The following is a 55,061-nucleotide window of genomic DNA, read 5'->3' as shown; positions in this document are numbered from 1 at the left end:
CGGCGCAACGTCGAACGCGCCGGACACCTTGGCCCGCTCCACGCCACCGTCTCCTCCGTTGTCGCCGAGGGTGAACGTGAACTGGCTCCATTCGGGGTGGGCGGCAGCTGTGGAGGCGCCGCCCGATTTGCTCAGCGGGCCGCCGTCGGGAGCCTTCGGCGATGAGCTGCAGGCGGAGAGGACCGTCGCGACGGTGAGGAGCGCCGCGGCGCCGATGATTCGGAAGGATTTGTCGTGCATGGTTTCTCCTGTGCGTGAATGACCGAGGCGAGTGACGTCAGTGCTTGGTGGCGAGCCCGAGATCGGCCAGCAGCGCCAGCCGGATCTCCTCCCTGGCGGGGCTCGCCTCGCGATCGACGGCCGACAGCTGAACCCCGTGGGTGGCGCCGATGCGTCCGTTGCTCATGATCACGATGCGGTCGGCAAGGGCGATCGCCTCGTCGACGTCATGGGTCACCAGCAGCATCGAGGCATGGTGCTTACGACGAAGCTCGCGGACTAACTCGTGCATCTTGACCCGAGTGATCGCGTCCAGAGCGGCGAACGGCTCGTCGAGCAGAATCAGCTCGGGCTCTGACACCAGGGCCCGCGCCAACGCGACGCGCTGAGCCTCACCGCCGGAAAGCTCCTTGGGCCAAGCTCTTTCGCGCCCGGCAAGGTGTACGTCGGCCAGCGCCTTACGGGCGCGCTGGTCGGCGTCGGAACCGTGCAGGCCGAGGGTGACGTTCCGGAGCACACGCTGCCATGGCAGCAGCCGGTCGCCCTGGAACACGATGGCGCGCTTCGAGGGAACCTCGATGCGACCGCCGTCCGGCCGGTCCAGCCCGGCGAGCAGTCGCAGCAGTGTGCTCTTCCCACAGCCAGAGGGGCCCAGCAGGACGACGAGTTCGTCGTCATCGATCGTTAGATCCAGATGGTCCAGAACCGTGCGGTCACCGAACGTGCGGACGACCTGGTGGGCCAGCACGCCGGTCTGGTGACGCGGGGTCGTCACGGTGGCGGCGGTCATACTGCCTCATAGCTGGGCCGCCACCGCAGTAGCACCCGCTCGAGAATCCGGACGATCTGGTCGGCCAGCAGGCCGAGGATCGAGTAGATCACCAGGCCCACGAAGACCTGGTTGGTCTGCAGATAGGTCTGGGCCTGCGTGACCAGGAAGCCGAGCCCCTGGTCCGCGTTGACCGTCTCGGCGGCCACCAGACCAAGCACGCTGTAGGCCAGTGAGAAGCGAAGCCCCACCAGGAATCCGGGGAGCGCGCCGGGTAACAACACCCAGCTGACGACGCGCCACCGGCCCGCTCCGGTCGAGCGAGCCATCTCGATCAGACGGTGGTCCACCCCGCGGATGGCGGCGAACAAATTGAGGTACATCGGTACGCCTGCACCGAAGGCGATCAGCAGAACCTTGGTCAGCTCGTCGATGCCGAACCACACGATCATCAACGGCAGTACCGCGAGCAGTGGGATGGTGTTGAGGATCTGGGCGAGACCGTTGAACAGGTATTCGCCCCGCCGGAGGAAGCCGCCCAAGACCCCGGTGACGATGCCCACGCTCAATCCGAGCGCGAGGCCGAGACCCGCGCGCTGCAATGAGATCGCCAGGTCAGGGCCGAGCACCCCATCGTTCCACAGCTGTGTCGCCGTGCTCGCGATGTCGGTCGGGGCAGGCGCATAGAGCGCGGGGAGGACGCCCGACACAGCGAGCACCTCCCAGACGATGAGGATCAACACCGGCGTGGTGTAGATACCGAGCGGCCAGTGCAGCCTGCGCCACAAAGCGGCCCAGGACGCGGGCTCCCGGGAGTTCGCGGGTAGGAAGACGTCCCGGGGATGCGTCGGGCCTATGGTGGCCGACGCGGATTCGGGGTCCGCTCGGCTCGCCAGACTGATGTTCGTCATCGGGTCTTCTCCCGTCGGTGCACCTCGAACGCCCCATGGCGCTTGGGCCGTCGCGCGATTCACGCGTTCGAGGTCTGCACACACCATGAACCAGCGGTGCCCGTTCGCCGAGCTATGAAATCGGCGGGATTCTTTTGACCGTCGCTCTTCGGCGCCCGCTACCGCGCGTCGGCCGGCACCCATTCGAAGGGTCGCACACCCACGCTCAGCCACCAGCCCCCCAGCGGGGAATCGCATCCAGCAGAGCCCGGGTGTAGGTTTCGGCCGGTGTGGCGAATATCTGCTCAACCGGCCCCTACTCGATCACCCGACCTTCGTTGAGCACCACCACCTGGTCGAAGACCTGCCGCACAACCCCGAGATCGTGCGAGATCAGCACGGAGGTCAGGTTCAGCGAACGTTAAAGCCGTTCAAGCAGATCGAGGATCGCGCGGCACCGGTCAGGAGCCCGCGGTGTCGTCGATGGGGTCGACGAAGGACACCAACCCGTCACGTTCGAGTTCGGCGACGATGTTGTCGCCCCAGGCGATGTACCAGTCCAGGTTGGCGCGCCGCTTCTCCAGCGTCAGCGGTTCGGGTATGCGCTCGGCCGGGTCGAGCGCGTCTTGTCCGGACCCGGTTTCGACGGGGCGCCCACTGGCCCGCCATGCGTCGGTCCCCCCGGCCAGGGCGCGCACCGGACGATGTGTCGAGTGTTGCGCGGCAGCCAGAAGGGCGAGCCGGCCGTCGCTGGAGGTGAAGACGATGGCCGTGTCGGATGCAACCGACGACAGGGTGCGGTGCAGTGAGGAACGACGTGCGACTACCGAGCCTGGGATGTGATGGCGGACATGGACATACGGGCTGGCCGGCTCCAGGTCGACCACCAGCGGCGGTGGCTCAGAGCTTTCGAGCAGGTCGGCGAGCTCTTCGACACCGACGGTCGGCGCGGCCGCCTCGACTGTCGACGGGATGACAACCTGGCCGCCGGTCACCAGCTGGTCGTCCGCATCGAGGAGATAGACGGTCACGTCGGGCAGCCCGAGCTGGATCAGCCAGGTCGCGGTGGTACGGGCACGGACCCCGTCGGCGTCGTCGACGAGGATGACGCGGCCGTTGCGGCTGCCGATGTGGAAATCGGTCTTCTGGACCAGTTGGCCGCCGGGCACCGGGCGGAAACCGTCGAGGTGTCCGGCCACATACTCCTCGGGGGTGCGGACGTCGAAGAGAAACAGCGAGCGGTCCTCGGCCGTCGTCTGGGCGTCGTCGAGCTCTTCACGGGTGATTTCGCGCACGCCGAATCGGCGAGCGACATCGAGCGCGGCGGCTGCGGCCCTGGCACGGTTGGTCTCGCTGGGCACCGGTGCCACGGCGTCGTCACCACGGCCCGGCTCATAGCCGGCCAGCAGCCACGCGGTGGTCCCGTTCTCCAGCGACACCACTGGATTCGGGAAACCGGCGTTGATCAATGTCTGGGCGCCGATGATGGCCCGGGTACGGCCGGCGCAGTTGACGATCACCTGGGTGGTGGGCCTGCTGACTTGATCGAAGGCGCGGTAGAGCAGCTCCGGCCCTGGCGCGTCGATGCCGCCGGGAATGCTGATCGCCTGGTATTCGTCGAAGGGGCGTGAATCGAGGATGACGATGTCCTCGCCGGCGTCGATCTTGGCTTTGAGCGCTTCTGCGGTGAGTCGCGGTGTGTCATAACGGCGTTCGACATACTCGCCGAGCGCCTTACTGAGAGCGCTGAAGTTGGTGATCAGATGGTAACCGGCAGACACCCAGGCCGGATTGCCGCCCTTCAGTATGCGCACGTCCGTATAGCCGATGGCGCCTGCCAGGCCGGCGGCCTGGTTGGCCAATCCGTCGTCGACGGCGGAGGTGAACACCACGGGCACGGTGCGCCGGGGGGCGAGGGTGGGCAGCCGCAGCTCTACCTCGCTGGCCGGTAGGGGTACCGCCACGGAGATGTGACCACCGGTGTAGGCATCCCCCTCGCTGACGTCGGCGAGCACGACATCGGCGTGCGCCTCCAGCAGCGCACGCAACTCGGTGGCCGTGATGGTGGTGTGCTGCTCGCGCGCGGCGGCGCCAGCCTGTCCGTCAAGGGATAGTGTCATCGCTTCTCTTTCGTATCTCGTTGGCGCTGACTATGATCGGTTAGCCGACAGGAGTCTCGGCCGAGGTGACGCGCTGCCGTTGGCCACCTCGCCGAACCATTTCGCGCGCGCCGCCGGCAGCGCGGCCCGCCGTAACGTCTCGACGACGGCGAAGTGGTTACGCCAGACATGGGCGAGATTGGAATCGGCGGCGGCCACCGCGATCACGATGTCAAGAAGGTCGACCAGGTCGATCTCGGCTCCGCCGCTCTCGACGGGGATCCGTAGCGATCCGAACCAGACCTTGCGCAGCGCGTCCACGTGCTGATGCGGCAGCACTCGGCCCAATTCGTCGCCGGGCGAGTCGGATCGCACGGCATCCAAGATGGGTCCGATCTCGCGGAGCACCTGCTCTGTCGTGCTGATTGGACTGTCTCCCAACATATTCAGTGACACCTACCGCCGCGCCGCAAAGCCTCGGCGCCGACAGTGCGCCGCATCATGAATGCTTTGAGACCTACTCCCGTACGAGCACGCACGGTGACTTGCCACCTTGCACAACTCCTCGGCAAGCATCGACCCCCCTAGCACGGGAAACAACGACCATCGACTACGCACGCCTTGCAGATCTACTTAATCCGCGATGGTCGAGGCGCGTCCCGGACTACGACTTTCCGTATGGGGATGCCTTCACGACCGGAACGGCGACCGACGCCTTCAACACCGTCGAGTATTGGATGGTCGTGGTCTGCCCCGTGCTCATGGAACCCGACGACGCGACTGCCGTTCCATCGTGCGCCCCGCCGCCGTTCAAGGCGTTGATGGCGCCCATGGCCACGACGGCTGCGCCACCAAGTACGGCCGCCAAGGCTTTGCTCCGTGTGGCGAGATTCGAAAAATCCGTCATTACTGAAATAATCTCTCGTCTGCTCGAAAATTGCACCGAACGTCCCTCCTGACATCATTAGCGGGCGAATCCCTTCCGCCGCTCTAGCTACTGCTCGGACTTTTCACGTACCGACAGTTCGAAAGCTGAATTAGTCACAACTCGGCTGTCCGCTCCGAATGGCGAGGCCAACGTCAAGGCAATTGGCGAGGACAAAGCGCCGTATCGGCGCACCGATATCGTGCAAGCTCATGCGATGAACGCTCCCCCGTCGAATCCTGGAACGTCCCTACGTTAACCAGCGCCAAGCGGCCGATGAAGGCACTCGCCAATCACCAATGCGGGAAGGTGCAGTTCAGCGAGCAATCCGGACTTTCTAATTCAATGAATAAAATTGGCGTACGGACACTGGCCAGTGAAGTTGCTGTGTTTCGGCTGTGGGACTCGACCGTTCTCGAACCCATCACCTATTCGACATACACGAGTCCGGTCGTCGCCGACACGACAGGCACCATGATCGGCGTTGTCGACGTCGAGGTTGATCCGGTCCTCTCGAACGCCGATCCGACTGAACGTCCACGTCGGCACCAACGGAGGTATCGCGCCGAACTCGTCGGCAGTCACGACACCGTCGGCTGTATGCATTCGCCGGTTCGGCGACTGCAAAAGCGTGCCGCATAACGGCTCTGACGAACTTGGTCGCACAGTACGCGCTCCGCTCGACGGTGGACGTCGGTGCCGCAGAAGCGTTCATCTCCAAGTAAGGGGTGGAGACCCCTATGCAATCAGCCGGCGATGACCTTGCGGTAGGCGCGCGGGCCGTCATAGTCGTCGACCGCGAAGTGCCACGTGGCCTGGTTGTCCCAGATGACGAAGTCGCCTGTCTTCCAACCGAAGTCGACGGCGTAATTGGGTGAAGAGGCGTGGGCCAGCAGGAAGGGCAGCAACGCCTTGCCCTCAGCCGGGTCGATACCCGTGAGGCGCAACGCGGACGAACTCAGGAACACGCCCTTGCGTCCCGTGTGACGGTGTGTGCGCACCACTGGGTGCTCGACGGTCTCCGTCACCGGCGGACGGTTGTACGTTCCGTCACCGGGGTAGGCGTCGTAGACGGCACTCACCGACTCCAAGAGTTGCTTGAACGGCTCGGAGAGGCCGTCGTAGGCCGCTTGAAGGTCTGCCCACAGTGTGTGACCGCCGATCTCCGGCACTACCTGATAGGTCAGCGACTCGATGTTGAACGGTGGGTTCCGCCAGGTACCGCCCACGTGCCACGTCGAGGCGCTTCCGGCCTTCTCCAGATCGAAGACGTACGCCAGCCGGTTGTGGTCATCGCGGCGCAGCCACAGCGGGTGGTCGAAGGGCTCGTCGAAGATCCGCACTGCGTCCACGTGCGCATCCGGGGACAGGTGCTGGTTGCGGAACACCAGGACCTTGTACCGCCAAAAGTCCTCCCGTAAGGCGTGAGCGGTCGCCTCGTCGACACCGTGGGCCAGGTCGACACCGACGATCTCGGCGCCGAGGAGCGGACTGGCCGGTACGACCGCGTACGGGGCAGTGTGGGTAGTGGTCATCTGCCTCACCTCTATCTGGATGGCGTGAATCGGAGAAGAACGAATCCAGCACCACCGTAAGTCTCGTTGCGGGGCAGGTGAAATGGTTTGGCTCACGGGACGCATATCTGTCGGGACGGTCGGCCGCCCAGGGTCACGAGACCAGGAACATGCCCGTGGCGGCGACCACCAGGACCACGTCGATGAGGAGGCCGTACGTATGCGGGCGAAGTCGGCGCACCAGTCCGCGGGTCAGGAAGGGACCGATCATCAGCGCAGCCCCGATCAACAGTCCGCGGGCGACGAGACCCGTCGTGAGAGCGCCGAGCTGACCGAAGGTGGCGAGCTTGGCCGCGTAGAGCACCAACGCGCTGGCGGCTTCCGATCCGAGAAACGCACCTCCGCTGAGTCCGAATCCGGTGAAGACCGGAACACTCATTGGCCCGGTCGAAAGGACCAGCCCGGTCAGAAAACCGACGACGGCGCCGGCGGCGGCAAGCTGCCACAACCGAAGCCGCCACGCCCGTGCCGTCATCACCCTTCGCACGGGGATCATCACCAGAAAGAAGGCACCCAACAGCCCGTCGACGACTTTCGGCGAGATGGTCAGCAGCGTGTGTGCACCGAGCACGGCGGCCGGGGCGCCAGGCACGGCGTACGCAACGACGGGTCGCCACTGGATCTGTCGCCACCAGGCAGCCACCCGAGCGATGTTGGCCATGACCGCGGCTATCCCCATCATGGGTACCGCGGTGCGCGGCCCGTACAGCATCACCAGCACCGGCAGCAGCACGAGTGACGAACCGGTGCCAACCAAAGCTCCGAGGGCTCCGGCGCCCAACGCCAGAAGGAAGACAAGGACGAGAGCCGACATGGTGAGGACCTTCTCGTCGGCGTGGGGCACGCCGACGGAGATCCTCCAGGCTTTTGTCCGTTCAGATGACCGCACCTCATCCGGAGCTGCGGTGGCGTCGCTCGGACCAGACACACGCCCACCGGGCGCGTCGGAACCCTAGACGCTATCGGGTTGACCCTATCAAGTGGCACATCGCGTTTCGCGATCTGCCAGCGAACTGACAGGTGTGCTGCAGATGGCATTGGCGCACCAGGATTCGGGTCGGGCAGATTCGTAACCAGTGGCCACACTCTCACGTAAGCGATGATGAGTATGAGCCCGATGCGGGAATGAAACGGTGGTACACCGGGTTTGTGAAGTCGACACCACCCATCCCCACCAGGCAACGAGACTGCGGCTCCGGGTCGGTGCCCCCGCGGAGTACCGACGGAGGAGATGAGGTGAGCACATCGTGAAGTTCCTGCTGATCACGCTGATCACGCACCAGCCGGACCCCGCAACGGGTGAGAAGAAGAGTCCTGCCGACCGGCTGCGCGATGTCATAGATGCCGCGGTACTCGGCGAAGAACTCGGCTTCGACGGCTTCGCTGTCGGTGAGCGTCACGAGGATCCGTTCATCTCGTCGTCTCCTCCGGTGGTGCTGAGCAACATCGCGGCGAGAACGTCGGAGATCGCGTTGTTCACCGCCGTGACGACGTTGAGTCTGCTCGACCCGGTCCGTGCCTTCGAGGACTATTCGACGCTCGACAACCTGTCGGGTGGGCGGCTCGAACTGATCATCGGCAAGGGCAACGGGGCCGCGCAGGCCGAACTGTTCCACGTCACCGCGGCCGATCAGTGGGACCGCAACCGTGAGGGCTACGAGTTGTTCCGCAAGCTGTGGGAACGCGAGGACGTGACGTGGTCCGGCCGGTTCCGTCCGTCCCTGGTCAACGCCAAGGCGCTTCCCCGACCTCTGCAGCAGCGGATTCGCATCTGGCATGGCAGCGCGACGAGCAAGGAGTCGGTCGAACTCGCCGCCCGTTACGGTGACCCGATCTTCTCCGCCAACGTGACCAACCCGATCGATCCCTATGCCGAACTGGTGCGTCATTACCGGCAGCGGTGGGAGTTCTACGGCCACCGCCCCGAGGACGCCCTGGTCGGCGCGGGAACCGCGGGTTTCCACGTCGCCACGACGTCACAGCAGGCGCTGGACGAGTTTCGGCCCGCGTTCCAGGCACGTCTCTCCGCTCAGCGCAGAGTCGGGATGCCGGTGGTGTTCGACACGATCGAGGACTTCGTCGATCGAAGCTCGGCGTTGGTCGGCAGCCCACAGCAGGTGACCGACAAGGTCAGCCGCTACCACGAACAGCTCGGGCACGAAGTGATCCACCTCAGTGCCGAAGCCGACGGCGTGACGGCCGCCCAGAAGCGCCGAAGCCTCGAACTGTTCCAGTCCGATGTCGCTCCCGCTCTGCGCGAGCAGATTCCGAGCAGGCCGCTCATCTCGCAATCGACCGACAAAGGAGTGTTCGCATCATGACCGTCACCGGGGACACCGAGGCACCCACGTTCGAAGCTGCGTGGAACGACTGGCACACCGCGCGCGAGCGCTACTACGGCGATGCACTCGGCTGGGTGAGCATCACCGGCTTGCACTGGCTCACCGAGGAATTCGCGGCCATCGCCGACCTCCCAGGCCGGTGGAGGGCCGACGACCAAGCGGTGTACGTCGAGGGGATCGACGGAACCGACTACCTCGAACCGATCGAGGGCGCACCGGGGTTGTACGTCGAGGCCGGGGACCGCCGCATCGAGGTCATCCGCCGAACGGGCTCCGTTGCACTGCGGGTCCACGACCCGGCGTCACCGCACCTGAATGAGTACCACGGCATCCCGGCTTACGAGCCGAGCGAATCATGGCGTGTCGTCGGCACGTTCAGGGCATTCGAACATCCCAAGACCGTGACGACGGGTGCCGTCGTCGAAGGACTCGAGCACCATCACAACGCGGTGGGCACCATCGACTTCGAACTGGGCGGCACCACTTTTCAGTTGGTCGCCTTCGGGCGCCAGGACGGTGCGTTGCACGTACTCTTCACCGACGCCACCAGCGGAGTTACGACGTACCCTGGCGCCAGATCGCTTCCGGTCGCCGAACCCAAGGCCGACGGGACGGTGACCCTCGACTTCAACCGTGCCGCGAACCTGCCGTGCTCGTTCACCGACTACGCAACTTGCCCGGTCGCGCCCGCCGAGAACAAGCTCGCCATCGCCGTCGATGCCGGCGAGAAGAATCCCCGCTGACGGCAGGCCCCGGCACACCTCTCAGACGATGGCAAGGGCGTCGATCTCGATGAGCATCTCCTCCCGGGGCAGGCCCGTGAACACCGTTGTGCGGCAGGGCAGTGCGGCCTGTCCGCTGTGCTCGGTGACGAACTCCTGGTAGGCGGCATTCATCTCGGCGAAGTGCTCCCGATTGGTGAGGTAGACGCGCAGCATGACGATGTCGGCGAAGGTGGCGCCCCCGGCCTCGGCGATCGCCAGCACATTGGCCAGGGTCCGCCGCGTCTGGCCCGTCAGGTCGCCAGCGTGGACGTACTCTCCGGTGGCCGGGTCGACCGGGCCCTGGCCAGAGATTTGGATGAACGGTCCCTTGCGTACGCCCTGGGAGAACGAATGTGCGGGCGCGGGAGCGTGAGTGGTGAGAATCGCAGTCTTGTCGGCCATGGTGGTGGTATCCCTCTCCTAGTGATCTTCGGTTGTCGGGTTGGTGAAGTGTGCTGTACGCCAATGCTCTTCGGTGAGGCCGAGCAGGCGGGTGAGTTCCGCCTGGGGCGGGGCGGCGGCGTCGCCCGTGGTGGACAGGGTGCTCGCCGCGCAAATGTGACCCATCCGCAGCGCGTGCTCGATCTTCTTGCCGGTGACGACCCCGGCCAGGAACCCACCGGCGAAGGCATCACCGGCACCGATCTTCTCGACCACGTCGACGGTGAGCGACGGGACTTCCACGACTACGTCCTCGTGGAAGCCGGTGACGTGATGGGCGTCGTTCTTGACGACGAGATACTCGGGCTCGGGAAATTCCGCGCGGATCCGGGCGGGAGTCCCGGTTCCGAACACCGCGTCGGCCTCGTCGAGGCCCATCAGGACGATGCTGCTGGAGCGCACGCAGTCGGCGAGGACGTCGGCGGCACTCCGTGCGTCCGGCCATAGGGCGGGCCGGTGGTTCAGATCGAAGCTGCAGCGGTGGCGGCTGTGCACGAGATGGGTGACGAGCTCGCGTGCGGTGTCCGAAAGGGCGGGCGTGATGCCGCTGAGGTGAACCAGGTTGGTGCTGTTGAGGACTCGTGCGACCGGCGGGCGCATCAGGTCATCGACCGCGAGCGCAGCGCCGGCGGAGTCGCTCCGGTAATACATCATGCGCGATGCCGTGAGGGGAAGGTCGTTGGGGTGGGGGGATCCCCCGCCGCGTTCCTTGATGTACAGGCCGGTCGGGTGGCAGGGATCGACGACGATCGCGGCGGTGTCGATGCCCGCCTCGGCCAGGTGTGTCGCGAGATAGCGCCCGAAGCCGTCTTCGCCGACCCGGGTGATGACCGATGTCGCGATGCCCAGTGACGCAAGTGCGGTCGCGACGTTGACTTCGGCGCCCGCCGCGCCGCGGATGAACGTAATCGCCGTCTCCAGCGGTCCGCGTTGTGCGGACAGGACGACGAGTGCCTCGCCGACACAGGTGACGTGCGGCGTTGCGGATGCGGTGGTGGAAGCCAACGGTGCTGTGCTCCAGGATGTCTCGATGAACGATCAGAAGAAGGTGTGGATGAACTCGACCACCGTCGGGTCGGGGTGGGTGTGATCGGTGATGACCGGGATCAGCCGCCATTTGTCGAAGGTGGTGCAGGGATGGGACAGGCCGAGCCGCACGATGTCGCCGACCTCCAGGCAGCGGGCCGGCTCGCCCCCGATGAACGTGTGCTGATCGTTCATCGCGATGACCGGACCGGCGCAGACCGTGGCGGAATTGGCGACGTGCTGGACCACCGGCAGTCCCTCGTCGTAGGGCAGGTCCCGCTTGCCGGCGTCGAGCAGCGCCAGTTCGGTCTCGGGTTTCGAGGTCACCCGCGCCCAGCCGTGGATCGCGGAGCGCAGGTGAACGGGATTGTCCGGCGCGACGGCGTCGGCAAAGGGCGAGATGGATTGGTAGAAACCGTCGTCGTGGGTGATGTACGCGCCGGAGCGCAACACGATCCGCACCCCGTCGGTGCGGTGCTCGTCCAGGGCCGCCGCGACCAGGTCGGGGTACGCGCTGCCGCCAGCGGTGATCAGCGACTCCGGAGTCATCAGGCCGTCCAGCGCCCCATGCAGACGACCCAGGTCATCCAGGTAGGCGCTGATCCTGTCGACCGCCCCGGCGGAGCGGTCGTGACCCAGTACGCCTTCGTATCCGGCGACACCGGCCAGCGCGAGATGCGGGGAGGCGGCGATCGCGCGCGCAACCGCGATCGCCTCGTCGAGGGTGCGCGCCCCGCAGCGTCCGCCGGGGGCGCCCAATTCCACCAGCACGTTGACCGGTCCCGGGCATCTGCCGGCGCCGGCGAGTATCTGCGACAGCAGCTCGACGGCGGGTATCGAGTCGGCCCAACAGTAGAATTCGAATCCGGGATCGGCGCGCAGCGCCTCGATCAGCCAGCCGGTGCTGACGGGGTCGACCAGGGTGTTGGCGAGCATGATGCGCTCGACACCGAACCGGTGGGCGATCTGCGCCTGCCACGGGGTGGCCACGGTGATGGCCCACGCGCCCGCTTCGAGTTGGTGCTGCCACAACTGGGGAGCCATCGTGGTCTTGCCGTGCGGGGCGAGCAGCATTCCCTGCTCGGCCACCCAGCGCGCCATGGCGGTCGTGTTGTGGTCCAGGTTCGCGGCGTCGATGGTCACCAGCGGTGTGGCGAACTGCGACAGCGCGGGTTTGCGGGCGAGGAAGTCGTCGACGGTGACACCCCATGCCGATGCGGGAACCGATTTGTATTCGGGTCCCAGCACGGTCTGTCCGAGCCGGCGTAGCAGGCTGTGGTCCATCTCGCTAACCCCGATCTCGATCGGCGATGGCCCGCACGAACGTCGCGGCCCGCTCGGTGATGGTGGCCCATTGGCCGGCGGACACGAGATCGGGTGCGACGACGTCGGTTCCGGCCGTGACGGCCAACGCGCCTGCCTGCAGAAACCCGGCGGCGTTGGCCGCGTTGACACCGCCGGACGGTATGAGTGGGATGCCAGGGAACGGCCCGTGCAGATCACGCAGGTAGTCCGGCCCCAGCGCACGGGCGGGGAAGATCTTCACCGCGTCGGCGCCCATGTCGATCGCGGCGCGCACCTCCGTGGGAGTGAGGGCGCCCATGATGACTGGGACACCGCGTGCGGCGGCCGCGCGCGCGACGCTTTCGGACAATGCCGGGGTGACGAGGAATTGTGCGCCGGCGTCGATGGCGTCGTCGGCCTGTTCGGCGGTGAGCACGGTGCCGACGCCGAGCACGGCTCCCGGTGCGCGGCAGGCGATGTCGGTGTGCGCGAGCTCGGTGAGGATCCCTGGTGTGGTGAGGGTGAGTTCGACCGCCCGGATGCCGCCCTCGTTCAGCGCCACGACCAGCGAGCCGACGTCGAATGCCCGGTCTGCCCTCACCACGCTGACAACGCGGTCACTCGCGATGATCGGGAGCGGCCCGGTAACGGCACTCACTGGTCGGTCACCTTGCTGAGGAACTGGATCGTCTTGGGGTTCTGTGGATTCGAGAACAGCGCCTCGGGTGATCCCTGTTCGGCGATGACACCGTCGGCCATGTAGACCACCCGGTCGGCCGTGCGCCTGGCGAATCCCATCTCGTGGGTGACCACCACCATGGTCATACCGTCCTCGGCGAGGCCGCGCATCACGTTGGTGACCTCACCGACGAGTTCTGGGTCGAGCGCGGAGGTCGCCTCGTCGAAGAAGATGATCCGGGGGTTCACGGCCAGCGCCCTTGCGATCGCGACGCGCTGCTGCTGACCGCCCGATAACTGGCTGGCGAAATGCCCCGCCCGGTCGGCCATCCCGACCCGGGTGAGCACCTCGAGGCCCTTCGTACGGGCGTCATCCTTGGACATCTTGTAGACCTTGCGCAGCGCGAGGGTGACGTTGTTCAGCGCGTCAAGGTGCGGGAACAGGTTGAACTGCTGGAACACCATCCCCACATGCCCGCGAATCTCGGCTGCGCGGCTGGGGTCGTGCATGGGCACTCCACCGACGGTTACCTCGCCTGAGGTGGCGACTTCCAGTCCGCTCATGATGCGCAGCAGCGTGCTCTTGCCCGACCCCGACGCGCCGATCAGCACGACGACCTCGCCGTCGGAGACGTCGAGCGTGACGTCGGTGAGGACCTGCAGGTCACCGAAGGACTTGGTGACTCCGGACAGGTGGATGTCACGGCCGATGCCGTTGATAACCGAAGTGCTCACTGGTAGACGGCCTTTCGTTGGTTACGGGTCACCCAGACCGACAGCGGGTAACACACGGCAAAGTAGAAGACGGCGACGGTGAGGTAGATCGTCACCGGGTCGCTGGTCCGGTCGACGATGGACTGGCCGACTTTCATCAGCTCGACCAATCCGATGATCGAGGCAATCGAGGTGTCCTTGATCAACGAGATGTACTGGCCGATCAATGGCGGCAGCGCGATCTTCACGGTCTGCGGCAGCACCACCCAGCGGAAGGTCTGATGCGCTTTGAGGCCGAGGATCTGCGCGGCCTCGTGCTGACCTGCGGGTACCGCCTCGATGCCCGAGCGGATGATCTCGGCGACGAATGCGCTGTGGTAGATGCTCAAACCGACTGTCGCCGCGACGAACAGGTTCACGCTGTACCCGAGGTAGAGCGCCGCGCCGAAGTACACGAAGAGCAGGGTGATGGGGATCGGCGATCCGCGGAACACCTCGACGTAGGCGCGCGCGACAGTGCGCACCAGCCGGATGTGGGTGGTGCGCATGGCGGCGACGACGAGGCCGAGCACCGTCGAGCCCACGATCGAGACCGCCGCGAGCGCCACCGTCAGGACGAATCCGCTCCACAGGATTGGCAGGCTGGCCCACATCAACGAGAGGTTCATGACCGCCACCCGACGAAGTGGCGAACCGACGGGCGTCTGGCGGTGCGCGCCTGAGATGCCACAGACCACCTCCGGAACAGCAGCTTCCGGATGATGCCTGCTGCCACTGACAGGCCGTAGCTCAGGATCAGGTAGGCCACCACAGCGATCCCGAACACCTGGACGAACAGCAGGGTGCGGGCGTTGATCACCGTGGCGACACCGGTGATCTCGGGTACCGCGATGGTCGACAGCAGCGACGTACCCAGTAGCACCTGGACCAGGTTGTTCACCAGGGACGGGTAAACGTTGCGCAGCGCCTGCGGTGCGACGACGTAGGCGAACACGCTCACCCTGCTCAGCCCGAGAATCTGCGCGGCTTCGAGCTGTCCGCGATCAACTGAGGAGAAACCGGCCCGGACGACCTCGGTGAGATACGCCCCGACGTTGACCCCGAGTGCGATGGTCCCCGCCGCCACGGCGGACAGGCGCACGCCCATGCTGGGGAACGCGAAGTACACGATGAAGATCTGCAGCAGCACCGGGGTGTTGCGGATGACCTCGACGTAGCAGGTGCCCACGAAACGCAGCACCCGCGACGCGGAATCACGGGCCAGCGCAAAGACGACGGCCAGCGCGAAGGCGAGGAGGAAGCCCAGCACGGTGATGCGCAGCGCCAGCACCGCGGCGTGCAGATAGTCCGGCAGATAGGCCAGGACGGTTCGCCATTGGTATTCGATCATGGTGGATCCGCCGCACTCAGAAAGCGGGCCGAAGTGGAAAGCGCGGATCGACGCCGAACCACTTGTGGTACAGCTCGAGGTTCTTGCCCGACGAGCTGAGGTCGAACAGGAACTGATTGAGGTAATCCACCCATACCTGGTCGCCTTGCTTGACGCCAAAGGCGTTGTACTCCAGAGGAACGAGGTTGCTGGTGACGACCTCCAGGCCGGGATTCAGTTTCGCCTGGTACTGCAGGTAGTTCGAGTCCTCGACCATCGCATCGGCCTGCCCCTGCTTGACCGCGAGCACCGCGGACTGCGAGCTGTCGAATTCGGCCACCTTGACGTCGATGCCCCGCGTGCGCAGAATGTCGGCGTTGGTGCTGCCCTTGACCACTGCCACCGAGCGGCCCTTCATCGACTCCAGTGACGTCACGCCGCTGCCGGAGCGGACCAGTAATCCCTCGGTGGCGACGACATAGGGGTCGGTGAACGCGATCTCCTTGGCCCGTTCGAGCGTTCGGGTGAAGTTGCAGAAGACCACGTCGACCTTGTTGGTCTGCAGGTTGGGAATCCGGTTGGACGACGTCGTGTCGACGATCTCGAGCTTGACGCCTGTCTCCTTGGCGAGTTCCTTGGCGATGTCGACGTCGTACCCGTCGGGTTGGCCCTGCGCATTGTTGAACCCGAACGGCGCGAAGGACAGGCAGGTGGCCACCTTCAGCGTGTTGGTGGCCAGCACGTGCCGCAGCGCCGAATCGGCGGCACCACCACCACCGGCAGGCATCGGGGTGCACGCGGTCGCCGCCGACACCAGACCGGCTGCGGCGCAGGCGGTGACAATACGGCGAAGCGTTGGTGCGAACTTCATGGTTACTTCTTCCTCGGTGAGGGCCGTCAGATTTGCCGTTCGGAGATGTCGTGGCCGAGCTCACGCGAAATGCGTTGCGCGCCTGTCACGATGTGCTTGGTGTATTCGTCGCGGTTGGCGGCGATCAGGTCCGCGGGTCCGGAGATGCTCACGGCGCACACACATGCGCCGGTGTGGTTGAACACGGGTGCTGCGACGCACCGGATACCCTGCTCGTTCTCGAGATCGTCGTAGGCGCAGCCTCGGTCGCGAACGGAAGCCAGGTGCGACCTGAGTTCAGCGGGATCGGTGATGGTCGACGGTGTGCGCGGCGTCAGCCCCAGTGCGACGACGCGCTCGAACTCAGCGTCGCCCAGGTACGCCAGCATCGCCTTGCCGGACGCCGTCGAATAGGCCGTCCCGGTATCGCCGATACGCGAGGCCATCTGGATCGGCGATGCGCCGGCCACCTTGTCGACATAGGTCACCCGCCTGTCGCTATACACCAGTAAGTGGACGGTTTGTCCGGTGGCATCGGCGATTTCACGCAGGGTGGGCTGTGCGGTGGAACGGATGTCCAGGTCGGCCAGGCACGCGCCGGCCAAGGCCAGCGCACCGATCCCCATTCGGTAGGTGCCGTCGGCGTCCTGGCGCACGAGTCGTTGGTCGATCAGTGGGGCGATGAGCCGCAGGACGGTGCTCTTGGTCGTCTCGGCCCCTTCGGCCAGTTCAGCCAGGCTCGTGCCCTTTTCCCTGCCCGCGACCGAGGCGACCACATCGAGGATCGTCAGCGCCCGCCGTAGCGACGACGAGTTGTTGCGCATGGGCGGCTCCGTTGTGCATTGCAAAATAGCGTGTTGCTGTGCAATGAGCATAGAACGCCGCTGACCGAAACGCCAGACGGAGGGATCATGAATCGACGGAACATCCGACTGACCGCTATCAGCAGGACCTTCGGCAGCTCGTCGCTGCCGGACCGGGCGGCCATCAGCGATCACACTCGCGCATCGGCTCAGATACCAAGGGGCGCAGTTGGTTAGACGGACCCACGCTGGTCGTCGAACACCAGGCAGGTTGTGCCGAGCGGAGATCTGGTTGAGCGCGCGCGGCACCTGTATCTGCTCCCCCACGACTGCGACCCAAACCGGTGAGGTGGACCCCGGCGCCATGCCTGCGAGCGGATGCTTAAAATCCCGGCAGATTAAAACAGGGCCAGGTTGCGCGCGCTTGGCCGAGGGTTGATGGTGACGGGACACGGTTGAATCCGTCTCAAGGGAACGACGCCGAATCGTACCCAGCGGGCGATGGCGAAAGGGGACGTCGTGTTCGGGTGCCGTTCCGGCCAGCGGCTCATTACGTGACGCCGACATGGGGGCCCGTGGATCCACCGTCAGAGCGCCCGTCGCGACCGCCTCGCATCGTCGTCGTCGGAGGCGGTTTCAGCGGCTCGATGAGCGCGGTGAACATCGCCCGCCTCAGCGAGCGACCTCTACTCCTCACCATGATCAACGACAAGGGTGCGGTTGGGCGCGGCGTTGCGTACGGGCTGAGGCGACCCGAGTATCTGCTCAACGTCGCGGCGCGGAACATGTCCGCGTTTCCGCATGAACCCGATCATTTCCTGCAGTGGTTGCGAACGCGCTCGGAGTTCGAATCGACCCCGGAGATCGAGTTGCGCGAGCGCTTCGTCCCTCGGCAGATCTACGGTGATTATCTGCGATCCATCGTGCAGCACCACTTGCAGAGCCCGGGTGAGGTGACACCCGCCTCATCGGAGTTCGTCCTCGGCGGCGTGGTCGACGTCGAGCCGCGCGGGGCCGAGTGTCTCGTACGCCTAGCGGATGGATCGGCCATCGAAGCCGACCGCGTGGTGCTGGCCACGGGCAACGAGCCGCCCGCAGCGCTGCCGGGGGCCGAAGCACTGGAAGATCACGCCGCCTGGATCGGAAATCCTTGGCAGGCATGGGAACAACGCTTACCGCCACACGATGGAAGCATCGTCATTCTTGGAACGGGGTTGACGGCGGTCGATGCCATCATCACCCTGCGGGCACTTGGGTGGCTGGGCACCATTCACGCGGTCTCCCGCCACGGGTGGTTTCCCCATGCGCACTTTCGCGGCATCGAGTATCCGGACTTCCCCCCACCAGACGTCGACCTGACGACCCTGGGACTCGACGAACTGCTGGCGCTCATCGAAGAGCACTGCTTGATCCTGCATCAGCGCAACGCCAATCCCGCGATCATCGTGGACAAGTTGCGCCCGCACACGCAACATATCTGGAGCTGCTTCAGCCGCGAGGAGCGGCTGACCTTCGCAAGGCGACACGCAGCCCGTTGGAATGTGTTCCGCCACCGCATCGCACCGGATCTCCATTCCCAGATCACCAGTTCACAACTCACCGGGCAGCTGCGGGTTCACGCCGGATCGATCGTGAAGCTGGTGGAGTCGGAGGACCGGATCAACGTCGAGTTGGAGGACGGCGGTTCACTGACTGGCGATCTGGTGATCAATGCGACCGGGCCCTCCACGAAATTCACTGCTTCGAAATCGGTGCTACTGCAAAACCTGCTCCGGCGAGGCGCGATTGCCCCCGACGCCACCGACATGGGCATCCACCTGGATTCCGATCACACCGTGTTCACCAGCGCCGGCGACCGGTCTCCGTGGCTGCTCGCCTTGGGCCCCATACTTCGAGGCACCTATTGGGAGACCATCGCCGTGCCGGAGTTGCGGATGCAGGCGAGGCGCGTCGCGGAGACACTGCTCGGCAGCGCGCGTACCAATGAGAAGGAAAGCCAGCTTCAGCTGGAGTACATGATCTGAACGGCAGTGCCCCCCGCACTGCTCGACGATCCAAGACGACGGAGGATGAGATGGAAGCCTGGGACGCGATTCGTGCCCGACGCAACGTACGGGACTACCTGCCGGACCCCATTCCCGAGGGCGACCTCGACCGCATCGCCGAAGCTGGGTGGCGTGCGCCGTCGGCATCGAACCGCCAGCACTGGGACTTCGTCATCGTGACCGACCGAGATCAGCTCCAGGAGCTCTCCACGGTATGGCAGGGCGCTCGCCACATCGCATCGGCCGCCGCGGCGATCGCCCTGATCGTCCCCGAACCCGTCGACGAACGGACCAAACTGATCGATCAATACGACTTGGGGCAGGCGACGACGGCGATGACGATCGCCGCCACCGACCTCGGCATCGGCACGGGTCACTCCTCGGTGGGCGATCAGGACAAGGCCCGCGCCATCCTCGGAGTCCCCGACGATCACCTCGTCTCGTACCTTCTCGGTGTCGGATATCCCGCCGATCGTCCGCTCAAGCCGATCTTGAAGCCCAATCGGCGCCCCTTCCTCGAGGTGGTCCGTCGCGGTCACTGGTGAGAGCGGACGACGTGCCACAGTTGAAAATCCTCGTGCCGGATGACCTCGGCCTCGAGGCGTTCGCCATACCGTCGACCATCGAGGCGATTCCATACCGGCCAGGCCAGCCCTTTCCACCCGGGCATCTGGATGCGACCGTCGTGGTCGTCGGCTACGACAACGCGCCGGCGATCGGGGCCAGTTTCGCCGAGCTGCCCGACCTCCGTCTCGTCCAGACCCTCAACGCAGGCTTCGAGCAGTGGCTGCCGCTGCTCCCTGCCGGGGTGATGCTGTCCAACGGGCGGGGCGCGCACGGCGGCTCGTCGGCCGAGTGGGTCGTGGCCGCGCTGCTTGCCGTCTACCGGGACCTCGGAGCGTTCTCCAGGCATCAGTCGGAGGGCGTGTGGCGGCCCAAGAACACCGAGACCCTCATCGGCAAGCGGGTCGTGGTTCTGGGTGCCGGAGACCTGGCGTTCAACCTCGCCTCCCGACTCGCGCCGTTCGAGACCGAAGTCACGCTGGTCGGGCGGCGGGCGAGGCCGGGAGTCCACGCACTGGCAGACGTCGATGGGCCTTTGCGAATGGCCGACGCGGTGGTGGTCATGCTGCCCGCGAGTGAAGCGACCCGACACATCGTCGACGCCGACTTCCTGGCGCGACTGCGCGACGGCGCGGTGGTCGTCAACGCGGGCCGAGGAGCTTCAGTCGACACCGACGCACTCCTGGCGGAGCTGAATTCCGGTCGGCTCCGTGCCGCGCTGGACGTCACCGAGCCGGAACCACTACCCCCGGGCCATCCGCTGTGGTCCGCGCCCGGCCTCCTGCTGACGCCGCACGTGGCCGGGAGCACCAACGGAGCCTGGGAGCGGGCGTGGACCGTGGCTCTCCGCCAGATCGAGGCGTACGGCCGCGGCGACCAGCCACCGAACCTGGTGGCGGGACCCGGTGCCGGCGCGAGCCGCTGAATGCGATTCGGCCCGAAGTGGCCGCGGCGCTGCGGAAACGATTGTCGGTGGGCCTCGACGCATTCGATCAATGGGCCTTCTGCGCGCTGACCCGAAGCCCCGGTGCTCGCACCTTCTACGACCAGCACCGCGCCAACGGCGACACCCACCATCAAGCCCTACGCGCCCTCGGCAACCGACTCGTCGGCGTCCTGCACGGCTGCCTACGCCACCACACCCACTACGACGAACACAAAGCCTGGGCACACCGCACACCGACAGCTGCTTGACAACCTACGCACCTGGGATGACTAGCCGTGGCCGCATCGCTTGACATACTATATGCATATGAATGCAGGTATGGATGCTTGTAGCCGTCGACTTCCCGATGAACAAGTAGACCTGGTGGTCGAAGTGTTCCGGATGCTGGCCGACGCCACCCGCGTTCAGGTGTTGTGGGCGCTGGTGAGCCGAGAGATGTCCGTCAACGACCTCGCCACTCATGTCGGGAAACCCGCTCCGTCGGTATCACAGCACCTTGCGAAGCTGCGGATGGCGCGACTCGTGCGGACCCGACGCGAGGGCACCACGATCTTCTACAGCCTCGACAACGACCACATCGGCGAGCTGGTCACCGATGCCGTCTTCAACGCCGAACACGCCGGACCGGGCGTACCCGGCCATCACCGCGATGCCGCCGAACTGGCGACCCTGCATTCCGGCACCCGTCACGCCGAATCGATGGCTGCCCGGTCGAAACAGAGAGGTGGAGCATGACTCACGACGCTCGCCCCGACACGAACCACGAACACCACCACAGCGCGGACCACAGCCACGATCACGGACACAGCGAACGTGGCGGCAGGATCGGGGCCGCGCTGCGGGAAGTGTTCGCGCCACATGGCCATGACGCCTCCGACAGCATCGACGGGGCGTTGGAATCGAGTGCCGCCGGGATCCGGGCGGTGAAGATCAGCTTGCTGGTGCTCGGTGCCACGTCCATCGCCCAGTTGGTGATCGTGATGGTCTCGGGGTCGGTCGCGCTGCTGGCCGACACCATCCACAACTTCTCCGACGCTCTGACCGCCATTCCCCTGTGGATCGCGTTCGCGCTCGGGACCAAGGCCGCCACACGCCGCTACACCTACGGTTTCGGTCGCGCCGAAGACCTCGCAGGATTGTTCGTGGTCGCGATGATCGCCCTCTCCGCCGTCGTCGCCGGAATCGAATCAATCCTCCGCCTGATCAACCCCGTACCGATCGAGCATGTCAGCTGGGTCGCCGCGGCCGGTCTGGTCGGTTTCGTCGGCAACGAACTCGTCGCCGTCTACCGCATCCGCGTCGGCCGTCGCATCGGCTCGATCGCGCTCGTCGCCGACGGATTACATGCCCGCACTGACGGATTCACCTCGCTGGCCGTCCTCCTCGGCGCCTGCGGCGTCGCCTTGGGCTTCCCCCTGGCCGACCCAATCGTCGGACTGCTGATCACCGTCGCCATCCTCGCGGTCCTACGCACCGCCGTACGGGACGTCTTCCGCCGTCTCATGGACGGGGTCGACCCCCGACTCATTGAAGCCGCCGAAGCTGCACTGGCCGCCGAACCCGGCGTCACCGAGGTACGCAGCGTCAAGATGCGCTGGATCGGGCACCGACTTCACGCCGATGCCGAACTGGACATCGATCCCTCGACAAGCCTCGCCGCGGCGCACCGGATCGCGCACGAGGCCGAACACACCCTCACCCGTGCCGTCCCGAAGCTGTCCACCGCCCTCATTCACGCCTACCCGGCCTCTGCTGACACCCACTGACGGCAAGGGTCCGAAACCTCCCGTCGGGGTCAGCCGTGGTGCCTTCAACGGCCGGTTCGAGCGTGGCTTTTGCAGCTGGCAGGTATGCGGGATGGTCGGCAGCGGTAACGACACGCGACCCTAGACCGCGGACCGTGGGGTTATGAATGCGGTTGAAGAGTGAACGCCGCCCTCCGCAGGAGGGGATGTCGAAACGGTCGACGCGGCGCAGCTGAGCGGGCCGACTCGGATAGAACGCGGATCGCCCGAGCGATGTCGCAACTGTCCCCCGACCAACGAGCCGTTGTCCTTCGTTGTTTCTACTGCGGTTGGACGACCGGCCAAGCGGCCGCTGATCTCGAAATAACCGACTGCACCGTCAAATCGAGATTGCATGACGCGCTGCGGATGCTTTTGGCTTGCGGCGCGACCGAGCGATGCAGCGCTCCGACCAAGAACGTTCGGGCCTATTGACGACGGGCTGTCCGGTGGAGCTCAGCCGCCCTGGGTGGTAGGGCCATGCGGGCCTCGAAAGTTGCAGACGCTCGCGCGCATGGATGGCAGGCGATCCGAAATCACGGGAAGCCCCTGGGGTTTGGCGTAGAGATTGCTGTGGCGCCACTGCCGATTCATCGACCGATGAACCGTGCCAAAGCCAAGCTATGACTTCATCGTTTGTGGGGCGGCTCATCCGGCACTGTGGTCGCCTATCGGCTCGCCGAGATCCGGCCGTCAGCGTGCTGCTGGAGACCGGTGTTCGTTCAACCCGCGCCCGATCCTCACCCTCTGGCCGTAGCGACCGTTGAGGCCGGCCGCAACTTCCAGGACCACTTCCGCGGCATCCTCGCATCGACTTCACAGGCGAACCAAGGGCATAATGGGCGAACAAACCCATAATTGGGACGTGGCCTGGCTGCCTCCGTGAACGGTATGGCTGCGCACGTCAGGCGGATTCCGAACAGTCGCCATGGCGCCGAGCGAGAAGGAGACGCATGACTGACGCCCAACCGTCTCGCGGCTTTCACGCCGAGGGTGCACCATCTGTGCTGGTGTTCGACGTCAATGAAACGCTCATCGACATCGAAGCTTTGGCCCCGAACTTCGAGCGCATCTTCGGAGACGCCGCAGTTTTGCGCACCTGGTTCGGCGAGTTGGTGACGTATTCGATGACCCTGACCTTGTCGGGCTTGTACGTTGACTTCTTTGGCCTTGGGCAGGCGATACTGCAGATGGTGGCGGAGATTCGCGGGGTCGATCCGACCGAGGACGACCGGCGCGAGTTGGCCGAGGCCATGCGCACCATGCCGGCACATCCCGACGCGGCGCCCGGTTTGGAGAGGCTAATGGCCGACGGTTACCGCCTGGCCACGCTAACCAACTCCCCTCATCGGCCGAACGCGCCGTCGCCCCTGGACAACGCAGGGTTGAGTCAGTACTTCGAGCAGCAATACACCGTCGACGCGGCAGGCGTATACAAGCCCTCGACCCATCTGTACCGACGGGTGGCCTCCGACATGGGCATACCGGTGTCGGAGTGCATGATGGTTGCCGCACACGCGTGGGACACCATCGGAGCGCAGAGCGCGGGCATGCGCGGCGCGCTGATCACCCGACCCGGCAACGCGCCGTTGATTTCTGATGGTGTTCCCGAGCCGACGTTGATCGCTGCGGACATCACTGAACTCGCCGCGCGGATGCGAACTTCCGAATGGATCAGCGCTACCCCGTGACGACGCGTGACCCTGTCAGCTGCGCGTCCGGCGTCGACGTCTAACCGCGTACGAGAGTTCTGCAACGAGTGCGCCACGTCCGGGACACCGGAAGGCGTGTTGTCGTTCTACGTTGTCGACTCGGCGGCATCGCGATAGCCCTCCAGGAGGCGTCTCTAAGGCAGGGACTCTCGTGATATGTGCCGGTACCGGCAGCCGTTGTCGTCGGGTTCGCGAAGGGTCACAGGGCCGTCATCAGCTGCACCTAGACCAGGCTGTCACGAAGGATCTCATCGACATCCAGTCCGCGATCGAGGCCGTGAGCACCTACCACCAATTGTCTTGAGGTTGAGCGGATGTCGACCCGGTGGTATGGGTCGGCAGCGCGCCCTACGATGTCCCTGCTGCCAGGCCAGGCCCGTCGGACCCCAATCCCCCATGGATCCGTGAGGCAGCCTCCATCGCGCAAGCTCGAGGAACTGGGTTCGACTTCCATTGTTCTGGGCCCTATCACCCATATTGTCCATACCGCGTTGCTCACGGTTACAGGTTTCGCAACGCTCCGAGCGATCGCGTCAGGAAGTCTTCTTCGATCGCGATCCGGATTTGGCGGCGCGCTTGGCGGCCGTCGTTGCGAATGATGCGACGTAGTCGAGGGCGGCGTCGACTACATCGCCGAATGGCTCAGCGGACTTGGTCACGTGGGTCACCATCGCGCCACCCTGGTGGGCGGCAACCAGCACGATTGCAAGATGGCGAGGATCGGCTTCGGGTATCAGATCACCGCGCTCTCGCATCACGCGCAGGCCGTCTTCAAACAGCGCGAGCCAGCGGTCGTATCCGGCCGCCAGAACGTCGAGAACCGAGTCGTCGGCTTCCAGGAGCTCGCCGGTCAACGAGCCGTACACGCAACCACTTCGCAAATAGTCCGGACCCGCTTGTTTCCAACACGAGTCAGCCCACGCCCGCAGCGAGTGAAGGCTGTCCAGGTGACCCAACTTCGGCTGATTGTGAAACGCGATGACGAAGTCGGTACGCGCCTCGACAACTTGACGGGTGAGGTCTTGCTTGTCGGTGAAGTAGTGCGAGATCTGCGAACCACTGACCCCGGCGGCTTTGCGGACGTCGTCGAGGCTGGTGCCGCTGACACCGCGCTCGTACATCAACTCGGCGGCGCCGTCGACTATGCGTGCCCGTGTGGCCAAACCCTTGGGGGTGAACTGTGGCCCCGCAGTAGCGGTCTGCGTACTGAAGTCCCGCCGCTTGCGCGTCCGACGTGGCCTGCGGGGTGCGCGTTCGGCAGGATCTGCGGCGAACAGGCGAAGGTAATTGACGGCGAAGCGGGTGACTTCGGCAAGCGGCCACTCTTCACGGTAGGCGTAGGTCAACGTGCCGGCACCTTGGTGAAGACACACCACTACCAGGGCCAGCTCTCGCGGCTTCGCCGATCTGACCAGGACGCCGCGGCTCTTCATCCGGGCGAACGAGTCTTCGAGCAGCGTTACCCAGCGCCAGTATCCGTCGGCGAAGGTCTTCCTGGTGGTTTCATCGTATTTCGCCAGTTGACCAACCAGTGTGTGGTAAGTCGCAGGACCCCGATAGCCGATCTTGCGCAGATAGCGCATGTTGAGATCGATCCATCGCTCCCAATCCTCGAAGGTGTCGAGTCCGCCCACCTTGGGTTGTCGGTGAAACTTCAGCACTCCTTCGATCTGGCGCTCCACCACTGCGCGGATCAGATCCTGTCTGTCCACGAAGTAGTGAGTGATCTGCGATCCGCTGACAGCCGCCTCTTGTCGCACCCTGTCCATGCTGAAGCCCGACAAGCCCTCGGCGAGCAGCACGTTCGCCGCCGACCGCAGGATCCGCTCGCGGGTGGCGATTCCCTTGGCTGTGAAGGCGCGTGCATCGGATTCGTCCGCTTTGACCATTTGCGCATGAGAATACCTGCGATCTCACATTCTGGGAGATAGAGCCCAGTTCAGGATTCTCGAAGGTGCGCGACTGACCGGCTGGGCTAACGGCCGGGGCCAGCGGCAGTGGGCGTCCCGCAGCGGATCAGCGCGTGCTTGCGGTCGTTGCCGTCACCCGCCCCGTAGCTGGCGCGCAAGGAACTTCAAGATGAGCGCAGTCACCTCGTCCAACCCCGACTCGAGTAGGAAGTGCCCACCCTCGAGAAGGTGGATCTCGGCATCGGGCAGATCCACTGCGAAGGCTTCGGCACCGGCGGGCCCGAAGATCTCGTCGCCCCGGCCCCACACCGCCAAGAGCGGAACGTTGGTGCTGCGGAAGTACTCCTGCACGGCCGGATATAGCGGCGGGTTCGTCACATAGTCGCGGAAGAGTGCGAGCTGTATCTCGTCGTTTCCTGGTCGTGACAGCAACGCGTAGTCGTGGTGCCAGGCATCCGGGTCAACCAACGTCGCATCGGACACGCCGGTCACATACTGCCAACGGGTGGCCTCCAGCGTCAGGAAGGCGCGCACTGGCGCTTCGGTTCCCGCGCTTGGTGTCTGGTGGTCAGGGCGTCGAAGGTATAGGCGAATTCGTCGGCCGGTGGCGCATCAGAGAGGCCGAAACCCAAGTGGTCGGGTGTAATCACGCGATGGTCGTTGGCCAGCGCCGGAATGAGGTCGCGGAACATGTGCGAGCTGGTGGGAAAGCCTTGCAGCAGAACGATCACCGGCGCATCGGCGTCGCCAGCCTCCCAGTAGAACAATCGGTGACCGTCAACGGTTGCATATCGGTAGTGCACAACTGCCATGAGGGACTCCTCTTGGTCGAGCACGCCGACGTCTTCGGCCGGGACTCGTGCGTCGGCCACACCCATATGTGTGGGTTGCTTAACCCATTATGCACACGCGCATGGGACACCACCCGCTCGTAGCCAATTCACAGGGGAATGTGCCCTCCACGTGTGGCCTTATCGCGTCGGTGTGCGTACCTTTGGGTTGTCCCACCCAATGAGCTGTTTCATCCAGTCGACGAAGCGAACTCGGCGACGCTGGCGACCGTGTGGACCTGGGGAGTGCCGATGGGAAACACATTGCAGGGCAGCAGAGTGCTTGTCGTCGGGCGCGGCGGCGGTATCGCCCGTGCGGTCACCTTGCTTGCGCGTGCCGAAGGTGCCGAGGTCGTGGTGGCAGGCCGTGACAGGGCCAAGCTCGCCGCGGCGTACGACGACCCGGACATCACGGCCGAAGCCGTCGACATCAGTGACGACGCGTCGATCTCGGCCTTGGCCGGGCGAATCGGCACGCTCGATCACGTGGTGTCGACCGCGTCTGCCCGGGCCCGCGGCGCTCTGCCCGATCTGGAGCGCGCGAGCCTGCAGCAGTCCCTGGACACCAAGGTCCTTGGTCCGGTCATGCTCGCCAAATACCTGGCACCGCAGGTGCATCCAGACGGTTCGTTCGTACTGTTCTCCGGTGTCAACGCCTTCAAGGTCAACGTCGGCTATCTGGGTGTGGCCACCACCAACGGTGCGGTGGATTTCCTCACCCGCTCGTTGGCCGTGGAACTCGCACCCATCCGAGTCAACGCCATCTCCCGCGGCGTCATCGACACCGGTGCCTGGGACCCGATGGGCGATGAGGGCAAGCAAGCATTCTTCGAGCACGTCTGCGCGACGAATCCCGCCGGCCGGATCGGCACGGTTGACGACGTCGCCAAAGCCGCCCTGTTCGCCATGACCAACACGTTCATGACAGGCGTGATGTTGAAGATCGACGGCGGCGAACCACTGGTCTAGTCCGCGCACCCAGAGGAGACGGAGTTGGGCACGCTCGTATCAGTCACCGTCGGTCTGTTGCTTCGCGACGCTTTCCGACATCGTCCTCGACCCTTGAAAGGCCCGCCATGAAACCTCTGCCAACGTCACCGACCGTTGTGCTCGTCCACGGCGCCTGGGCCGACGGATCGAGTTGGCACGAGGTCATCACCGCCCTTCACGGGTCTGGCACACCGGTGACAGCCGCACCGATACCGCTGACCTCGCTGCTCGACGACGTGGCCGCTGTCGACCGCGCCGTGGACCGCGTCGGCGGACCCGTCATTCTGGTCGGTCACGCCTATGCCGGTGCAGTGTTGGGCGCTACCCGTCACAACCACGTGAAGGCGCTGGTTTACATCGCCGCATTGGCGCCAGCCGAGCGCGAGACCGTCGCCGATGTCTTCTATCGAAGTCCAGCCCACCCGGCTGCGCCCGTACTCGCACCCGATGCCGAGGGCTACATCTGGCTGCCCGAGCAGGCATTTGCCGGAGCATTCGCTCAGCACGCGAGTGCCGAGGAGCAGGCGGTGTTGGCCGCGGTGCAACGACCGATTTCGGCTGCCTGCATCCAGCAGCCCGTACCGACCCCTCGGTGGAAGACACTGCCCAGCTGGTATCTTCTGGCAGGCCAGGACCGGATGATCAACCCGAAGACCCAGGAGTTCATGGCCGAGCGGACGGGTGCCCAGATCCGATCTCATCAGGCCGATCACGCGCCGCTGGTCACCCAACCGGACACCGTCACCGACCTGATCACCGAGGCCTACACGGACCTCCTTGGCTGATCGCGAGCTGGGCACAGCACGCAACTTCGGCTCTCTTTGCCTCACTGTGCATTTCGGGCTCTCGCGGATGGGCAGGCCACGACCGGATCAAGCCGCCACATCGCCGGCATCGGATTTCCCGACGGCAGGTATGTCTGCGCGACCTCCGCGGTTCGCCCTTCCCATCAAGCGACCGTCTCGGCAGATAAGTGCCATCGAATGGGAGCCCGTGTGAGGACGCAAGTCCGCAGATGCTCGTCAGTCAGCGGCAGTATCTGTGCACGGCGTAGCTCAATGCCTGCTGATACAGCGCGTCAAGATGGCGCTGGGTGATCGCGGCCGCTTGGGCATCGTCGAGATCGGCCGGACAGGTGTTCGCGTGCAGCGCGTTCCACTGCTCAGCGATGTCTTCGACCATCGCCTCATTCAGCTTGTTGATGACGTCTCGGGATGAGGAGAGATCGGGCGCCGTCCTCGGGGCCGATCCTGGGTCGATCTTCCATGCGGCGAACCGGCTGTGCTCCAGGGAGTCGGTCGCGTCGATCTGGTCTCGGAAGACGTCGTGGACGAAGCTCGCGTCGACGTGGTTGGCGACCGCGGCTCGCGTGACCGAGTCGATCACCTGCTGCTCGCGGGTGGGATCATCGACGGCACCGCCGGTCAGGTACTTGGATGCGGCAACCGGATCCGCAGTCTGCAAGCGCTGCGCCGCATCATCGACCAGTTTGGCCAGCGGGCCGGAGCCCTCGGCCTGGGCGACCGGTTCGTTCGCTCCCGATCCCAGAGTGAGGGCAATGCCGATGCCCAGGACCACCATCAATGCACGCACAGTCGTCTCTCCGTCGATTCGTAATCGGCCATGCCCCCAATGCGCGCGGCCACCACCCAAGCAAACTGTCAACCCCACACGTTACATGCGATGACTGACTCCGTGAGCTCTGCTCTCGTGCAAAGGCATTCGACGACCGCGCACTGGCCGCGCCGCTCATTCGAAGTCGCATCCCGGATTGGGTGCACTGTCTGAGGTCGGGGCGCCCGCCGGGTCGAGGTACGTCACCTCCTGGACCACCGGCGCCGTGCGTCCCGTCTTGCTGGCAGTCGGCAGCGTAGCGAGTGACCTTGACCACCGAATGTAACTCGGCCATCGTCTGCCTCCTGGGGAGCTTATCCATTTCGCTATGACTGGGTCGCTCAAGCCACAGAACATACTAGTCAAGTTGTCCCAACCGAAACGGTGTCGGCTGCGGGGCAACCGTGCCACAGCTCGTATCTGACGGCGCACCGCGGCGGCATCCGCATCGGGTAAACATGTAGTGACTCAATGCTACGCAGCGGCCAAGGGCCGGCGTCATCAACTACGCCAAGACGGCCGCACCCGAACTCGCGCCCCACGGCATCCGGGTCAACGCCCTGGCCCCCGATATCACGCTGACCGAGGGAATGCGCCAGGTCGCACCTCCTGGCTCGGAGCAGCGGTTCCCGTGCGCCGTACCGATGGGCCGTGGCCGGGTTACGTCGACGAAATAGCCGGGGCCGCAGCCTTCCTCGCCTCGGACATGTCCATCCACGTCACCGGCTGGAGCATCCACGTCGACGGTGGAACGCAGGCGTCCTCGGGCTGGTACCACCACCCAGTGACCGGCGAATACGTTCTCGGGCCCGCGGGCTGACGTCACGATTGATCAGATGAAGTCCGATCCGCCGTCGGCGTTCACGATGGCGCCGGTGACGTAGCCGTTGCGCCGGGACGCGAGGTAGGCGGTGATGGAGGCGATCTCTTCGGGCAGACCCGCGCGGCCGAGATCGCACGATTGGTGAAAGTTGTCGTCGATCCACGTCATGACGTCGACGGGATCCGTAGCATCGAGACCGTTGGCGGCAAGGATGTCCTTCAGGTTCTCCGTGAAGCTCGCCGTGACGATGGTTCCCGGACAGACGCAGTTCACCAGAATTCCTACACTAGCAAGGCTTTTCGAAAGATTCTTGGTGACGCTGCTCAAGGCGGCCTTCCGCCTCGCCATGCCCCTAGGATCGATCGCGGTCGACGTTCTGGCTCGCTGGCTCGAGCACGCCATCGACGCATTTTGTGTCGACCGCTGCCTGTTCGCGAGCAACTTCCCCGTTGACGGGATGCATGGCACCTTCGATGAGCTCTACAACAGGTACTCGGCCATCACCGCCGGCCTCGACGACGACGCGCGCGACAAGCTCTTCGCCGCCAACGCGGAGCGCATCTACCACTGCTAGCCAAGTCGTACGACCACGTCGCGGTGTTCCTTGGGCTTTGGGCGCACGTCGTCCGTGCCCCGCCATCGACCAGTCCTGCGCGATCGAGGTCTAAGGCCGCGGCGTCAGGCCTTGTGTCGTGTCGGCTCCTCTTCGGCACCTTGCCATTCCACGTCGCCCGATGCTAGGTAGTCGCTCGTGACGCCTGGTACGGGCTCGGGGCGCAGTACTGCCGGGCGCATCCGTTCCGGCAGTGCCCACAGGACCGCGGCGCACAACGCCACGGCACCGACTGCGCATCCGACGATGACTGCGACGGGTGCCGACAGGAAGAAGTTCTCAACGAGCATGTAGACGCCGAAGAGCAGGAACAACGCGGCGGCGGTGATCTGGATGAGTCGCTCGGGAAGGTGCTTGCCCGCGACTGCGCCGACCACGATCGCGAGGCCGTCTGCGACCACCATGCCGAGGGTGGAGCCGATCCACACGCCCACCCAGTCGTGGTCCGCGGCCAGGGTGATCGTCGCGAGCATCGTCTTGTCGCCGAGCTCGGCGAGCAGGAATGCGGAGAAGACCACGAAGAACGCTGGTGCGGTGGCCTTCTCGGTACGGTTCGCCTCCTCATCGGTGAGCGTGTCGCCACGCATCGTCCACAACCCGAAGAAGACGAACATCGCGCCGGCGAGGATGCCGAGCAGGTGCGCCGGCAAGGCGGCGCCGAGGTAGTGGCCGATGGCAACCGAGAGGACGTGCACGACGGTGGTGGCGACGGTGATCGCGGCGAGCACCACCCACCAGCGATAGCGCAGCGCAAACATCATCGCCACCAGTTGGGTCTTGTCGCCCATCTCGGCGACGAAGATGACGGCAAAACTCAGTAGCAGAGCGGCGAGCACCATGACTCCTCAGTCTGTGGCTGCCGTGTGATGTCGAAGGACATGCCTCCGGCCGGCAACCGAAACGGTCAATGCGGCCGAAGGTCTCGCCCACCGGTCACTGGGCCGGTCCGGGCAACCGGGCCACGCGAGCGTTTACCAACGCGGCCAGTATGTCGATTACCCGATTGGGAGCTACTCCCCTTCGCTGCTTCGACTTTAGCCGTTCCGGCCCCGCCCCCGCAACTCGAGTAGATCGAAATCTGAACGCCTTCAATAACTTTGCGCGCCACCTAAAAGAAGTTCGGGTACCCGCATCCGGCGGGCAGCAGCGCCGGAATCCATATCGCGGCTTGCTTCTCGTTGAACCGCGAGGACAGCCCGACGAGATCATCCCGCGGCATGGGCTGGACGAGCATTTCGAAGGCAAGACGTTCGCGTTCGGTCCCTACGACCCCGGAATCGCGATCGACACCGAGATCGGACGACTGTACGGGGTCCGCAAGGCCTACTCCGCGAAGTGGCTCATCCACGTGCACTACGACGATCCGCGGGAAATCCACTACCACCACGTCAACGGGCGCCTGCTGAAGTCCTTCACCATGAGCTACGCCCGGATGGAGACCCGGTCGATATTCCACACCAATTTCCCGACCCGCAGCGCCAACATCGTGCCGCGGGCCATCTACGAATCGCCGTACATCCGCGAACGGTGGGCATTCGCGGCAGTGCTATCCACATCGCCGACCGGCGTCATGGGCGTCGACGCGGACCGCGACCTCATCGCCCTCGACCAGCGGATAGGGGCGCTGATCCTGCGCCGCTACGGCAAGATGGTGCAGTTGTTCGGCACCGTCGACGAGTGCTTCGCGGTGGCCGACGACACCCGGTGGCTGCCCTACCAGCACGCCGGCGGCCTGACCGCCTGCTCGCTGTATGAGTCCGGCACCGATCACCTCGACCTCGACCTGCCATCCGCGCCACCGGATCACGCCGGAAAGCGCTCGAGCATGGGCCCGGTCAAGGCGGTCGTGATGAACTACGCGTGGAAGCTGTTCAGCGCAGCCGACCTGACCATCGCGGCCGACGACCGGGTCGCCAAGGACGTGCTGCGCATCCACGCCGACCGCGACGTCGTGGTCGCCCCGAACCTGACCGAAGCCGTGCGGATCGCCGCCGAGATGACCGGCACCGACAAGGGCATCGTCTTCGACGGCTGCTATGGCGCCATCAACATGACCCGGCCGATGGTCGAGTTCCTACTCGCGAAGGCGCCTGAGGTGGCCCGCCTGGTCGATCGAGAACTCCTGCCCAAATGGCTTCGGCAGCGCAACCTTCCGGCCGCCGCGTGAAGGAGCCTGCCGTGACGGACATGCCACCGACCACACTAGCGTCGACGCAGCGCCGATACCGGGCCGCGATCACTCCTCCCTTCTTCGTAGGCCCGGGCTCGACCGCCAAGATCGGGGAATGGATTCAATGGGCGGAAGGCATCGGATTCGACGATGTGTGGCTGCCCGATGCCGGCGGGACGGACGCCCTCACACTGTCCGCCGTCGTTCTCGGTGGGACGCAACGCATCCGGGTGGGAATCGCTGTGGTGCCGGCATACACCCGGACACCGGCCGTGCTCGCGGCCACCGTGGCGACGTTGGCCGATCTGGCTCCCGGGCGCTTTGTCCTCGGCCTCGGTACCTCGTCGGAGGCGATGATCGAGGGCTGGCACGGATTGAAGCTGGAGAAACCCGCGACCCGCATGCGGGAGACCGTGACGTTGTTGAAATCGATGCTCGCGGGCGATAAGACGGACTTCAGCGGTGAAACCCTGCGCAGCGCCGGTTACCGCCAGCCGGCGTTGGCCACCAGGGTGCCAGTGCATCTCGCCGCGCTCGGTCCCCGAATGATCGAGCTGGCCGCGTCGGTCGCCGACGGCGTCATCCTCAACCTGTTCCCGCTGTCTGCAACCCACGACCTGGTCGGGCAGGCCCGTGACGCTGCCACCCGCGCGGGCAGGCACCCCGACGAGATCGAAATCTGCAGCCGGTTCCAGGTAATGGTCACCGACGACCTGCCAGCAGCGCGCGCCGCGTTCCGGCATGTGTTCACACCGTATTACGCCAACCCGGTGTACAACCGGTCCCTGGTAGCGGCCGGCTACGCGGAGCAGGCCGGTGAGGTCATTGCGGCGCGCAGGGCCGGCGATTGGAGACGCGCGCGGGCGGCCCTGGACGACGACCTCGTCGACTCCATCGCCGTGATCGGCAGCCGCCAACACTGCCAGGAGCGCGTGCGCACGTACGTCGAAGCGGGCATCACCACGCCGATCCTGTTCTGCCTGTCCCCCGACCCCGACGTTCAGCGGGCCACGTACCGCGCGTTCGCTGCAGCCGAATTCTCGGTGCAGCCGTGACCGACCCGCGACCGCTGCTGTTCTCCGGTATCGCGCACCGGCGTGTCACCGCCGTCCTGCTGGCTGACGACAGGGGCATCGTCGTGCACACCGAGGCTGCTGCGGCCGTGGCCACTCACCTGGACCTGACCGTGGAAAACTGCCTGGCTGAGGGCAAGCCGGTCGAATCCGGCGAGGAAGTTCTTCGCCTGGCGGGAACCCCGATGCAGATCGCCATGGCCGAGGAACGATTGGTGGGTCTCATCGCCAAACCGTCCGGGATCGCCACCGCCGCACGCAGATTCGTCGATCGCGCGGGTACGGATCTCCAGATCGTCTGCGGCGCCTGGAAGAAGCTTCCGTTCTCGCAAAAGGACATGATCCGATCTGCGATCACTGCCGGCGGTGCGGCACCGCGGATCGCGGACTGGCCGTTCGCCTATCTGGACAAGAACTTCGTCGCCATGCTGGGCGGCGTTCAAAGCACGCTGGACGCGGTGGCGGCGCACCCGGAATTGGCTAGCTATCAGCGCATCATCCAGGTCGTCGACGCCGACGGTGCATGTGTCGCCGCGAGGGGTGGCGCGCACATCGTATTCGTCGACACCGGCCGAATCGACGATGTCACCACGGTGTCCAACGCACTATGGGCGACCGGGCTACGCGATCGGGTGCGGTTGGCGTTCGGCGGCGGCGTCCAGTTGACGGACATCGACCGGTTGCGCGCGCTCGACGTCGACATCGTCGATGTCGGCCGCGCGATCGTGGACGCGCCGCTGCTCGACATGACGTTGCGGGTGGTGGATGTGCGATGACCGCGGAACCGGGATGGGACCTGCTGAACAAGACCGAGCTGCGAGTCGAGCGGATCGGACTCGACGGAGCGAACCTCACCGAGGTCGCCGCCGCGGTGGCCGGGGTCCTTGGGCTGCCCGCCGAGGACGTCATCGTGATCGACGCCCGCGACGACATACTCGCGCTCGACGTGCTGCGCTCGACGGTTGACGCGTACCGCATTGCGGGCCGACGGGACGAACTGCTGTCAGCGCTGGCCGGTGTCCGCGGTGTCACCGTCGATGAGACCACCTCGCTGTGCTCGCAGGGAATGCTCGGCTGGATCGCGGCCGACTACACCGAGGCCACCGCGGCTCTGGATCTCGGACGGGTGATGGCCGGCCAGATCGAACGCGCCATCGCATCTCGGGCGATCGTGTTCTCCACCGGACCGGAAGTCGTCACCGGTCAGATCCGGGACACCAACAAGCCATGGATCGCCGGTCGGCTCCGGGAAGCCGGGTTCACCGTCACCGAAGGACAGAACCTGCCCGACGACTGCGACGTCATTGCGGCCGCGCTGAGGGAAGCGGGCGAGGATCTCGGCTACGGGCTCATCGTCACCACCGGCGGCGTGGGCGCCGAGGGCAAGGACGGCACCGTCGAGGCGCTGCTGTCCGTGGACGCCGACGCCGCCACCCCTATCCTGTTCGCCGTCGAGCAAGGTCAGGGCAGGCACACCAAGGCACAGGTCCGGATCGGCGTCGGCGAGGTCGGTACCGCGATCGTCGCGTGCCTGCCAGGCCCGCACACCGAAGCGACGATCGGCGCCGACGCCTTGATCGCGACGCTCGCCGTCACCAGGAACACTCACGTGGTCGCGGACGCAGTGGCGACCACACTGCGCGCGCGACTGCGCCACGTGTATGGGGATGAGTCCCGATGACCACGCCAGTCATCCTCGACTGGGATCGCGTCGACCGCGTCGGCATCACCGAAGCCGTTCTCTGCGAACCCAAGACGGCCGACCACCTCGTTGCCGTACTCGACCAGGCCAGTTCTGCGGGTCGATCGATGCTGCTGACGCGGCTCACGGTCCCTCAACTCGCGGCGCTGCCGTCCGACTACCGCGCCCGCATCGACTACGAAGAAGTCTCCAGGACCGGCTTCTTCGGCGCACCCACCCCAATACGTGGACCGGCCCGGGTTGCCGTCGTCACCGGGGGCACGTCGGACATCGGCGCCGCCAGGGAAGCCGTGCGCGCCTTGCTCTTTCACGGCCACGCCGCCGTCGAGATCTACGACGTGGGCGTTGCGGGCCTATGGCGCATCCAGCAACACCTGCCCGCGATCGCCGAGCACCAGGTGGTCAACGCGTGCGCGGGCATGGACGCGGCCCTGCCCACCGTGCTGGCCGGGCTCGTTCCCGGCTTGGTGATCGCCGTACCGACGTCGGTGGGCTACGGCGTCGCCGAAGGCGGTCGCACGGCCCTGCACAGCCTGCTATGCAGCTGCGCCCCAGGCCTGGTCGTGGTCAACATCGACAACGGCTACGGGGCCGCCTGCGCGGCGATGAAGAGCTTGCGGCATGGATGACAGGCTGACCGCCCTGGTGCGGTGGCTGCGAGATCTCGACTCGGCCGCCGTCGCGGTGAGCGGCGGGGTGGACAGCATGACCCTCGCGGTAATCGCACACCGCACCCGGCACGCTGCCACGACGATGTTCCACGCCGTCTCCCCTGCCGTGCCGCCCGAGGCCACCGAGCGGGTCCGGCGCTACGCGCGCAGCGAGGGCTGGGACCTACAGGTGTTCGACGCGGGTGAGTTCGGCGACAACAACTACCTGAGCGACCCCGTCGATCGGTGCTTCCACTGCAAGACACATCTCTATGGCGCGATCGCCGACCGCACGTCCGCGACCTTGCTGTCCGGCACGAACGTCGATGACCTCGGCGACTTCCGGCCAGGACTGGCCGCGGCGCGAACGTTCGACGTCCGTCATCCCTTCGTCGAGGTCGGCATCGACAAGGCGACAATACGGCTGATCTCCTCGGACCTCGGCCTGCACGACGTGGCGGAGCTACCCGCGGCGCCGTGCCTCGCCAGCCGGGTCGAGACCGGGATCCCGATCGTGGCCGCCGACCTGACCACGGTCAACCGGGCGGAACGCGCGCTGCGCGAGCTGCTGCACCCCGAGGTCGTGCGATGCCGGTTGCGTGCGGATGGAATTGTCGTCGAGCTGGACGAGGCGACATTGGACGCACTCTCGGAGGGCCGACGACGGGAAGTACGCAATGTCGTTCGCGCGGCCTGGGGCGATCATGGCGACAGGCCCGTCGCGTTGGCGCCGTACCGCCGCGGCAGCGCTTTCCTGCGGTCGCGCGCCGAAGTATGAATTAGTCGTCCGCCACTGGACTTCGAGCGGGAGTGGCTATGGGGTTACGGTATTGCGCAGTGATCCGATCCCCTCGATGCGGACCTCGACAACGTCTTCGGCGCCAAGGTACCGGCCGTCGGCAAGGGCGACCCCGCTCGGCGTTCCTGTGAGCACGACATCACCGGCGTCCAGGTCGACGTGGCGTGATACGTGGGCGACGATCTCCGCCAGGTCGAACAGCATCGCGCTGGTGCGGACATGTTGGCGCAGTTCGCCGTTCACCAAAGTTTGCAGCACGAGGTCCGGCTGCTGCGCGAGATCGTCGGTCATCAGCACGGCGGGGCCAATGGGTTTGAAGGTCGGGAAACTCTTCGATCTCGAGAGGGCGTCGATGTCGCGGACCATCCCCCCAGACATCGCTGACATCTGCACGTCGCGAGCCGAGACGTCGTTGGCGACGGTCAGCCCGGCGATGTGCTCCCACGCCCGAGCGACGGGAATGTCTGTTCCGCCGCCTGTCAGAACGATCGCCAACTCTCCCTCGTAGTCGACCTGCGACGGCGCCTGCGCGGGGAGGTGGATGTCATCGGTCGGTCCCGAGACCTCCGCGCCTGGCAAGAGCAGGAACATCGGTTCTGTGGGTGTCGCCATCCCGGCCTCTTCCACGTGGTCGGCGTAATTGGCACCGACGAGTACCAGCCTCTTCGGGGCGGCTACTGGCGCGAGCAGCTCGGCGTCGCGGGTCGGGATACGCATTCGAACGGCGGCATCGGCCAACGCTCGCTTCGCGGCGTGACGATCTGCTGCCGCTGTGAGCAGATCGCCCAGGTCACGGTACGGCAGGTCGAGCAGAAGGACGTCCTCGCCGTGGCCACGAGCAAGGCCGTCGGCGGTCCGATAGATCAGCATGTCACCGCTCCCCCGGTACTGTTGTGATCGTTCGGCTGGTCAACCGCCAGCGATCGCCCCGACGAGCCAGCGTGTCTTGCACCGCCGCCAGCGAATTGGGCACGAAGGCGGGCGCTACCCGATCCCACACCGTCAGCTCGATCAATACCCGGACCCACACTTCACGTCCGGCCTCACCATCGCGTCGTTTGTCGCCGCCCGACCAACCTTGAGCTGCGGCCGCAGTTACTTCGAGAAGCACATCGACGCGGCATTCGCGGCGCCGGGCTCTCCCATCCACGCCGACGGGGAGGTTTCCGGCGGCGAGATCGCCCACATCCACGCCGACGGCTCACTGCACGTCGTGCTGGCCCCGGCCGACGCGGCCCATTGCATCGACGCGCGGTGGGGCGAGCTGCATCCACTGGCCGGCCGCGCCGTGGGCCTACCCGATCAGTACGTGCTGATGTACTCGCCACGCGATCCAAACGAAGTCGCGGTGATCGAGGAGCTGCTCGACGCGGCTGCAAAACACATGACCGCAGATCAACACAGCCTCACGCTCGGACCCGGAGGGAACCGATGAGTCACACCGATTCCATGAACACCACCGCTTCTGGCCCGATGCGGGTCGACTTCCACCACCACGTCTTTCCCGCCAACTTGATGACCGAGGAGATCGTGGGTGCACTCGGCGCGGATTCGGGCTGGACATTCCCCGAGGACACGCCGGCATGGACGCCGGATGTCAGCGTGGCGTTCATGGATGCGCTCGGCATCCAGACGGCCATCCTGTCGCTACCCAATGATCTGGAGTCCTACATGCCTGCCACGACGCGGCAGGGCTTCGCCCGTGAGGTCAACACCTTCGCCCGCCAGGCCATGGAGGATCATCCCGGCCGGTTCGGCTTGTTCGCTCACCTGCCCACACCCACCGACGTCGACGCGGCCCTCGACGAGGTGGCGTACGCGCTCGACGAGCTGGGCGCTGATGGCGTCACCCTGACCAACGTCTACGGGACCGGGCAAGAGGCCCGGTCGTTGGGCGATGAGATTTTCGAACCGCTGTGGGCCGAGCTCGACCGCCGGCGCACGGTGGTGTTTCTGCAAGGCGAGCAGACCCCGGGACGAAACCGCGCACCGAGCCGGTTCTTGCCCACCCCGGTCAGCGAGGTGCCAAACGAAACCTACTAGGCTGCAGCGGATTTAGTTACCAGCGGACGCAAACGGCAGTACCCGAACGTGCGGATCGTCTTGTCCCACTCCGGCGGTAGCACCCCATACCTCGCCGCGCGGGTGGCCGGACTGTGTGCGTTCCATCTCGGCTGCGAACTGAGCCCCGAGGAAATCATCGCCGACTTCCGCACCTTCTACTACGAAACCGCACTATCGGGATTCGAAACAAACCTGGTCGCCCTGGAGAACTTCGTGGAATCCGACCACATTCTGTTCGGCACCGACTTCCCGGCAGTCAGCCCACAAACCGCAGGCTGGTACACCAACAACGTCGACACCTACTTCCAAGCCCGGCCCGATCTGCTTGCCCAGGTCATGCACGGCAACGCACACAGCCTGCTACCCAGGCTGGCGGCGACCCGGGCCAACTGAATACCCCGGCCAGTCGGCCCCGCATAGTCAACCTCGGTCACCGTCGAGGCCAGCTGGTGGTCGCGATCGTCGTCTGCCAGGGCAGTCGTGCGGCGGCCGCCCCCGCAGCCGATCGCGCCACCTGAGCTGACTAGGTCACGAGATCATTGGGACATGTTGGCTCTACTTCATCCCGGTGTCATGGGCGCGGCGGTGGCCGCCTGTCTGGTCGGTCGAGACCACCAAGTCGGGTGGCTGGCCACCGGCCGAAGCGACGAGAGCACGGACCGCGCCGTTGCGGCGGGATTGACGCCGTTCGACGATCAGTCAGAACTGCTGGCCGATGCCGATGTGGTGTTTTCCATCTGCCCGCCGCACGCAGCGCTTGAGGTCGCGCGACAGTTGGTCGGCTACCACGGGATCGTGGTGGACGCCAACGCGGTTAGCCCCAACACATCCCGACTCGTCGGTGGGGTCGTCACCGCAGGCGGTGCCCGTTATGTCGACGGTGGCATCATCGGTCCGCCGCCGCTCGGGGCTGGCACCACCCGGTTGTACCTGGCCGGCGACAACGGCGAGGTCGCGAGCCTGTTCGCCGGCTCCCCGCTCGACGTGGTCAGCCTTGCCGGTGCCCCGCCCGCCGCGTCAGCGCTGAAGATGACGTACGCGGCCTGGACCAAGACCACCGCAGCGTTGCTCATCTCGATCCGGCGTACCGCCGCCGCCTTCGGGGTCGAGGACGACCTCACCAGGGAATGGGCGATCAGCCAACCGGATCTTGCGGCGGCGTGGCTGCGGGCCACGCAGCAGGCCGACGAGAAGGGCTGGCGGTGGTCCTACGAACTTGCCGAGGTTGGAAGGACCTTCGCGGAAGTAGGTCAACCCGAAGGTTTCGGCGCTGCCGCCAGCCAGATCTTCACGGCCTCGGTCGACGAACGTCCACCGCCCGACTCCCACGGTACCTAGTTAAGCGACGACCCCTTCACCCCTCACGCGAATCGTGGGAAGAGGCGCAGGGCGTTGTCGCGTTCGACGCCGCGTAGCTGTTCGGGATTAAAGCCGTCGAAGCCGGTGAGGTTGGCGATGTTTCGGACCACCGTGGCCTCCGGGGCCGCGGGCCAGTCGGTGCCGAACAGGACGTGGTCGGCACCGGTGACCTCCAACGTCGGCAGCAGTGAGTTCCGGCTGCCGGCCAGTGCCGTCTCGTAGTAGAGGCCCCGCAGCACCCCCGCGACGTGGGCGGGGTCGATGTCGGCGTCATCGGGCCCTCGCCCCATCACGGTGTGCTCACCGATCCGCCATCCCAGTGTCGGTAACGCCCCACCACAGTGGGCCAGAATCAGACGGATCCCCGGATGGCGTTGAAAGAACCCGGTGTAGAGCCCGTTGGCGATGTTGCGGGCGGTGTCGAACGGGAACTCCACGATCGAGGACGGCCGGCCGAAGCCCAGCACCTCGATGCACGGCGAGTCCACCGGATGCACGAACACCGGCACCTGCCGGCGTTCCAGTTCGGCCAGCACCGGCCCCAGGAACGGATCCCCAAAATAGTGGCCCGCCACGTTGGAGGTCAGCACCACACCATCGAGCCGCAATTCGTCCAACGCATAGGCGAGTTCGGCCAGCGCCTGCTCGGGTCCGTCGGCAGGCAGGCTGGCGAAGGCCCCGAACCGACCGGGGTGCTTCGCGATCAACTCGGCGTTGCCCTGGTTGATCATCCGGCAGACCCTCGTTCCGAAGTCCGGGTCGTCGTCGAACCCGGCGAAGGCCATCGGCATCGACACCACCTGGGCCGCGATCCCCTGCCGATCCATGTAAGCCAGCGCCGCTTCCGGCGTCCATTGCACCGAAATCGTGTAGCCACCGGTCGGTTTGAAGCCCCGCGCCAGCAGCTCCGCGATCACACCCTCCGACATCGCGTGAGTGTGGATATCGATACGTCGACCAGGCATGCGCCACTCCTTCTCGGGACGGGACGTCCAAACCAATCTAGAGATTTAAGTGTCGATAGTCAACTTATTTATCGGCTCCCCACCGATGGACGATAACAGGCTTCTCCTGTTCTCAACTCCGACCGAATATCCAATTGGGGATAAGCCTTTTGGCCAATCGGCCCGCACCACCACCGCCCAGGCCGCAACGCGTCAGTGCTGGCGTCGACTCGCGTCATCGCGTCACAATAAATTGCCTATCAACACTTAATGGCATACGCTCACTCCCATGCGGATAGGCGATGTGGCGGTTCACGCGCTTCCCGACGGCGTCATGCCGATGCCGCCCGGCGGGCTATATCCGGACCTGCCCATGTCGACGTGGCGGAATCTGCCCGGCACGATCGACCAGGATGACCTGCTTCAGGTTCCGTTCGGCGGGTTCCTGGCCACCGACACGCAAGGCCATCACGTCGTCTTCGATCTGGGCGGCGGCCCCGCGCCCCAACTGGTGCCGGGCGGGGACCCACCCGCCGTGTGCGAACTGCTCCCCGCCCATCTCGAGAAGCTGGGCTGTGTGCCCGAGTCGGTGACCGACGTGGTCTTCAGTCACCTGCACATCGATCACATCGGCTGGGCCACCACCGGCGGCCTGCCCACCTTCCCGCGCGCCAGGCACCACATCCACGCCAAGGACTGGAAGCACTTCGTCGTCGAGGGCGCCGACGAAGCCGTGCGGGACAAGGTCTTTCCGCTCCGCGATGCGGCCGCGCTCTGGGACGGCGACTCCATCGCCCTCTTCGACTGGCTTCGCCTGGAGCACGCACCTGGCCACACGCCGGGCGCCTCCGTCGCCCTGATCGAGTCTCACGACGAGAGCCTCGCCCTGATCGGCGACCTCTTCCATCATCCGGCGGCGGTGGCGCACCCGCACTGGCGCTGCGGCTTCGACTGGGATGCCGAGGTCGCAGCGGCCACCCGTGCGGAATGGGTCGACAGACTGCGCGCGACGCGCACGCCGCTGATCGGTCCCCATTTCCCGGAGTTCGAGGCGGTCACGCTGTGAAGGCGGCGGTGTGCAGGCAGGGCAGTGATCTCTTCCGCATGGAAGAACTGACCATCGACGACCCCCGTCCGGACGAGGTGCTGGTGCGCTTCACCGCGACCGGGCTGTGCCACACCGACCTGGTGGTGGCGTCTGGATTCATGCCGACCCCCTTCCCGGTGGTTGCCGGCCACGAGGGTGCCGGTGTCGTCGAGGCGGTCGGCTCCGCGGTCAGCGGGTTCGCTCCTGGCGACCGCGTGGTGGCCAGCTTCAGCTTCTGTGGCAGCTGCCGAAATTGCCTGAGCGGCCAGCCCGCCTACTGTCCCGACCACTTCCCGCTGAACTTCGGCGCCCAGCGCGCCGACGGTTCCGTCGGCCTACGCGATGCACATGGAAACCCCGTGCGGGACCACTTCTTTGGCCAGTCTTCGTTCGCCGACTACGGGCTGTGCCGACCCAGCAGCCTCATCCGGTTGCCCGAGACGGCCCCGCCCGACGACGTGGTCGCCCCGCTGGGCTGCGGCGTCATCACGGGAGCCGGCGCGGTGTGGAACACCCTGAAGGTGACCTCGGGAAGCACGGTTGCCGTCTTCGGCGCCGGGGCGGTGGGGCTGAGTGCGGTCATGGCCGCCGTGGCCGTCGGGGCCTCCCGGATCATCGTGACCGACACCCATTCCTCCCGGCTCGAGCTCGCCGTGCACCTCGGCGCGACCGACGTGTTCGACGCCACCGTCGGAGCAGGGGCGGAGAGTGTCCGAGAGCTGACCGGTGGGTTGGGGGTGGACTTCAGCGTGGAGTGCACCGGAGTGCCCGAGGTGATGACCCAGGCCGTTGCCGCGCTGGCCCCGCTGGGAAGCGCGGCGATCCCCGGTGTCGCTTCGGATGGTGCGGAGCTGCGCACCAACGCATTTGCGCTCCTGGAAGGTCGAACCGTGACCGGTTCCATCGTCGGGCACCAAGCACCCGCAGTACTCGTGCCACGCATCTTGCGCCTCCACGACAAGGGGCTCTTCCCCCTTGAGGCGATGATCCGCACCTACGCGCTGGAAGACATCGCCAAGGCCGTGGACGACGCTCGTTCGGGTGCAGCGGTGAAACCCGTATTGCTCCACTGAATCTGCCACGAGCCTGAAGGAACCAACAGACATGACCGGACTGCGCTTGTCGGAAGTCGTTCTGCGGACGACTGGTTATGACCAACTGTGCGACTTCTACTCGCTGCTGCTGGCTCAGCCGCGCAGCGTGGAAATGACCCCGCCTCCGTCGGACGACCCCGACGAGCCGTCGCGCATTTGCTTCTTCAACTACTACTTCGACTTGCCCTACACCCAGCGCATCGCGATCTTCGAATGCCAGGACATCGGTTCCGGTCCAACGTCTAAGGGGCTGCATCACTTTCAGCTACGTACGCCGACCATCGAGGCATTCGTCGACCTGTACAGCGCACTCAAGGTCAGCGGGGAGTTGCCCGAGGAGGCGTCCAACCACGGTCCGGGCACCAGCTTCTACTACCGCGACCCGGACGGCAACAAGATCGAGCTGTCCGCGCTGAACTTCTCCTGCCGCGACGACATGCAGAAGTTCATGGCGACCGACGAGTTCAAGAACAACCCCAACGGATTTCCGTTGGACCCGGAACGCCTGGTCGCAGGCCGACGCTCCGGGCGCGACCTCAGCGAAATGATCTGGGAGCGATGACGCTCACGTCGGCGGCGGGACCGAGCGGCGACATCACCACCGATACCTACGACGTCGTGGTCGTCGGCGGCGGCCCGGTCGGCATCGCGACCGCCATCGAACTGGGCGTCCGTGGGTGCTCGGTGCTCGTCGTCGAGCGCGACGACGGTGTGGTCCGCTACCCGACCGCGGAATCGATCGACACCGCGTCGATGGAACTGCTGCGCCGCTGGGGTATCGCGGAAGCAGTGCTGCACAGCGGCTTTCCCGCGGACGAGCGGCGGGACATCTCCTTCGTCTCCCGCATCACGACCCACGAGCTCGCCCGCTTCCCCCGTCCGTCCAACGCGGACCGGCTCGAAACCACCCGAGGGCTGAGCCCCGAGGGCGGTGTGTGGTGGCCGAAGTTCTGGTTCGACCCGACCTTGCGGGCGCGCGCGGCGGCGGAGCCCACGGTGGACCTCCGCTTCCAGTGGACGTGTGAGGGTTTCGACGACGGCATCAACGGAGTGTCCGTACGGCTCTGCTCTGCCGAGCATGGGCGCCGGACCGTGCGCGCGCAGTTCCTGGTCGCCTGTGACGGCGCCGGCTCATCGATCCGCAGGACGCTGGGCATTGCGTCGCTGCGAGGTTCCGACCACGCCCGGGCGCGCTGGCAAGGCGCCTTCGTGCGGCTGCCAGGGCTGCGCGAGCGGGTCCCGCACGCCCCGGCGGTGCAGTACTACCTGGTCAATCCCCGCCGGATCATCCTCGGATCACTCGACGGCGGCGACCTGTGGCGCGTCACCTACCCACTCAAGGACGAGGAGTGCCCCGCCGCTTCGGAGGTGCGAGCCACCATCGCCGACGCACTCGACTGCGCGGTCGAATCGGTCGAGGTGCTCGACACCAGGGAGTGGAGCGGCGACGCGGTGGTGGCCGAATCCTTCCGATCCGGGCACGTCCTGTTGGCAGGCGATGCGGCGCACCGGATGTGGCCCTCGGGTGGGCACGGGATGAACACCGGGCTCGGCGACGTAGCCAACCTCGGCTGGAAGCTCGAAGCAGTGCTGCGCGGCTGGGCGCCTGACGCCCTGCTCGACAGCTACACCGCCGAGCGGCGCCCACACTGCGAACGAATGGTGCGCCGCGCGTGGCACAACTACCGCGCGGACAACGCGATCCTGCCCCAGCCGACACTTGACGACCCGGGGCAGGAAGAGGCCCGCGCAGTCCTTGGCGAGCGGATCGTGTCGACCCGCCAGACCGAGTGGCGATCCCTCGGAGCCCAGCTGGATGTGCGCTATCCCGAGTCGTCGCTGGTCGTTTCCGACGGCACCCCCGAGCCCGCCGCCGACCCCGAGCAATACGTGCCGACAGCACGACCGGGACACCGCGCCCCACATTTCTTCCTGAACGACGGACGCTCGGTGCTCGACCTCTTCCGTGGTCGCTTCACGCTACTGAACCTGGCGCCAGAGGCAGACAGCGGCGCACTGCTCGATGCGTTCCGCAACCGGCGAATACCGGTCGATGTGGAGTGGGTCGACGCCGAAGGGGCTCGCGAGGCGTACGGGTGCGCCATCGCGCTGATACGCCCGGACGGCATCGTCGCCTGGCGGGGCGACAGCTGCCCAATTGACCCGGATCTGGTCGTGGACCGGGTGACCGGCCGGATACGGAGCAGACAATGCTGATCGCACAGACCACCGATGGCATCGCGCGGGTGGCGCAGGACAAGCTGGAACTCCTCGACCACTCCGCCACGCTGGACGAACTCATCATCGAGGGGCGCCTGGCCGAGCTGGAAGGCCTGAAGACCCGCAGGACGGTCGACTGGAATGAGACCACGCTGGCGCCTCCGATCAGGCGCCCCGGCAAGATCGTCGTGATCGGCCTGAACTACCGCGACCATGCGGCGGAGACCGGCAACCCGTTGCCCACCTTCCCGCGCTTCCACCTGATCCCCGGCTCAGCCGTCACGGGTTGCGGTGCCAGCGTTCGGTTGCCGCGGTCCGCCCCGGACAAGGTCGACTACGAAGGCGAACTCGCCATCGTGATCGGACGCAGCGGCCGCGACATCCCCGAGAAGTCCGCCTGGGACTTCGTGGCGGGCGGAACCGTCGCCGACGACATCTCGGCCCGCGACATCCAGTTCGGCGAGAACCCGGGACTGCCGATGCCCAGCCCGGCTCTTGCCAAGGGTTTCGACGGCTTCAAACCCCTGGGCCCAGCCCTGCTGACCGCCGACGAACTGCGCGAGTACGATGCGCTGGACATCACGACCGAGGTGAACGGGATTGTCCGCCAACACTCCTCGACGGCCGAACTGGTGTTCTCGGTGCCCGCGCTCCTCACTTTCGTCAGCTCCTTCCTCACCCTGGAGGCCGGCGACGTCATACTCACCGGCACTCCCGGCGGAACGGGTGTGGCCGACGGGCGGTACCTCAAGGTCGGCGACGTCGTCGCGGTCACTGTGGAAAACCTTGGGACACTGACCAACACGATCGCCGAGGCGGCAACGTGACCGCCGAAGCCTGCGTACTGTGCGATCGGGCCGCTGGGCTCGACGCCGCCGATCCCGGCTGGCTGCTGCGGACCGACTGCTGGGGCGTGTCCATGCACCCGGCCATGCCCGTTCCCGGCTGGGTCACGGTTCAGACGAAGCGGCACACCGAGGGCCTGGCGGACGTGAGCCGTTCCGAGGCCGCCGAACTCGGTCCTGTGCTCTCTGCGGTGAGCGAGGCCGTGACACGGGTCACCGGCTCGCAGCGGGTCTACACCTACTCCCTCGGCGAGGGCTGTCCCCACACCCACGTCCTGGTCGGCCCGCCCAGTGCGGGGCTGCGCGGCGGGGCATTCATCGCCGCACTGCTCGGCCGCGACCCGTCCCTGGCGGACCAGGCGACCGCCGACCACACCGCCATCGAACTGGCCAGCGACCTGTCCAGCCGCTACCTCCACGAGAAAGGCGACATCACATGACCCAATCGACCGAGGTCTCGATCCCGAAGTGCTTCAACTACTTCCGGGCCGTCGACACTCCCATGGGACGCACTATCAAGTCGCGGATGGAACGTAACGCCAAGAGCCACATTGGAATACCCGACGAGTTGGCCTCGGCGTTCGGCCGGGCGATGAACACTGGGGACCGGCTCGGCGACGCCTACATTGACGCCTCGTTCGCCTCCCCGAGTGGCAGGGCCCACGCCAGAAAGGACGTCGAAGAGGCCCTCAGTCACGGCATCGACAGCGTCACTGACCCGTCTCCGGAGCTGCTGTCGCTGTTCGAACAGCTCAACACCGACCCCGAATGGGTGGACTGGGACAAGGTCGAGCACGGCGCGGCGGTGTTCCGGCGCTACGGCTCCGAGCTCTACCCGTACTTCGGCATGATGACGTTCAACGCATACGGCCTGGAGACCATCGCCAAACCGCTCGCGCTGACCGGCGCCTACACCGGCGGGTCAGCGTTCGGCCGGTTCCTGGAAACCTCTCGGCTGTGGACGGATACCACCGAGCCCGGTGCGATGCGGCCGGGTGGGGTGGGACGCCGCTCGGCGGTGTTCGTCCGAGTGCTGCACTCGATCATCCGCCACACCTTGCTGCCACACCCAGAGTGGGACCGGGATAGGCTGGGCGTGCCGATCAGCCAGTTTGGGATGTTCGGGACGCTCCTGCTCAGTTCGTTCGCCCCCGGGCAACAGCTGAAGGTTCTCGGCTACCGACCCACCGACGACGACATCGCCGCGATGATGCATCACTGGCGCTATGTCGGGTACCTGATGGGCTGCGAGCCGCCCTGGTACCCCGAAACGACGGAGGATGCGGTCCAGGTCCAACTGCTGCTCGCACTCTCGGAGGCACCGAAGATCGGCACGGACTCCCAGGACCTGTGCAGTTCGTTCATGGACACCTACCGGCCCGCGGAGGACGCCCGGGGACTAGGCCGGGGCTACGGCAAGCTGCGATACAAGGCACAGCTTGGTCACGCGCGCTTCTACCTCGGCGAGAACAGCTATCGCGCGACGGGCCTACCCGACGCCGGGTTGTGGCGGTATGCGCCGCTGGTTCGGGTGATTCCGAACCTGACGCGCGAGACGCTTCGTCGGAACGTCCCAGGGGTAGCGGGGTGGATCGACCCGACGCACCGTCGCGCTCGTCATGAATGGCTGAACAAGAACCTCGACGGCGGCGAAGCGAAGTTCAAGCCCGTCGACAAGCTGACGCGGTAATCGAGCAGCTGATGGTGGCGGACCGCAAACCGGGACTGGGCGGATATGGGTGCCGATAAGATCGAACTAATGCCTGACACCTCGCCCCGCGTTGCCCGACCGCGGGGACGACCCCGCAAAGACGCCGAGCTCGCCCCCACGGACAAGGTCATGGCCGCGGCAATGGAGGCCTTCTCCGTACACGGATACAACGGGGTGTCGCTGCGGACCGTCAACGACGAGTTGGGCGTCAGTCGCAACCTGCTTTATCAGCGCTTCGGCTCCAAAGCCGAGCTGTGGCGCGCTGCCGTCGACTGGGCCTTCGGTCCGCTTCTCGAATACTTGGAGACCGCCGACGACAAGTCCGCCGATCCAATGATCAGGCTGCGCATGCTGATTCGGAACTTCATCGAGTATTCCGCCACCAGGCCCTACCTTGCGCGCATCGCCACCGTGGAAGGTGCCGCTCCCACAGACCGTATGGAATACCTCTACCGAAACTATATTCGGCCGGTCCAGATGCGTTTTGCGCCGGTTTTCGAGCAGCTGCGCGAGCAGGGCAGAATCAAGAACATTCCGACCGCGATCTTCTACTTCCAGCTCACGTCGGGCGGGACGGCTCCCTTTGGTCAGGTCGGTCTCGTGTCGCTGATGGCTCCCCACCTCGTCTCGCCAGATGACAATCAGGTGCGCGTCTATGCCGAGAACGTCGCTGACATGCTGTTGAACGGCCTTTCGCTGCCCGACGTCAGCCGACGCGACTCGGCCGAAATCTGAAACAGGCCAATCCAGCGGATTCGGAACGGAATCGGCCGTGATGCCGAAGAGTATCTAGACCATGTCCGGCCACGAGCAGCTCGTCGGCGTGAAATGCATTGTGATCCTGGGGTTTTTATCAACCAGGCTTGAACATTGGGGTGTTCATGGGTGGCACCCGGGAATTTGATGGCGAATACGTCACTCACAACACGCGCGCTCGGCCGATGATGAGCCCGGCCCGCCCAAAGCGTTGCCGTGCTGGTCGACCAGTGTTGAGTGACCCACATCACATTCTGTCACAAATGGCCGATTGGGGGTGTCTTGAGGGCATGACTCAACACACCAAGGTCGTCGTCATCGGCGGCGGCTACTCAGGAACGCTGGCGGCCAACCATCTGCGGAGGCGCGGCGACGTGGCAATCACCCTCGTGAACCCGCGGCCGAAGTTCGTCGAACGGATCCGGCTGCACCAACTCGTGGCAGGCACCGCCGAGGCGACTGCCGACTACGGCAGCCTGCTCGGCGAGGGCATTCAACTCGTCGTCGACGCCGCCACCCGCATTGACACCGCGTCGCGCAAGCTGCAGCTCGCATCGGGTCGCGCGATGGACTACGACTACGTCATCTACGCGGTCGGCAGCACGGGCGCGGTGCCGTCATCGGTGCCCGGTGCGGCCGAATTCGCCTACCCCATTGCCGAATTGGAGCACGCCCAGAGACTGCGCGGCGCCCTCGACGAGCTACCCCCCGACGCCCCGGTAACCGTCGTGGGCGCCGGACTGACGGGGATCGAGACGGCCACCGAGCTCGCCGGGCAGGGGCGCAATGTCGTGCTGGTCTGCGGCGGCCAGTTAGGACCCTCGCTGTCCGCACCGGGCCGTCGCTCGATCGCCAAGGTAATGGCCAAACTGGGGGTCGCGGTGCTCGACGCTGATGTGGTGACCGAGGTCCGTCGGGATGCCGTCGTCTTCGCCGACGGCGCGGTGCGCCCGAGCGGGGTGACGATCTGGACCGCAGGCTTCGGCGTGCCGGAGCTGGCGTCGGCCAGTGGACTGCGCACCGATGCGATGGGCCGACTGCTCACCGACGAAACGATGACCAGCATCGACGATCCGCGCATCGTGGCCGCCGGTGACTGCGCCGCACCATCGGGACGGCCGCTGCGCATGTGCTGCCAAGCGGCCGGGCCACTCGGGGTGCAGGCCGCCGACACAGTGCTCAGCCGCATCGCCGGCACGACACCGACGGTGATAACCCCGTTCTTCCTGGGGTCGTGCATCAGCCTGGGCCGCCACGCCGGCACATTCCAGCTCGCCCGCAAGGACGACACGGCGGTCAACTTCTACATCGGCGGCCGCATTGCCGCGGCATTGAAGGAGGCCGTCTGCAAGGGCACCCTGTGGGGCCTGCGCCGCGAGGCCCGCAAGCCCGGCTCGACGTTCTACTTCAAGGGCCGTCCGCGTCACGGGCAGCCGGTGGTGGCTCCGCAAGTGGTCACGGAAAAGTGACCACCGAGGGCCCGATCGCAGGCTCGGCCGACGACGACCACGCACAGCGGTTCACCCATCTGCGACCGCTGCTGTTCACGATCGCCTACGAAATACTGGGCTCGGCGACCGAATCCGATGACGTGCTCCAGGACAGTTACCTCCGGTGGGCCGACGTGGATCTCGCAACCGTCCGGGACACCAAGTCGTACCTTGCGCAGCTGGTGACCAGCCAGGCGCTCAACGCGCTACGCGCAAGGGCCGCGGCGAACACCGGCGACATGGACGGACTGCTTTCGCTGCTCGCGCCCGACGCCACCTGGACCGTCGATAGCGGCGGCAAGGCCCCCGCTGGGCGCGGGCCGGTGGTCGGCGCGAAGAAGGTGGCCGCAGTCCTCATGGCCGCCTTCCGTTTCCGGCGGCGCACGCCGGGTGTGTGGTTCAACACGGTGAACTGCAACAACGCACCCGCTGTCGTCGTCCACCGCGGCGATGTCCTCGAAGGCGTCTTCCTCCTCGAAATCGTGCACGACAAGATCACCAACTTCTACGCCATGCGCAACCCGGACAAGCTCGCCGGGTTCGCCGTTCCGCGGACGATCAGTCGTTAGCGAGGTCGACACGAGGACGGAGTGAGTCATGCCGTAGCAGCGCCCGCGACTGCCTTCACAGTCAGTCGACCCATCCGCCTCTCCCGCGCGGGTCTCGATCCGGCGTAGCAATGCCAGCATTCCGACTTTCAGGCAGTTCATGATGCGCTGGCCCTTGACTTACGCAAACGTCGAATGTTGAAATCATGGCAGCTGCGTCGGCCGGAGGGCCGCGCTACCAAGCCCGCGCCTCGGCGCGAGCCGTGAGAGCGTCCATTAGGGGGGACGACCACTCTCACGGCGAAAGCCCTCCGGCCGTTGCGGTCCACCTCTGTCCGAATGCACGCTCACGCATCTCGCAACAGTGGTGCCGTCTCCGACCAATTGCCGTTAGGTTGTCACCGTGGACGATTCGGCCTCACCACCTGGAGACAACCTTGTCGTGCGGGCCTCATCGATCGACGGAGTCCTAGTATTGGGCGTGCGTGGCGAACTCGACGTATTCACCGCGCCGCAGTTGGCCGAAGCGATCGACAACGGCATCGCCGCGTCACTGACGGCACTCATCGTCGATCTGTCGGAAGTGGCCTTCCTAGCCTCGGCAGGTATGACCGTCCTCGTGACGGGACACGAAACCGCCCTTCGGTCGGGGAAACGGTTCATGGTCGTCGCCGACGGGCCCGCCACCAGCCGACCAATGATGTTGACGGGCCTCGACCAGGCCGTGAGTCTCTACCCAACGCTGGATGCCGCACTGAAGGACGTGGTTTGACCGCCCTGGCGATCCAAGACGCCAGACGTAGACCGTTAGCTCCCAGATTGAACACCGTGACAACTGTCCTAAATGAGCCAACGCGTCGCTCACGGTCGCGAATTGGGCCGAAGTGAATTTCGGTCGGGTCCGGATCGCTCGCCGTTCCGACTCGTTCGGTGCCGAAGCCGGACGCGGGACCACGCGCGGCCCCTAGGCTTTGGTGCAGAGCCAGCCTCCTCCGGAGAGAGCGTCGCTCGTGAAGCAGTCGACGGGAGTGAACTCAGTGCGCCGTGACCGCGTAGTCGCCGTTCGGCAGCCGCTTCGTGCCCCCCTCGTGCTCGCCACGATCTTGTTCGCCGTTGTCGGTTGTTGGGGGTCGAGGCCGCCAATTACGGCGTCGGTCGCCGGCTCCACCGCAGGGACGGTGGCCGCCGACGGATCGGTCGGCGCGACCATGATGGACGACTCGACGGTGACCACCGCAGGAGACGGCCCCACGGGCGCACAACCGCGGCTGGCAGGAGACCCGGCGCAGCTGGCCGACGATCTCGTCGCCGACGAGCAAGCCCTACGTGACCCGTCGACGCCGGATGCTGTGCTGGTCGCGGCGGCGCGCCGACAGCAGGCGGCCTACCGCGCGATCGGGCGACACCCCGACTGGGATGTGGTCGCGCGACCGCGAATCCCGCCGTCGCTGCTGGAGATCTACGACCGCAATGTCGATTCCCGCCGACAGCTCACCGCGATGGCCGACGTCAAGGACACCTTGCCCGCATGGCGCATCGACGCACCGGCTCCGGCGGAGGAACTGCTCGGTGACTACCGCGAGGCAGAGTCGGCGTCGGGCGTTGGCTGGAACTACCTCGCCGCGATCAACTTGATCGAGACCCACTTCGGAAGCATCGGGGGCCTCAGCGCCGCCGGCGCGCAGGGTCCGATGCAATTCATGCCCTCGACATTCGCCGCCTACGGAGCTGGGGGCGACATCAACTCGCCCCACGACAGCATCATGGCAGCCGGCCGCTACTTGGCCGCCAACGGATTTGCCAACGATCGCGATCACGCCATCTACCGCTACAACAACGCCAACGAATACGTGCACGCGGTCAACGATTACGCAGCAGTACTTGCCGCCGACCCCACAGCCTTCGCCGGCTACCACCGTTGGGACGTGTACTACAACACGACCGCCGGCGACGTTCTGCTTCCGGTTGGCTACGCTGCGACGTCACCGATCCCCATCGGCGACTACCTGGCCACCCACCCGCAGTAAGCCATTGGGTGTTCAGCTCCCACGTTGCGCGTCGTCGGACGACCGCACCGACACGTGGACAGGCGATGATGTAGTGGACAGCAGCCCGACAGGAGCGCAGCTGGGTCGACGTAGGTTCGCGGTTGTCGCACTCTGCGCACTAATCCTCATCGCCAGCGGATGTGCGCACGGGCAGACGATTTCCGCCGACCCGGCAACGACGACGACCGGTCTCCCGACGTGCTCACTGAACACCCTGCCGCCAGAGGCGGTCAACACCGTGCGCGTCATCCACGCAGGCGGCCCATTCCCCTTTCCGCGCAACGACGGCGTGGTATTCGGTAACCGAGAGGGCCGTCTACCCGGACAAGGCAGGGATTATTACCACGAGTACACCGTGACCACCCCTGGTGCCCGAAACCGGTCGACGAAGCGCATCATCACCGGTGGAGCGCCGTTGACCAATCCGCCCCAATACTTCTACACCGACGACCACTACGACTCGTTCTGTACGATCGCTGACGCGGGAAGGCCAAGATGACGCCGCAGCCAGACTCAGACGCACCTCTGATCTTCCGAATCGACGGCCGAAAGATCAAGTCAGTCAAGGACTTCTATCGAGAGATCGGACGCTCCGTCAACGGGCCCGGCGGATACTTCGGACAGAATCTCGATGCGCTAGCCGATTGCCTGCGGGGCGGATTCGGCACCCCAGAGAATCGACCCTACGAGTTCGAATGGCAGCACAGCGATCTATCTCAGCACCAACTGAAGGACGTGCAGCGAGGGCAGCACACGTTTTTCGACGCGGTACGGGACGCCTTCGACGACGCCGGAGTCACGCTGAACCTTAAGTGACTCCGCGCAATTCGGTCGCCGATGTGAGCGCCAGCGGCGGTGTCCACTTTGCCCGGGCTAATCATCTCCACCACACCCATTCAGACCTTCATCGGTTAGCACGACACTGGTGACCTCGCCGGGTGCTCCCAGCCATCGCGTGTGTCGGCTCGGCCCTCGATGCGCTCGATGCGCTCAATGCGCTCAATGCGCTCGACGACAATCCCAAGGACCGTCCGTCGCCACCCGGGCGCACGCTGGATGGGTTGGCCGGATGTTGGCCGGATCGATTTTCTTGCACGAACCAACTCCCCGACTGATTAGGCCTTTGAACTGGTGTTTTGGTGGTGGTCGCCGCGACCAACTCGATCATGCCATCCGGACCGCATGCCAAATCGCGGGTCTCACTGAAGTATTCATCGTGGTCTCACCGGCGGCCCCATCAGGCGAACCTCAGTTCACCGGACTGTGCCTAGACGAGGAAGACCTTTGCGTGGCAAAACTCTGCGCTGGACGCCTGCCGCAACGCTGATCGATCCTGGGAGTGGCGGGAACACGATTAGGCTCAGGTGGTGGCAGCGAAGGCCAATCCGCTTGGCGATTTCCTGCGGGCCAGGCGCGAGCAGGTGCGGCCCGAGGATGTCGGCCTGGTGGGCGGCGAACGGCGTCGGGTTGCGGGCTTGCGCCGCGAGGAGCTGGCGATGCTAGCCGGCATCAGCTCCGACTACTACTTGCGGCTTGAGCAGGGCCGCGACACCCACCCGTCGGCCCAGGTGATCGACGCGCTGTCACGGGTGCTACAGCTCGACGTCAAGGCCAGCGAGTATCTGCGCCAGCTGGCCAGCCCGTCCTCCCGCCGGCGGGACCCCGCGGGTATCGACGCCGCCGACGCCGCCGACGGCGTCGACGAGCTGATCGATCAGTTTCCAATGCCGGCGATCGTGGCCAGCCGCAACCTGGATGTCCTGGCGGCCAACCCGCTGGCCCGCGGATTGTCACCAGGTTTCGCCCCCGGTCAAAACTTCCTGCGCTGGCGACTATTGGATCCCACCGCTCGCGAGCTGTACGTGGATTGGGATGAGGCGGCGGATGTCGCGGTGAGTGGGCTGCGTGAAGCGGCCGGGAGCG

59 protein-coding genes and 5 pseudogenes are annotated in these 55,061 nt (G+C 65.7%); 40 read left to right on the top strand and 24 right to left on the bottom strand.

The window, feature by feature from the left end; genetic code table 11:
- From QOI01_RS07690 to QOI01_RS07665, 6 genes and pseudogenes are all read right to left on the bottom strand, one after another.
- Window positions 1-240, bottom strand: a pseudogene (locus QOI01_RS07690) (aliphatic sulfonate ABC transporter substrate-binding protein); the annotation flags it as partial.
- Between the two features lie 37 nt (window positions 241-277).
- The gene (locus QOI01_RS07685; RefSeq protein WP_526379577.1) at window positions 278-1,009 is read right to left on the bottom strand and encodes an ABC transporter ATP-binding protein; all 732 of its coding nucleotides are present in this window, start codon (window positions 1,007-1,009) and stop codon (window positions 278-280) included.
- Window positions 1,006-1,899, bottom strand: coding sequence for an ABC transporter permease (locus tag QOI01_RS07680; RefSeq protein ID WP_526379576.1), 894 nt, complete (start codon window positions 1,897-1,899; stop codon window positions 1,006-1,008). The genes QOI01_RS07685 and QOI01_RS07680 overlap by 4 nt, the downstream gene beginning before the upstream one ends.
- Before the next feature lie 440 nt (window positions 1,900-2,339).
- Window positions 2,340-3,998 carry a rhodanese-like domain-containing protein gene (locus QOI01_RS07675; RefSeq protein WP_526379575.1) on the bottom strand — a complete coding sequence of 553 codons (1,659 nt, stop codon included), beginning with the start codon at window positions 3,996-3,998 and terminating at the stop codon, window positions 2,340-2,342.
- Window positions 3,999-4,028: 30 nt separating this feature from the next.
- Complete coding sequence (locus QOI01_RS07670; protein ID WP_526379574.1) at window positions 4,029-4,352, bottom strand: hypothetical protein; 324 nt, start codon at window positions 4,350-4,352, stop codon at window positions 4,029-4,031.
- 289 nt (window positions 4,353-4,641) lie between these two features.
- Window positions 4,642-4,845, bottom strand: coding sequence for a hypothetical protein (locus QOI01_RS07665; RefSeq protein ID WP_526379573.1), 204 nt, complete (start codon window positions 4,843-4,845; stop codon window positions 4,642-4,644).
- A 333-nt stretch (window positions 4,846-5,178) separates the two neighbouring features.
- On the opposite strand from QOI01_RS07665, the gene QOI01_RS07660 reads away from it, so the two are divergent.
- Window positions 5,179-5,544, top strand: coding sequence for a hypothetical protein (locus QOI01_RS07660; protein ID WP_526379572.1), 366 nt, complete (start codon window positions 5,179-5,181; stop codon window positions 5,542-5,544).
- 104 nt (window positions 5,545-5,648) lie between these two features.
- Here the strand turns inward: QOI01_RS07660 and QOI01_RS07655 are convergent, their stop codons facing one another.
- Both QOI01_RS07655 and QOI01_RS07650 read right to left on the bottom strand, forming a co-directional pair.
- Window positions 5,649-6,437, bottom strand: coding sequence for a TauD/TfdA dioxygenase family protein (locus QOI01_RS07655; protein ID WP_526379571.1), 789 nt, complete (start codon window positions 6,435-6,437; stop codon window positions 5,649-5,651).
- A 133-nt stretch (window positions 6,438-6,570) separates the two neighbouring features.
- The gene (locus QOI01_RS07650) at window positions 6,571-7,290 is read right to left on the bottom strand and encodes a TSUP family transporter (RefSeq protein ID WP_526379581.1); all 720 of its coding nucleotides are present in this window, start codon (window positions 7,288-7,290) and stop codon (window positions 6,571-6,573) included.
- Between the two features lie 433 nt (window positions 7,291-7,723).
- On the opposite strand from QOI01_RS07650, the gene QOI01_RS07645 reads away from it, so the two are divergent.
- Both QOI01_RS07645 and QOI01_RS07640 read left to right on the top strand, forming a co-directional pair.
- Complete coding sequence (locus QOI01_RS07645; protein WP_526379570.1) at window positions 7,724-8,797, top strand: LLM class flavin-dependent oxidoreductase; 1,074 nt, start codon at window positions 7,724-7,726, stop codon at window positions 8,795-8,797.
- A complete protein-coding gene (locus tag QOI01_RS07640) occupies window positions 8,794-9,561 on the top strand; it encodes a DUF1684 domain-containing protein (protein ID WP_526379569.1) in 768 nt (255 codons plus the stop codon). The genes QOI01_RS07645 and QOI01_RS07640 overlap by 4 nt, the downstream gene beginning before the upstream one ends.
- A gap of 21 nt (window positions 9,562-9,582) precedes the next feature.
- On the opposite strand, the gene QOI01_RS07635 is transcribed toward QOI01_RS07640, so the two are convergent.
- From QOI01_RS07635 to QOI01_RS07595, 9 genes are read right to left on the bottom strand one after another with little or no spacing between them, the layout of a single operon-like run.
- Window positions 9,583-9,984, bottom strand: a complete 402-nt coding sequence (locus QOI01_RS07635) for a RidA family protein (protein ID WP_526379568.1) — start codon at window positions 9,982-9,984, stop codon at window positions 9,583-9,585.
- Between the two features lie 18 nt (window positions 9,985-10,002).
- Complete coding sequence (locus QOI01_RS07630; RefSeq protein ID WP_526379567.1) at window positions 10,003-11,028, bottom strand: sugar kinase; 1,026 nt, start codon at window positions 11,026-11,028, stop codon at window positions 10,003-10,005.
- Window positions 11,029-11,061: 33 nt separating this feature from the next.
- Entirely contained in the window at window positions 11,062-12,333 is a 1,272-nt protein-coding gene (locus QOI01_RS07625) for an alanine racemase (protein WP_526379566.1), read from the bottom strand.
- A 4-nt stretch (window positions 12,334-12,337) separates the two neighbouring features.
- Entirely contained in the window at window positions 12,338-12,991 is a 654-nt protein-coding gene (locus QOI01_RS07620) for a bifunctional 4-hydroxy-2-oxoglutarate aldolase/2-dehydro-3-deoxy-phosphogluconate aldolase (protein ID WP_526379565.1), read from the bottom strand.
- The gene (locus tag QOI01_RS07615) at window positions 12,988-13,746 is read right to left on the bottom strand and encodes an amino acid ABC transporter ATP-binding protein (protein WP_526379564.1); all 759 of its coding nucleotides are present in this window, start codon (window positions 13,744-13,746) and stop codon (window positions 12,988-12,990) included. Before QOI01_RS07615 ends, QOI01_RS07620 begins: the two co-directional genes overlap by 4 nt.
- On the bottom strand, window positions 13,743-14,393 hold the full coding sequence (locus QOI01_RS07610; protein ID WP_526379563.1) for an amino acid ABC transporter permease: 651 nt from the start codon (window positions 14,391-14,393) through the stop codon (window positions 13,743-13,745). Before QOI01_RS07610 ends, QOI01_RS07615 begins: the two co-directional genes overlap by 4 nt.
- Window positions 14,390-15,115 carry an amino acid ABC transporter permease gene (locus tag QOI01_RS07605; RefSeq protein WP_526379562.1) on the bottom strand — a complete coding sequence of 242 codons (726 nt, stop codon included), beginning with the start codon at window positions 15,113-15,115 and terminating at the stop codon, window positions 14,390-14,392. The genes QOI01_RS07610 and QOI01_RS07605 overlap by 4 nt, the downstream gene beginning before the upstream one ends.
- Before the next feature lie 16 nt (window positions 15,116-15,131).
- A complete protein-coding gene (locus tag QOI01_RS07600; RefSeq protein ID WP_526379561.1) occupies window positions 15,132-15,965 on the bottom strand; it encodes an ABC transporter substrate-binding protein in 834 nt (277 codons plus the stop codon).
- Between the two features lie 26 nt (window positions 15,966-15,991).
- Window positions 15,992-17,056, bottom strand: coding sequence for an IclR family transcriptional regulator (locus QOI01_RS07595; RefSeq protein ID WP_526379560.1), 1,065 nt, complete (start codon window positions 17,054-17,056; stop codon window positions 15,992-15,994).
- 266 nt (window positions 17,057-17,322) lie between these two features.
- Here QOI01_RS07595 and QOI01_RS07590 point away from each other — a divergent pair, with 266 nt between their 5' ends.
- The 8 genes and pseudogenes from QOI01_RS07590 to QOI01_RS07555 all read left to right on the top strand — a co-directional run bounded on the left by QOI01_RS07590 (window position 17,323) and on the right by QOI01_RS07555 (window position 23,777).
- Window positions 17,323-18,771, top strand: a complete 1,449-nt coding sequence (locus tag QOI01_RS07590; RefSeq protein WP_526379559.1) for an FAD/NAD(P)-binding protein — start codon at window positions 17,323-17,325, stop codon at window positions 18,769-18,771.
- Between the two features lie 50 nt (window positions 18,772-18,821).
- Window positions 18,822-19,337 carry a nitroreductase family protein gene (locus QOI01_RS07585; protein WP_526379558.1) on the top strand — a complete coding sequence of 172 codons (516 nt, stop codon included), beginning with the start codon at window positions 18,822-18,824 and terminating at the stop codon, window positions 19,335-19,337.
- An 11-nt stretch (window positions 19,338-19,348) separates the two neighbouring features.
- Window positions 19,349-20,281 (top strand): 2-hydroxyacid dehydrogenase, encoded by a 933-nt coding sequence (locus tag QOI01_RS07580; protein WP_526379557.1) that lies wholly within the window; start codon window positions 19,349-19,351, stop codon window positions 20,279-20,281.
- 56 nt (window positions 20,282-20,337) lie between these two features.
- Window positions 20,338-20,550 (top strand): annotated as a pseudogene (locus tag QOI01_RS07575) (IS110 family transposase); the annotation flags it as partial.
- A gap of 70 nt (window positions 20,551-20,620) precedes the next feature.
- Complete coding sequence (locus QOI01_RS07570) at window positions 20,621-21,037, top strand: ArsR/SmtB family transcription factor (RefSeq protein WP_526379556.1); 417 nt, start codon at window positions 20,621-20,623, stop codon at window positions 21,035-21,037.
- Entirely contained in the window at window positions 21,034-22,068 is a 1,035-nt protein-coding gene (locus QOI01_RS07565) for a cation diffusion facilitator family transporter (RefSeq protein WP_526379555.1), read from the top strand. The genes QOI01_RS07570 and QOI01_RS07565 overlap by 4 nt, the downstream gene beginning before the upstream one ends.
- 159 nt (window positions 22,069-22,227) lie before the next feature.
- The gene (locus QOI01_RS07560) at window positions 22,228-22,521 is read left to right on the top strand and encodes a sigma factor-like helix-turn-helix DNA-binding protein (protein ID WP_526379554.1); all 294 of its coding nucleotides are present in this window, start codon (window positions 22,228-22,230) and stop codon (window positions 22,519-22,521) included.
- Window positions 22,522-23,039: 518 nt separating this feature from the next.
- The gene (locus QOI01_RS07555; protein ID WP_526379553.1) at window positions 23,040-23,777 is read left to right on the top strand and encodes a haloacid dehalogenase type II; all 738 of its coding nucleotides are present in this window, start codon (window positions 23,040-23,042) and stop codon (window positions 23,775-23,777) included.
- Window positions 23,778-24,331: 554 nt separating this feature from the next.
- Here QOI01_RS07555 and QOI01_RS07550 read toward each other — a convergent pair.
- Window positions 24,332-25,687, bottom strand: coding sequence for a TetR/AcrR family transcriptional regulator (locus QOI01_RS07550; RefSeq protein WP_526379552.1), 1,356 nt, complete (start codon window positions 25,685-25,687; stop codon window positions 24,332-24,334).
- 153 nt (window positions 25,688-25,840) lie between these two features.
- A pseudogene (locus tag QOI01_RS07545) lies at window positions 25,841-26,520 on the bottom strand (alpha/beta fold hydrolase).
- Window positions 26,521-26,790: 270 nt separating this feature from the next.
- On the opposite strand from QOI01_RS07545, the gene QOI01_RS07540 reads away from it, so the two are divergent.
- Together QOI01_RS07540 and QOI01_RS07535 are read left to right on the top strand one after the other, a co-directional pair.
- Complete coding sequence (locus QOI01_RS07540) at window positions 26,791-27,507, top strand: SDR family NAD(P)-dependent oxidoreductase (protein WP_526379551.1); 717 nt, start codon at window positions 26,791-26,793, stop codon at window positions 27,505-27,507.
- A gap of 107 nt (window positions 27,508-27,614) precedes the next feature.
- Entirely contained in the window at window positions 27,615-28,313 is a 699-nt protein-coding gene (locus QOI01_RS07535; RefSeq protein WP_526379550.1) for an alpha/beta fold hydrolase, read from the top strand.
- Between the two features lie 241 nt (window positions 28,314-28,554).
- Here the strand turns inward: QOI01_RS07535 and QOI01_RS07530 are convergent, their stop codons facing one another.
- Entirely contained in the window at window positions 28,555-29,121 is a 567-nt protein-coding gene (locus QOI01_RS07530; protein WP_526379549.1) for a chorismate mutase, read from the bottom strand.
- Between the two features lie 509 nt (window positions 29,122-29,630).
- Between QOI01_RS07530 and QOI01_RS07525 the strand changes: the two are divergent.
- Window positions 29,631-29,962: pseudogene (locus QOI01_RS07525) on the top strand (SDR family NAD(P)-dependent oxidoreductase); the annotation flags it as partial.
- Between the two features lie 12 nt (window positions 29,963-29,974).
- On the opposite strand, the gene QOI01_RS07520 reads toward QOI01_RS07525, so the two are convergent.
- Entirely contained in the window at window positions 29,975-30,313 is a 339-nt protein-coding gene (locus QOI01_RS07520) for an SDR family oxidoreductase (RefSeq protein ID WP_526379548.1), read from the bottom strand.
- Between QOI01_RS07520 and QOI01_RS07515 the strand changes: the two genes are divergently transcribed.
- The gene (locus QOI01_RS07515; protein ID WP_526379547.1) at window positions 30,279-30,539 is read left to right on the top strand and encodes an amidohydrolase family protein; all 261 of its coding nucleotides are present in this window, start codon (window positions 30,279-30,281) and stop codon (window positions 30,537-30,539) included. The two genes, QOI01_RS07520 and QOI01_RS07515, sit on opposite strands and share 35 nt — an antisense overlap.
- A gap of 104 nt (window positions 30,540-30,643) precedes the next feature.
- On the opposite strand, the gene QOI01_RS07510 is transcribed toward QOI01_RS07515, so the two are convergent.
- On the bottom strand, window positions 30,644-31,414 hold the full coding sequence (locus QOI01_RS07510) for a TMEM165/GDT1 family protein (protein ID WP_526379580.1): 771 nt from the start codon (window positions 31,412-31,414) through the stop codon (window positions 30,644-30,646).
- Between the two features lie 332 nt (window positions 31,415-31,746).
- On the opposite strand from QOI01_RS07510, the gene QOI01_RS07505 reads away from it, so the two are divergent.
- From QOI01_RS07505 to larE, 6 genes are read left to right on the top strand one after another with little or no spacing between them, the layout of a single operon-like run.
- Entirely contained in the window at window positions 31,747-32,745 is a 999-nt protein-coding gene (locus QOI01_RS07505) for a hypothetical protein (protein WP_526379546.1), read from the top strand.
- 20 nt (window positions 32,746-32,765) lie between these two features.
- A complete protein-coding gene (locus QOI01_RS07500) occupies window positions 32,766-33,803 on the top strand; it encodes an LLM class flavin-dependent oxidoreductase (protein ID WP_526379579.1) in 1,038 nt (345 codons plus the stop codon).
- Complete coding sequence (locus tag QOI01_RS07495; protein WP_526379545.1) at window positions 33,800-34,597, top strand: hypothetical protein; 798 nt, start codon at window positions 33,800-33,802, stop codon at window positions 34,595-34,597. Before QOI01_RS07500 ends, QOI01_RS07495 begins: the two co-directional genes overlap by 4 nt.
- On the top strand, window positions 34,594-35,502 hold the full coding sequence (locus QOI01_RS07490; RefSeq protein ID WP_526379544.1) for a molybdopterin-binding protein: 909 nt from the start codon (window positions 34,594-34,596) through the stop codon (window positions 35,500-35,502). The genes QOI01_RS07495 and QOI01_RS07490 overlap by 4 nt, the downstream gene beginning before the upstream one ends.
- On the top strand, window positions 35,499-36,152 hold the full coding sequence (gene larB, locus QOI01_RS07485) for a nickel pincer cofactor biosynthesis protein LarB (protein WP_526379543.1): 654 nt from the start codon (window positions 35,499-35,501) through the stop codon (window positions 36,150-36,152). The genes QOI01_RS07490 and larB overlap by 4 nt, the downstream gene beginning before the upstream one ends.
- On the top strand, window positions 36,145-36,951 hold the full coding sequence (larE, locus tag QOI01_RS07480; RefSeq protein ID WP_526379542.1) for an ATP-dependent sacrificial sulfur transferase LarE: 807 nt from the start codon (window positions 36,145-36,147) through the stop codon (window positions 36,949-36,951). The genes larB and larE overlap by 8 nt, the downstream gene beginning before the upstream one ends.
- A gap of 36 nt (window positions 36,952-36,987) precedes the next feature.
- Here the strand turns inward: larE and QOI01_RS07475 are convergent, their stop codons facing one another.
- Entirely contained in the window at window positions 36,988-37,842 is an 855-nt protein-coding gene (locus QOI01_RS07475; protein WP_526379541.1) for a fumarylacetoacetate hydrolase family protein, read from the bottom strand.
- A 76-nt stretch (window positions 37,843-37,918) separates the two neighbouring features.
- On the opposite strand from QOI01_RS07475, the gene QOI01_RS07470 reads away from it, so the two are divergent.
- The 4 genes and pseudogenes from QOI01_RS07470 to QOI01_RS07455 all read left to right on the top strand — a co-directional run bounded on the left by QOI01_RS07470 (window position 37,919) and on the right by QOI01_RS07455 (window position 40,374).
- Window positions 37,919-38,407, top strand: coding sequence for a luciferase domain-containing protein (locus tag QOI01_RS07470; RefSeq protein ID WP_526379540.1), 489 nt, complete (start codon window positions 37,919-37,921; stop codon window positions 38,405-38,407).
- Window positions 38,404-39,015 (top strand): amidohydrolase family protein, encoded by a 612-nt coding sequence (locus tag QOI01_RS07465; RefSeq protein WP_526379539.1) that lies wholly within the window; start codon window positions 38,404-38,406, stop codon window positions 39,013-39,015. Before QOI01_RS07470 ends, QOI01_RS07465 begins: the two co-directional genes overlap by 4 nt.
- A gap of 36 nt (window positions 39,016-39,051) precedes the next feature.
- Window positions 39,052-39,429, top strand: a pseudogene (locus QOI01_RS07460) (amidohydrolase family protein); the annotation flags it as partial.
- 153 nt (window positions 39,430-39,582) lie between these two features.
- On the top strand, window positions 39,583-40,374 hold the full coding sequence (locus QOI01_RS07455) for a DUF1932 domain-containing protein (RefSeq protein WP_526379538.1): 792 nt from the start codon (window positions 39,583-39,585) through the stop codon (window positions 40,372-40,374).
- 23 nt (window positions 40,375-40,397) lie between these two features.
- Here QOI01_RS07455 and QOI01_RS07450 read toward each other — a convergent pair whose 3' ends face one another.
- Window positions 40,398-41,360 (bottom strand): amidohydrolase family protein, encoded by a 963-nt coding sequence (locus QOI01_RS07450; RefSeq protein WP_526379537.1) that lies wholly within the window; start codon window positions 41,358-41,360, stop codon window positions 40,398-40,400.
- 268 nt (window positions 41,361-41,628) lie between these two features.
- Here QOI01_RS07450 and QOI01_RS07445 point away from each other — a divergent pair, with 268 nt between their 5' ends.
- The 15 genes from QOI01_RS07445 to QOI01_RS07375 form a co-directional block, all read left to right on the top strand.
- Window positions 41,629-42,405 (top strand): MBL fold metallo-hydrolase, encoded by a 777-nt coding sequence (locus QOI01_RS07445; protein ID WP_526379536.1) that lies wholly within the window; start codon window positions 41,629-41,631, stop codon window positions 42,403-42,405.
- Window positions 42,406-42,443: 38 nt separating this feature from the next.
- The gene (locus tag QOI01_RS07440) at window positions 42,444-43,499 is read left to right on the top strand and encodes an NAD(P)-dependent alcohol dehydrogenase (protein WP_526379535.1); all 1,056 of its coding nucleotides are present in this window, start codon (window positions 42,444-42,446) and stop codon (window positions 43,497-43,499) included.
- A gap of 31 nt (window positions 43,500-43,530) precedes the next feature.
- Complete coding sequence (locus QOI01_RS07435) at window positions 43,531-44,082, top strand: VOC family protein (protein ID WP_526379534.1); 552 nt, start codon at window positions 43,531-43,533, stop codon at window positions 44,080-44,082.
- On the top strand, window positions 44,079-45,737 hold the full coding sequence (locus QOI01_RS07430) for an FAD-dependent oxidoreductase (protein ID WP_526379533.1): 1,659 nt from the start codon (window positions 44,079-44,081) through the stop codon (window positions 45,735-45,737). Before QOI01_RS07435 ends, QOI01_RS07430 begins: the two co-directional genes overlap by 4 nt.
- Window positions 45,731-46,567: a fumarylacetoacetate hydrolase family protein gene (locus QOI01_RS07425; protein WP_526379532.1), complete on the top strand. Its 837-nt coding sequence runs from the start codon at window positions 45,731-45,733 to the stop codon at window positions 46,565-46,567. Before QOI01_RS07430 ends, QOI01_RS07425 begins: the two co-directional genes overlap by 7 nt.
- Window positions 46,564-47,025 (top strand): HIT family protein, encoded by a 462-nt coding sequence (locus QOI01_RS07420; protein WP_526379531.1) that lies wholly within the window; start codon window positions 46,564-46,566, stop codon window positions 47,023-47,025. Before QOI01_RS07425 ends, QOI01_RS07420 begins: the two co-directional genes overlap by 4 nt.
- Window positions 47,022-48,275 carry an oxygenase MpaB family protein gene (locus QOI01_RS07415; protein WP_526379530.1) on the top strand — a complete coding sequence of 418 codons (1,254 nt, stop codon included), beginning with the start codon at window positions 47,022-47,024 and terminating at the stop codon, window positions 48,273-48,275. The genes QOI01_RS07420 and QOI01_RS07415 overlap by 4 nt, the downstream gene beginning before the upstream one ends.
- Before the next feature lie 150 nt (window positions 48,276-48,425).
- Window positions 48,426-49,031, top strand: coding sequence for a TetR/AcrR family transcriptional regulator (locus tag QOI01_RS07410; protein ID WP_526379529.1), 606 nt, complete (start codon window positions 48,426-48,428; stop codon window positions 49,029-49,031).
- A 311-nt stretch (window positions 49,032-49,342) separates the two neighbouring features.
- Window positions 49,343-50,521: an NAD(P)/FAD-dependent oxidoreductase gene (locus QOI01_RS07405; RefSeq protein ID WP_526379528.1), complete on the top strand. Its 1,179-nt coding sequence runs from the start codon at window positions 49,343-49,345 to the stop codon at window positions 50,519-50,521.
- Complete coding sequence (locus QOI01_RS07400) at window positions 50,518-51,111, top strand: sigma factor (protein ID WP_526379527.1); 594 nt, start codon at window positions 50,518-50,520, stop codon at window positions 51,109-51,111. The genes QOI01_RS07405 and QOI01_RS07400 overlap by 4 nt, the downstream gene beginning before the upstream one ends.
- A 421-nt stretch (window positions 51,112-51,532) precedes the next feature.
- Window positions 51,533-51,862, top strand: a complete 330-nt coding sequence (locus QOI01_RS07395; protein WP_526379526.1) for an STAS domain-containing protein — start codon at window positions 51,533-51,535, stop codon at window positions 51,860-51,862.
- Window positions 51,863-52,301: 439 nt separating this feature from the next.
- A complete protein-coding gene (locus QOI01_RS07390; protein WP_526379578.1) occupies window positions 52,302-53,117 on the top strand; it encodes a lytic transglycosylase domain-containing protein in 816 nt (271 codons plus the stop codon).
- A 73-nt stretch (window positions 53,118-53,190) separates the two neighbouring features.
- Entirely contained in the window at window positions 53,191-53,637 is a 447-nt protein-coding gene (locus tag QOI01_RS07385) for a guanyl-specific ribonuclease (protein WP_526379525.1), read from the top strand.
- Complete coding sequence (locus QOI01_RS07380) at window positions 53,634-53,954, top strand: barstar family protein (RefSeq protein WP_526379524.1); 321 nt, start codon at window positions 53,634-53,636, stop codon at window positions 53,952-53,954. The genes QOI01_RS07385 and QOI01_RS07380 overlap by 4 nt, the downstream gene beginning before the upstream one ends.
- A 551-nt stretch (window positions 53,955-54,505) precedes the next feature.
- A partial coding sequence (locus QOI01_RS07375) for a helix-turn-helix domain-containing protein (RefSeq protein WP_526379523.1) occupies window positions 54,506-55,061 on the top strand: 556 nt, incomplete at its 3' end.

The sequence above is a fragment of the Mycobacterium sp. genome (assembly GCF_032162605.1).
Taxonomy (GTDB): domain Bacteria; phylum Actinomycetota; class Actinomycetes; order Mycobacteriales; family Mycobacteriaceae; genus Mycobacterium.
The sequence above is the reverse complement of the archived record's forward strand: the minus strand, read 5'-3'. Positions and strand labels throughout refer to the sequence as shown.

Coding starts and splice junctions, on each gene's coding strand:
- QOI01_RS07685 (WP_526379577.1), bottom strand. CDS start 1,009: ATGACCGCCGCCACCGTGACGACCCCGCGTCACCAGACCGGCGTGCTG.
- QOI01_RS07680 (WP_526379576.1), bottom strand. CDS start 1,899: ATGACGAACATCAGTCTGGCGAGCCGAGCGGACCCCGAATCCGCGTCG.
- QOI01_RS07675 (WP_526379575.1), bottom strand. CDS start 3,998: ATGACACTATCCCTTGACGGACAGGCTGGCGCCGCCGCGCGCGAGCAG.
- QOI01_RS07660 (WP_526379572.1), top strand. CDS start 5,179: ATGAAGGCACTCGCCAATCACCAATGCGGGAAGGTGCAGTTCAGCGAG.
- QOI01_RS07655 (WP_526379571.1), bottom strand. CDS start 6,437: ATGACCACTACCCACACTGCCCCGTACGCGGTCGTACCGGCCAGTCCG.
- QOI01_RS07650 (WP_526379581.1), bottom strand. CDS start 7,290: ATGTCGGCTCTCGTCCTTGTCTTCCTTCTGGCGTTGGGCGCCGGAGCC.
- QOI01_RS07640 (WP_526379569.1), top strand. CDS start 8,794: ATGACCGTCACCGGGGACACCGAGGCACCCACGTTCGAAGCTGCGTGG.
- QOI01_RS07635 (WP_526379568.1), bottom strand. CDS start 9,984: ATGGCCGACAAGACTGCGATTCTCACCACTCACGCTCCCGCGCCCGCA.
- QOI01_RS07625 (WP_526379566.1), bottom strand. CDS start 12,333: ATGGACCACAGCCTGCTACGCCGGCTCGGACAGACCGTGCTGGGACCC.
- QOI01_RS07610 (WP_526379563.1), bottom strand. CDS start 14,393: ATGAACCTCTCGTTGATGTGGGCCAGCCTGCCAATCCTGTGGAGCGGA.
- QOI01_RS07605 (WP_526379562.1), bottom strand. CDS start 15,115: ATGATCGAATACCAATGGCGAACCGTCCTGGCCTATCTGCCGGACTAT.
- QOI01_RS07600 (WP_526379561.1), bottom strand. CDS start 15,965: ATGAAGTTCGCACCAACGCTTCGCCGTATTGTCACCGCCTGCGCCGCA.
- QOI01_RS07585 (WP_526379558.1), top strand. CDS start 18,822: ATGGAAGCCTGGGACGCGATTCGTGCCCGACGCAACGTACGGGACTAC.
- QOI01_RS07570 (WP_526379556.1), top strand. CDS start 20,621: ATGGATGCTTGTAGCCGTCGACTTCCCGATGAACAAGTAGACCTGGTG.
- QOI01_RS07565 (WP_526379555.1), top strand. CDS start 21,034: ATGACTCACGACGCTCGCCCCGACACGAACCACGAACACCACCACAGC.
- QOI01_RS07555 (WP_526379553.1), top strand. CDS start 23,040: ATGACTGACGCCCAACCGTCTCGCGGCTTTCACGCCGAGGGTGCACCA.
- QOI01_RS07550 (WP_526379552.1), bottom strand. CDS start 25,687: ATGGTCAAAGCGGACGAATCCGATGCACGCGCCTTCACAGCCAAGGGA.
- QOI01_RS07540 (WP_526379551.1), top strand. CDS start 26,791: ATGGGAAACACATTGCAGGGCAGCAGAGTGCTTGTCGTCGGGCGCGGC.
- QOI01_RS07535 (WP_526379550.1), top strand. CDS start 27,615: ATGAAACCTCTGCCAACGTCACCGACCGTTGTGCTCGTCCACGGCGCC.
- QOI01_RS07520 (WP_526379548.1), bottom strand. CDS start 30,313: ATGGCGAGGCGGAAGGCCGCCTTGAGCAGCGTCACCAAGAATCTTTCG.
- QOI01_RS07500 (WP_526379579.1), top strand. CDS start 32,766: ATGCCACCGACCACACTAGCGTCGACGCAGCGCCGATACCGGGCCGCG.
- QOI01_RS07490 (WP_526379544.1), top strand. CDS start 34,594: ATGACCGCGGAACCGGGATGGGACCTGCTGAACAAGACCGAGCTGCGA.
- larB (WP_526379543.1), top strand. CDS start 35,499: ATGACCACGCCAGTCATCCTCGACTGGGATCGCGTCGACCGCGTCGGC.
- larE (WP_526379542.1), top strand. CDS start 36,145: ATGGATGACAGGCTGACCGCCCTGGTGCGGTGGCTGCGAGATCTCGAC.
- QOI01_RS07475 (WP_526379541.1), bottom strand. CDS start 37,842: ATGCTGATCTATCGGACCGCCGACGGCCTTGCTCGTGGCCACGGCGAG.
- QOI01_RS07465 (WP_526379539.1), top strand. CDS start 38,404: ATGAGTCACACCGATTCCATGAACACCACCGCTTCTGGCCCGATGCGG.
- QOI01_RS07455 (WP_526379538.1), top strand. CDS start 39,583: ATGTTGGCTCTACTTCATCCCGGTGTCATGGGCGCGGCGGTGGCCGCC.
- QOI01_RS07450 (WP_526379537.1), bottom strand. CDS start 41,360: ATGCCTGGTCGACGTATCGATATCCACACTCACGCGATGTCGGAGGGT.
- QOI01_RS07445 (WP_526379536.1), top strand. CDS start 41,629: ATGCGGATAGGCGATGTGGCGGTTCACGCGCTTCCCGACGGCGTCATG.
- QOI01_RS07440 (WP_526379535.1), top strand. CDS start 42,444: ATGGAAGAACTGACCATCGACGACCCCCGTCCGGACGAGGTGCTGGTG.
- QOI01_RS07435 (WP_526379534.1), top strand. CDS start 43,531: ATGACCGGACTGCGCTTGTCGGAAGTCGTTCTGCGGACGACTGGTTAT.
- QOI01_RS07430 (WP_526379533.1), top strand. CDS start 44,079: ATGACGCTCACGTCGGCGGCGGGACCGAGCGGCGACATCACCACCGAT.
- QOI01_RS07425 (WP_526379532.1), top strand. CDS start 45,731: ATGCTGATCGCACAGACCACCGATGGCATCGCGCGGGTGGCGCAGGAC.
- QOI01_RS07415 (WP_526379530.1), top strand. CDS start 47,022: ATGACCCAATCGACCGAGGTCTCGATCCCGAAGTGCTTCAACTACTTC.
- QOI01_RS07410 (WP_526379529.1), top strand. CDS start 48,426: ATGGCCGCGGCAATGGAGGCCTTCTCCGTACACGGATACAACGGGGTG.
- QOI01_RS07405 (WP_526379528.1), top strand. CDS start 49,343: ATGACTCAACACACCAAGGTCGTCGTCATCGGCGGCGGCTACTCAGGA.
- QOI01_RS07390 (WP_526379578.1), top strand. CDS start 52,302: ATGGACGACTCGACGGTGACCACCGCAGGAGACGGCCCCACGGGCGCA.
- QOI01_RS07380 (WP_526379524.1), top strand. CDS start 53,634: ATGACGCCGCAGCCAGACTCAGACGCACCTCTGATCTTCCGAATCGAC.